The sequence below is a fragment of the Stenotrophomonas rhizophila genome (assembly GCF_007667275.1).
GTDB lineage: Bacteria > Pseudomonadota > Gammaproteobacteria > Xanthomonadales > Xanthomonadaceae > Stenotrophomonas > Stenotrophomonas maltophilia_AE.
This window is the reverse complement of sequence record NZ_VDQT01000003.1, coordinates 57,672-114,331: the sequence shown is the minus strand read 5'-3', so window position 1 is coordinate 114,331 and position 56,660 is coordinate 57,672. Positions and strand designations below refer to the sequence as shown.

51 protein-coding genes, 1 pseudogene and 1 riboswitch (2 of these 53 cut by a window edge) are annotated in these 56,660 nt (G+C 67.4%); of the genes and pseudogenes, 20 read left to right on the top strand and 32 right to left on the bottom strand.

What is annotated here, in order from left to right; genetic code table 11:
* The 5 genes from FSZ13_RS11080 to rlmD form a co-directional block, all read right to left on the bottom strand.
* Nucleotides 1-331, bottom strand: the 5' portion of a protein-coding gene (locus tag FSZ13_RS11080) for an S-methyl-5'-thioinosine phosphorylase (protein WP_145479631.1). The gene continues 416 nt to the left of window position 1, outside the view; 331 of the gene's 747 nt are visible here — the first part of the coding sequence; it begins with the start codon at nt 329-331; its stop codon lies off the left edge, out of view.
* Nucleotides 332-340: 9 nt separating this feature from the next.
* Complete coding sequence (locus tag FSZ13_RS11075) at nt 341-895, bottom strand: hypoxanthine-guanine phosphoribosyltransferase (RefSeq protein WP_145479630.1); 555 nt, start codon at nt 893-895, stop codon at nt 341-343.
* Nucleotides 895-1,902: a beta-N-acetylhexosaminidase gene (gene nagZ / locus FSZ13_RS11070; protein WP_145479627.1), complete on the bottom strand. Its 1,008-nt coding sequence runs from the start codon at nt 1,900-1,902 to the stop codon at nt 895-897. Before nagZ ends, FSZ13_RS11075 begins: the two co-directional genes overlap by 1 nt.
* A gap of 144 nt (nt 1,903-2,046) precedes the next feature.
* Nucleotides 2,047-2,532, bottom strand: a complete 486-nt coding sequence (locus tag FSZ13_RS11065; RefSeq protein ID WP_145479625.1) for a CYTH domain-containing protein — start codon at nt 2,530-2,532, stop codon at nt 2,047-2,049.
* A gap of 1 nt (nt 2,533) precedes the next feature.
* Nucleotides 2,534-3,868: a 23S rRNA (uracil(1939)-C(5))-methyltransferase RlmD gene (gene rlmD / locus FSZ13_RS11060; RefSeq protein WP_145479623.1), complete on the bottom strand. Its 1,335-nt coding sequence runs from the start codon at nt 3,866-3,868 to the stop codon at nt 2,534-2,536.
* 137 nt (nt 3,869-4,005) lie between these two features.
* Between rlmD and FSZ13_RS11055 the strand changes: the two genes are divergently transcribed.
* Nucleotides 4,006-4,734 carry an Hpt domain-containing response regulator gene (locus tag FSZ13_RS11055; RefSeq protein WP_145479621.1) on the top strand — a complete coding sequence of 243 codons (729 nt, stop codon included), beginning with the start codon at nt 4,006-4,008 and terminating at the stop codon, nt 4,732-4,734.
* A gap of 17 nt (nt 4,735-4,751) precedes the next feature.
* On the opposite strand, the gene recO is transcribed toward FSZ13_RS11055, so the two are convergent.
* The 9 genes from recO to rpoE form a co-directional block, all read right to left on the bottom strand.
* A complete protein-coding gene (gene recO / locus FSZ13_RS11050) occupies nt 4,752-5,474 on the bottom strand; it encodes a DNA repair protein RecO (RefSeq protein ID WP_145479619.1) in 723 nt (240 codons plus the stop codon).
* A gap of 33 nt (nt 5,475-5,507) precedes the next feature.
* Complete coding sequence (gene era / locus FSZ13_RS11045) at nt 5,508-6,404, bottom strand: GTPase Era (RefSeq protein WP_145479617.1); 897 nt, start codon at nt 6,402-6,404, stop codon at nt 5,508-5,510.
* Entirely contained in the window at nt 6,401-7,081 is a 681-nt protein-coding gene (rnc, locus tag FSZ13_RS11040; RefSeq protein ID WP_145479616.1) for a ribonuclease III, read from the bottom strand. The genes era and rnc overlap by 4 nt, the downstream gene beginning before the upstream one ends.
* Nucleotides 7,071-7,448, bottom strand: a complete 378-nt coding sequence (locus FSZ13_RS11035; protein WP_186308935.1) for a DUF4845 domain-containing protein — start codon at nt 7,446-7,448, stop codon at nt 7,071-7,073. Before FSZ13_RS11035 ends, rnc begins: the two co-directional genes overlap by 11 nt.
* Before the next feature lie 39 nt (nt 7,449-7,487).
* Nucleotides 7,488-8,282: a signal peptidase I gene (gene lepB, locus FSZ13_RS11030; protein ID WP_145479612.1), complete on the bottom strand. Its 795-nt coding sequence runs from the start codon at nt 8,280-8,282 to the stop codon at nt 7,488-7,490.
* 24 nt (nt 8,283-8,306) lie between these two features.
* A complete protein-coding gene (gene lepA / locus FSZ13_RS11025; RefSeq protein WP_186308934.1) occupies nt 8,307-10,097 on the bottom strand; it encodes a translation elongation factor 4 in 1,791 nt (596 codons plus the stop codon).
* A 146-nt stretch (nt 10,098-10,243) separates the two neighbouring features.
* Complete coding sequence (locus tag FSZ13_RS11020; RefSeq protein ID WP_145479608.1) at nt 10,244-11,767, bottom strand: DegQ family serine endoprotease; 1,524 nt, start codon at nt 11,765-11,767, stop codon at nt 10,244-10,246.
* Between the two features lie 66 nt (nt 11,768-11,833).
* Nucleotides 11,834-12,646 (bottom strand): sigma-E factor negative regulatory protein, encoded by an 813-nt coding sequence (locus FSZ13_RS11015; RefSeq protein WP_145479606.1) that lies wholly within the window; start codon nt 12,644-12,646, stop codon nt 11,834-11,836.
* Nucleotides 12,643-13,263, bottom strand: coding sequence for an RNA polymerase sigma factor RpoE (gene rpoE, locus FSZ13_RS11010; protein ID WP_102945429.1), 621 nt, complete (start codon nt 13,261-13,263; stop codon nt 12,643-12,645). Before rpoE ends, FSZ13_RS11015 begins: the two co-directional genes overlap by 4 nt.
* Before the next feature lie 213 nt (nt 13,264-13,476).
* On the opposite strand from rpoE, the gene FSZ13_RS11005 reads away from it, so the two are divergent.
* The 3 genes from FSZ13_RS11005 (at nt 13,477) to FSZ13_RS10995 (ending at nt 17,267) form a co-directional block, all read left to right on the top strand.
* Nucleotides 13,477-15,540, top strand: coding sequence for a 3-hydroxyacyl-CoA dehydrogenase NAD-binding domain-containing protein (locus tag FSZ13_RS11005; RefSeq protein WP_145479605.1), 2,064 nt, complete (start codon nt 13,477-13,479; stop codon nt 15,538-15,540).
* Nucleotides 15,541-15,774: 234 nt separating this feature from the next.
* Entirely contained in the window at nt 15,775-16,638 is an 864-nt protein-coding gene (locus FSZ13_RS11000; RefSeq protein ID WP_145479603.1) for a pirin family protein, read from the top strand.
* Between the two features lie 167 nt (nt 16,639-16,805).
* The gene (locus tag FSZ13_RS10995; RefSeq protein WP_145479601.1) at nt 16,806-17,267 is read left to right on the top strand and encodes a hypothetical protein; all 462 of its coding nucleotides are present in this window, start codon (nt 16,806-16,808) and stop codon (nt 17,265-17,267) included.
* Between the two features lie 104 nt (nt 17,268-17,371).
* Here the strand turns inward: FSZ13_RS10995 and FSZ13_RS10990 are convergent, their stop codons facing one another.
* Nucleotides 17,372-18,220: a pirin family protein gene (locus FSZ13_RS10990; RefSeq protein WP_145479599.1), complete on the bottom strand. Its 849-nt coding sequence runs from the start codon at nt 18,218-18,220 to the stop codon at nt 17,372-17,374.
* A 203-nt stretch (nt 18,221-18,423) separates the two neighbouring features.
* On the opposite strand from FSZ13_RS10990, the gene FSZ13_RS10985 reads away from it, so the two are divergent.
* Nucleotides 18,424-20,505, top strand: coding sequence for a carbon starvation CstA family protein (locus FSZ13_RS10985; RefSeq protein ID WP_145479597.1), 2,082 nt, complete (start codon nt 18,424-18,426; stop codon nt 20,503-20,505).
* Nucleotides 20,505-20,729 (top strand): YbdD/YjiX family protein, encoded by a 225-nt coding sequence (locus tag FSZ13_RS10980; protein ID WP_068853636.1) that lies wholly within the window; start codon nt 20,505-20,507, stop codon nt 20,727-20,729. Before FSZ13_RS10985 ends, FSZ13_RS10980 begins: the two co-directional genes overlap by 1 nt.
* A gap of 91 nt (nt 20,730-20,820) precedes the next feature.
* Here FSZ13_RS10980 and FSZ13_RS10975 read toward each other — a convergent pair whose 3' ends face one another.
* The 3 genes from FSZ13_RS10975 to FSZ13_RS10965 form a co-directional block, all read right to left on the bottom strand.
* Complete coding sequence (locus tag FSZ13_RS10975; RefSeq protein ID WP_145479596.1) at nt 20,821-22,071, bottom strand: DUF819 domain-containing protein; 1,251 nt, start codon at nt 22,069-22,071, stop codon at nt 20,821-20,823.
* Nucleotides 22,072-22,192: 121 nt separating this feature from the next.
* Entirely contained in the window at nt 22,193-23,503 is a 1,311-nt protein-coding gene (locus tag FSZ13_RS10970; RefSeq protein ID WP_145479595.1) for a sensor histidine kinase, read from the bottom strand.
* Complete coding sequence (locus FSZ13_RS10965; protein ID WP_145479594.1) at nt 23,490-24,191, bottom strand: response regulator transcription factor; 702 nt, start codon at nt 24,189-24,191, stop codon at nt 23,490-23,492. Before FSZ13_RS10965 ends, FSZ13_RS10970 begins: the two co-directional genes overlap by 14 nt.
* 133 nt (nt 24,192-24,324) lie before the next feature.
* Here FSZ13_RS10965 and FSZ13_RS10960 point away from each other — a divergent pair, with 133 nt between their 5' ends.
* The 4 genes from FSZ13_RS10960 (at nt 24,325) to FSZ13_RS10945 (ending at nt 30,593) form a co-directional block, all read left to right on the top strand.
* A complete protein-coding gene (locus tag FSZ13_RS10960) occupies nt 24,325-26,037 on the top strand; it encodes an ArnT family glycosyltransferase (protein WP_260844158.1) in 1,713 nt (570 codons plus the stop codon).
* Between the two features lie 110 nt (nt 26,038-26,147).
* Nucleotides 26,148-26,891 carry a phosphatase PAP2 family protein gene (locus FSZ13_RS10955; protein WP_428999990.1) on the top strand — a complete coding sequence of 248 codons (744 nt, stop codon included), beginning with the start codon at nt 26,148-26,150 and terminating at the stop codon, nt 26,889-26,891.
* On the top strand, nt 26,888-28,540 hold the full coding sequence (locus FSZ13_RS10950) for a phosphoethanolamine transferase (protein ID WP_145479592.1): 1,653 nt from the start codon (nt 26,888-26,890) through the stop codon (nt 28,538-28,540). The genes FSZ13_RS10955 and FSZ13_RS10950 overlap by 4 nt, the downstream gene beginning before the upstream one ends.
* Before the next feature lie 76 nt (nt 28,541-28,616).
* Entirely contained in the window at nt 28,617-30,593 is a 1,977-nt protein-coding gene (locus FSZ13_RS10945) for a M2 family metallopeptidase (RefSeq protein ID WP_145479591.1), read from the top strand.
* Nucleotides 30,594-31,052: 459 nt separating this feature from the next.
* On the opposite strand, the gene FSZ13_RS10940 is transcribed toward FSZ13_RS10945, so the two are convergent.
* From FSZ13_RS10940 to FSZ13_RS18395, 3 genes are read right to left on the bottom strand one after another with little or no spacing between them, the layout of a single operon-like run.
* The gene (locus tag FSZ13_RS10940; RefSeq protein WP_145479590.1) at nt 31,053-31,439 is read right to left on the bottom strand and encodes a hypothetical protein; all 387 of its coding nucleotides are present in this window, start codon (nt 31,437-31,439) and stop codon (nt 31,053-31,055) included.
* A gap of 49 nt (nt 31,440-31,488) precedes the next feature.
* Nucleotides 31,489-32,712, bottom strand: a complete 1,224-nt coding sequence (locus FSZ13_RS10935; protein ID WP_145479589.1) for a multidrug effflux MFS transporter — start codon at nt 32,710-32,712, stop codon at nt 31,489-31,491.
* Between the two features lie 11 nt (nt 32,713-32,723).
* On the bottom strand, nt 32,724-32,870 hold the full coding sequence (locus FSZ13_RS18395) for a hypothetical protein (protein WP_186308904.1): 147 nt from the start codon (nt 32,868-32,870) through the stop codon (nt 32,724-32,726).
* 136 nt (nt 32,871-33,006) lie between these two features.
* Nucleotides 33,007-33,108: riboswitch (glycine riboswitch) on the top strand.
* An 84-nt stretch (nt 33,109-33,192) separates the two neighbouring features.
* Here FSZ13_RS18395 and gcvP point away from each other — a divergent pair.
* Complete coding sequence (gene gcvP / locus FSZ13_RS10930) at nt 33,193-36,072, top strand: aminomethyl-transferring glycine dehydrogenase (RefSeq protein ID WP_186308903.1); 2,880 nt, start codon at nt 33,193-33,195, stop codon at nt 36,070-36,072.
* 173 nt (nt 36,073-36,245) lie between these two features.
* Nucleotides 36,246-37,001, top strand: coding sequence for a hypothetical protein (locus FSZ13_RS10925; protein ID WP_145479587.1), 756 nt, complete (start codon nt 36,246-36,248; stop codon nt 36,999-37,001).
* Between the two features lie 131 nt (nt 37,002-37,132).
* Here the strand turns inward: FSZ13_RS10925 and FSZ13_RS10920 are convergent.
* Nucleotides 37,133-38,526: pseudogene (locus FSZ13_RS10920) on the bottom strand (amino acid permease).
* A gap of 80 nt (nt 38,527-38,606) precedes the next feature.
* Nucleotides 38,607-39,317, bottom strand: coding sequence for an AraC family transcriptional regulator (locus FSZ13_RS10915; RefSeq protein WP_145479586.1), 711 nt, complete (start codon nt 39,315-39,317; stop codon nt 38,607-38,609).
* 170 nt (nt 39,318-39,487) lie between these two features.
* On the opposite strand from FSZ13_RS10915, the gene FSZ13_RS10910 reads away from it, so the two are divergent.
* The 3 genes from FSZ13_RS10910 to FSZ13_RS10900 all read left to right on the top strand — a co-directional run bounded on the left by FSZ13_RS10910 (nt 39,488) and on the right by FSZ13_RS10900 (nt 42,672).
* A complete protein-coding gene (locus FSZ13_RS10910; RefSeq protein ID WP_145479585.1) occupies nt 39,488-41,575 on the top strand; it encodes a catalase in 2,088 nt (695 codons plus the stop codon).
* A 56-nt stretch (nt 41,576-41,631) separates the two neighbouring features.
* Nucleotides 41,632-41,910 (top strand): hypothetical protein, encoded by a 279-nt coding sequence (locus FSZ13_RS10905; RefSeq protein WP_145479584.1) that lies wholly within the window; start codon nt 41,632-41,634, stop codon nt 41,908-41,910.
* Between the two features lie 222 nt (nt 41,911-42,132).
* Nucleotides 42,133-42,672: a hypothetical protein gene (locus FSZ13_RS10900; protein WP_145479583.1), complete on the top strand. Its 540-nt coding sequence runs from the start codon at nt 42,133-42,135 to the stop codon at nt 42,670-42,672.
* Here the strand turns inward: FSZ13_RS10900 and FSZ13_RS10895 are convergent.
* From FSZ13_RS10895 to hflK, 6 genes are all read right to left on the bottom strand, one after another.
* On the bottom strand, nt 42,638-43,384 hold the full coding sequence (locus tag FSZ13_RS10895; protein WP_260844157.1) for a hypothetical protein: 747 nt from the start codon (nt 43,382-43,384) through the stop codon (nt 42,638-42,640). The genes FSZ13_RS10900 and FSZ13_RS10895 overlap by 35 nt on opposite strands.
* A gap of 161 nt (nt 43,385-43,545) precedes the next feature.
* Nucleotides 43,546-44,802: a HipA domain-containing protein gene (locus FSZ13_RS10890; RefSeq protein ID WP_145479581.1), complete on the bottom strand. Its 1,257-nt coding sequence runs from the start codon at nt 44,800-44,802 to the stop codon at nt 43,546-43,548.
* Nucleotides 44,799-45,059: a helix-turn-helix domain-containing protein gene (locus tag FSZ13_RS10885; protein WP_145479580.1), complete on the bottom strand. Its 261-nt coding sequence runs from the start codon at nt 45,057-45,059 to the stop codon at nt 44,799-44,801. The genes FSZ13_RS10890 and FSZ13_RS10885 overlap by 4 nt, the downstream gene beginning before the upstream one ends.
* A 286-nt stretch (nt 45,060-45,345) precedes the next feature.
* Entirely contained in the window at nt 45,346-46,638 is a 1,293-nt protein-coding gene (locus FSZ13_RS10880) for an adenylosuccinate synthase (protein WP_145479579.1), read from the bottom strand.
* A 218-nt stretch (nt 46,639-46,856) separates the two neighbouring features.
* Nucleotides 46,857-47,720: a protease modulator HflC gene (gene hflC / locus FSZ13_RS10875; protein WP_145479578.1), complete on the bottom strand. Its 864-nt coding sequence runs from the start codon at nt 47,718-47,720 to the stop codon at nt 46,857-46,859.
* A complete protein-coding gene (gene hflK, locus FSZ13_RS10870; RefSeq protein WP_145479577.1) occupies nt 47,717-48,844 on the bottom strand; it encodes an FtsH protease activity modulator HflK in 1,128 nt (375 codons plus the stop codon). Before hflK ends, hflC begins: the two co-directional genes overlap by 4 nt.
* Before the next feature lie 208 nt (nt 48,845-49,052).
* Between hflK and FSZ13_RS10865 the strand changes: the two genes are divergently transcribed.
* Together FSZ13_RS10865 and pilH are read left to right on the top strand one after the other, a co-directional pair.
* Nucleotides 49,053-50,048, top strand: a complete 996-nt coding sequence (locus FSZ13_RS10865) for a YhdH/YhfP family quinone oxidoreductase (RefSeq protein WP_145479576.1) — start codon at nt 49,053-49,055, stop codon at nt 50,046-50,048.
* A gap of 89 nt (nt 50,049-50,137) precedes the next feature.
* Nucleotides 50,138-50,521 (top strand): twitching motility response regulator PilH, encoded by a 384-nt coding sequence (gene pilH / locus FSZ13_RS10860; protein WP_145479575.1) that lies wholly within the window; start codon nt 50,138-50,140, stop codon nt 50,519-50,521.
* 132 nt (nt 50,522-50,653) lie between these two features.
* Here pilH and FSZ13_RS10855 read toward each other — a convergent pair whose 3' ends face one another.
* Nucleotides 50,654-51,553, bottom strand: a complete 900-nt coding sequence (locus tag FSZ13_RS10855) for a DnaJ C-terminal domain-containing protein (RefSeq protein WP_145479574.1) — start codon at nt 51,551-51,553, stop codon at nt 50,654-50,656.
* A 222-nt stretch (nt 51,554-51,775) separates the two neighbouring features.
* Here FSZ13_RS10855 and FSZ13_RS10850 point away from each other — a divergent pair, with 222 nt between their 5' ends.
* The 3 genes from FSZ13_RS10850 (at nt 51,776) to FSZ13_RS10840 (ending at nt 53,753) form a co-directional block, all read left to right on the top strand.
* Complete coding sequence (locus tag FSZ13_RS10850) at nt 51,776-52,258, top strand: peroxiredoxin (protein ID WP_145479573.1); 483 nt, start codon at nt 51,776-51,778, stop codon at nt 52,256-52,258.
* 30 nt (nt 52,259-52,288) lie between these two features.
* Nucleotides 52,289-52,891: a ferritin-like domain-containing protein gene (locus tag FSZ13_RS10845; protein ID WP_260844156.1), complete on the top strand. Its 603-nt coding sequence runs from the start codon at nt 52,289-52,291 to the stop codon at nt 52,889-52,891.
* A gap of 82 nt (nt 52,892-52,973) precedes the next feature.
* Nucleotides 52,974-53,753, top strand: a complete 780-nt coding sequence (locus FSZ13_RS10840; protein WP_260844155.1) for a DUF6491 family protein — start codon at nt 52,974-52,976, stop codon at nt 53,751-53,753.
* A gap of 21 nt (nt 53,754-53,774) precedes the next feature.
* Here the strand turns inward: FSZ13_RS10840 and pbpC are convergent, their stop codons facing one another.
* Together pbpC and FSZ13_RS10830 are read right to left on the bottom strand one after the other, a co-directional pair.
* Nucleotides 53,775-56,150 carry a penicillin-binding protein 1C gene (gene pbpC, locus FSZ13_RS10835; protein WP_145479572.1) on the bottom strand — a complete coding sequence of 792 codons (2,376 nt, stop codon included), beginning with the start codon at nt 56,148-56,150 and terminating at the stop codon, nt 53,775-53,777.
* 52 nt (nt 56,151-56,202) lie between these two features.
* Nucleotides 56,203-56,660: the 3' portion of an alpha-2-macroglobulin family protein gene (locus FSZ13_RS10830; protein ID WP_145479571.1), read on the bottom strand. 4,453 nt of this gene lie beyond the right edge of the window; only the last 458 of its 4,911 coding nucleotides appear in the window; the start codon falls outside the window, past its right edge; its stop codon occupies nt 56,203-56,205.

The window sequence follows — 56,660 nt, the reverse complement described above, 5'->3', positions numbered from 1 at the left end:
TGTAGTCGATCAGCTGGTCCGGGCAGGCCAGCACGCGCGGACCGAAGTGCTCGGTGATGCCGCCCACGGTGTTGAGGGCCAGCACGCGCGTGGCGCCGATCTGCTGCAACGCAGCAAGGTTGGCGCGATAGTTGATCTTGTGCGGCGGCAGGGAATGCCCCTCGCCGTGACGGGCGAGGAAGGCGACCCGCTGGCCGAGCAGCGTGCCGACCCGGATCGGGCCGGACGGAGTGCCGTAGCGGGTTTCCACCGCGTGGCTGGTCACGTCGTCGAGCTGGGCCAGCTTGTAGACACCGGTGCCGCCGATCACGGCCAGGCTGATGGATTCCATGGGCGCTGCTTATTCCTTCATTGCGTAGATGGCCGGCACGCCGCGCAGGCCTTCGTTGACATCCATGCCGAAGCCGAACACGTAGCGGTCGGGCAGTTCGACACCGGCGTAATCGGCCTTGACGTCGGGCAGCGCGCGGTCGTGCCGCTTCACCGTCAGCGCGGCGATGCGGACGTCGGTGGCACCCTGCTCCAGGCACCAGGTGCGCACGCCCTGCAGGGTGAAGCCTTCGTCCAGGATGTCGTCGACCAGCAGCACGCGGCGGCCGAACAGCGAGGTGGCGGGCTTGTGCTTCCAGACCAGCTCGCCGCCGGTCAGTTCGCCCCGGTAACGGGTGGCGTGCAGGTAATCGAACTGCAGGTCCTGGCCGCGCGCGCCGAGTTCAAGCGCCAGCTGGCCGGCGAACGGCAGCGCGCCGTGCATGATCGACAGGAACAGCGGGACCTCGCCCTTGTAGTCGGCCGCGATGCCATCGGCGATGCGCGCGATGGCCGCATCGATGGTGGGGCGGTCGACCAGCAGGTCGGCCTGGGCCAGGGCCTGGGAAATGGTGAGGTTGGGCATCAGACGATTCTTCCAAGGGTGTCGAGCAAACGGGATTGGGAGCTGCCATGGCGGGCGTCGGCCAGCAGGCCGTCCCAGCCAAGCGCGCCTCGGCCGATCAGGCCAAGCAGCGCGGCAGTATTGAGGGTGCGGCCGTGCACGGCGTGCAGCGCTTCGTCGACCAGTTCGGGGTGGCAGACCAGCACCACGTCGCACCCGGCGTCCAGGTGGGCATGTACGCGCGCGGCCACGCCACCGGCGGAGAACGAGGCGGCCATGCCGATGTCGTCGGAGAACACCACGCCGCGGAAGCCCATCTCGCCACGCAGGATCTGCTGGATCCAGCGCGAGGAATAGCCGGCCGGCTCCGGCGCGACCTGCGGGTAGACCACGTGCGCCATCATCACCGCGTCTGCTCCGGCATCGATGCCGGCCGCGAACGGCACCAGGTCCAGCGCGCGCAGTGCGTCGAGCGGACGCGGATCGCTGGCGGCGGCCACGTGGGTGTCTTCCAGCACGCTGCCGTGGCCGGGGAAATGCTTGAGGGTGGCGGCCATGCCGACGCTGTGCATTCCGCGCACGTAGGCGCGGGTGAACGCGGCCACCACCTGCGGGTCGGCGCTGAAGGCGCGGTCGCCGATGGCGCGGTTGCCACGGGCCAGGTCGACCACCGGGGCGAAGCTGAGGTCCACGCCGCTGGCGCGCACTTCACTGGCCATCAGCCAGGCATGCTGCTCGGCCAGCGCCAGCGCGGCGTCCGGGTCACGCGCGTACGCCGCATCGAAGCCCTGCAGCGGGGGCAGGTCGCTGAAGCCTTCGCGGAAACGCTGCACGCGCCCGCCTTCCTGGTCCACGCAGACCAGCAGCGGGCGCGGGGCTGCGGCGCGGATCGCGGCCGACAGCTCCTCCACCTGCTGGCGCGAGGCGAAATTGCGCTTGAACAGGATGACGCCGGACACGGCATCGTGCTGCAGCCAATCGCGTTCCTGGGCGGTAAGTTCGGTCCCGGCAACGCCGATCACGAGCATGGGTCGATCTCCAAAACGGGGCGCCATGATGGCGCACTGCCGCATTGTCGCAGAAGTCCTGAAGCGTGGCAGCCGGGCAGAGCCCGGCTCTACGGGATGGCAGCCGGGCAGAGCCCGGTTCACGCAGCCGGGCAGAGCCCGGCTCTACCAGGTTGTGTAGGGGTGGGCGGCCAGGGCGAGGTTGTAGTAGCGGACGTCGTCGGTGACTTCGTCCCCGGCCCATTCAGGCAGGTCGACGGGCTGGTCGGCGTGCTCGAGCTCGACCTCGGCCACCACCAGCCCGGCGTTGTCGCCCAGGAACTCGTCCACTTCCCACAGCAGGCCGCCGTGGCGGACCATGTGCCGGCGCTTGTCGATCAGGCCGCCGACGCACAGTGCCAGCAGCGCGCGCGCGTCCTCGACCGGGATCGGGTAATCGAATTCCTGGCGGGTGTGGCCGATCTCGCGCGATTTGAGGTTGAGGAACGCCGCATCGCCCTGGATGCGGACCCGCACCGAGGCCTTCTGCGCGCCGCTCTCGATCGCCGCGGTGTCGTTCACATAGCCCTGCGCCATCGGGATCACCGCGTGCGCGGCGGCCCGCCAGGCGTCGCTGGTGACCAGGAACTTGCGTTCGATCTCCAGCCCCATCTCAGCGCTTCTCGAACACGGCGATGCTTTCCACGTGCGCGGTGTGCGGGAACATGTCCATCGCACCGGCCGACACCAGGGTGAAGCCCTGTTCGTTGACCAGGTAGCCGGCATCGCGGGCCAGCGAGCCGGGGTGGCAGCTGACGTAGACGATCCGCTTGAACTGCTTCAGCGGCAGCTGCTGCAGCACTTCGATCGCGCCCGAGCGCGGCGGGTCCAGCAGCAGCTTGTCGAAGCCCTGCCGCATCCACGGGGTCTGGCGCTGGTCCTGGGTCAGGTCGGCCGCGAAGAACTGCGCATTGTCCAGCCCGTTGCGCGCGGCGTTTTCCTTCGCCCGCGCCACCAGCCCGGCCTCGCCTTCCACGCCCACCACTTCGCGCACGGTGCGCGCCAGCGGCAGGGTGAAGTTGCCCAGCCCGCAGAACAGGTCCAGTACGCGCTCGTCCGGGCCGGCGTCCAGCAGTTCCAGCGCCAGGGCGATCATCTTTTCGTTGAGCTTCGCGTTGACCTGGATGAAGTCCAGCGGCCGGAACGCCAGCTCCACGTTCCACGGGGCCAGCCGGAACGACAGCGGCACGTCACCGGGCAGCAGCGGGTGCACCGATTCGACGCCGCCGGGCTGCAGGAAGATCGCGAAGCCGTGTTCGGCCCCGAAGCCGGCCCAGGCGGCCTTGTCGGCATCGCTGAGCGGCTGCATGTGGCGGATGGTCAGGACGATGGCGTCGTCGCCGGCGATGAACTCGACCTGCGGGATGTCGCGTTTGCCGTCCAGGGTTTCGATGAACGCCGACAACGCGGCCACCTTCATCCCGATTTCCGGGATTACGGTCAGGCACTGGCTCAGGTCTGCGACGAAGCGCGGATCCTGCTCGCGGAAGCCGACCAGGGTCTTGTCCTTCTTTTCCACCCGGCGCACCGAGAAGCGCCCCTTGCGGCGATAGCCCCAGCTGTCCCCGACCAGCGGCGGCAGCACCGTGCCGGGGGTGACGTGACCGATCCGGGTCAGGTTGTCCAGCAGCACGCGCTGCTTGGCCACGATCTGCTGGCCTTCGTCCAGGTGCTGCAGGACGCAGCCGGCGCAGACGCCGAAATGCGGGCAGCGCGGGGTGACGCGCTGCGGCGAAGCCTGCAGGACCTCGACGGTCCGGGCTTCGTCGAAGTGCCGGTTGCGGGCGGTCGGTTCGGCGCGCACCACCTCGCCCGGCAGCGCGCCGGAAATGAAGGTGACCTTGCCACCCTCGCCTTCACGGCGGGCAACGCCCCGGCCGTCATGGCTGAGGTCGAGGATGTCGGTCTGGAACGGGGTACGGTCGAGTCGGGAGCGGGATCGGGCCACGTGGCAACAGGCTGCGGGCAAAAAGGGTGCGTATTGTCGCAGATACGCAGCACGGACTGCCGCGTGTTCACGCTGGGGCGCTTGCAGGACGCCATATCGTGTTTAATATGCGCATAGCTGACATGGAGGCAGCCCCAATGCAGAAGACCCCGAGGGCGGCCATGCCCCGATTCCTGCTCGTCGAGGACGACACCATCAGCCGCGGCTTTTTCCGCGCCGCGCTGGAAACGCTGCCGGCCCATGTAGACACCGCCGATTCGCTGGCGTCGGCGCTGGAGCGTGGCCGCGGCAGCGAGCACGATCTCTGGCTGATCGACGTGAACCTGCCCGACGGCAACGGCAGCGAGCTGCTGCGCGCCCTGCGCCTGTCGCGCCCGGACACCCCTGCACTGGCCCATACGGCCGATGGCGACACCAGCATCCACGCCCGTCTGCGCGATGCCGGATTCAGCGAGACCCTGGTCAAGCCGCTGAGCCGTGAACTGCTGCTGCAGGCGGTGCGCCGGGCGCTGGTCAACAGCCCCGGCAGTGCCGCGGCGGCGTCCACCGGCACGGGGACTGAAACCGAGCGGGAGGATTGGGACGAAATCACCGCCCTGGCGGCCCTGAATGGGCAGCGCCAGCACCTGATCGCCCTGCGCGAGCTGTTCCTGGCCGAGCTGCCCGGGGTCCGCGACGCCGTGGCCCAGGCGGTCCAGCAGCACGACGTGGGCACCCTGAAGGGCCAGTTGCATCGCCTGCAGGCCAGCTGCGGCTTCGTCGGCGCCGCCCGCCTCGCGCGCGCCGTCCGCCAGCTGCACCAGATGCCCGAGTCCAACGGCGCCCACACCCAGTTCAAGGCGGCCGTAGAGTCCTTGTTGCATTAGGCACCCACGCACACGAATCACCGGCGGCGCGCCAGATCCTCCAGCATCTCCCACGACTTCAGCCCGCGCCCGCCCAGATGGTGCAGCAGCACCGCACGCATGCCCCGGCGCAGGCTGGCCAGGTCCTCCGTGCCCGGGTGCACGTCTCCGGCCAGCGCCAGCAGTGCACTGCCGGTCGCCGTTCCCCGACGCGGATCGGCCCCGCGCTCGCTCAGCAATCTTCGCGGCCCCTCCAGCGGGTCCAGCTCATACCGGGCCGCCGGATCGATCGGTTCGCCATCACTGCCATGGGCCAGGTCGAAACCGAACCCCAGCGCTTCCAGCAGGTCGCGCTCGAACCGTCGCAGCGTCCAGGCCAACGGCTCGGCGGCGGCAAGCCGCTGCCGCACCAGTCCATAGTGGTCGTACAACTCCGGAAGCGGGTCCTGGCGGGGCGCCAGCCGCATCACCAGTTCATTGACGTAGAACCCGGCCAGCATCGCGTCGCCGCCCAGCCGTGGCGCCGCGTCCAGCGCTTCGGCGCCGCGAAGCTGGGCCAGTTCGCCACGTTGCACGGCGCTGAAGCGGATCCACTGCAGGGGCTGCAGGGCGGCGCGCAGCGCCTGGCTGCGCGGACTACTTACACCCCGGGCCAGCAGGCCGATCCGGCCGTGCTGTTCGCTGAGCACTTCGACCAGCAGGCTGGTCTCCCGCCACGAGCGGGCATGCAGCACGAAGGCGGGTTCGTCATCGATGCGCATGGCCGGGGGCGTGGCGAGGCAACCCTGCCGGGCTTACTCGTAACCGAACGCCTTCAGCGCGGCTTCGTCGTCCGACCAGCCTTCACGCACGCGCACCCAGGTCTCCAGGAACACCTTGGCCCCGAACAGACGCTCCATCTGCAGGCGCGACTTGGCGCCGATCTCCTTCAGGCGGGTACCGGCCTTGCCGATCACGATGGCCTTCTGGCCTTCGCGCTCGACCCAGATCACCGCGCCGATGCGCAGCAGGTTGCCGTCTTCGACGAAACGCTCGATCTCCACCGTGGTGGCGTACGGCAGCTCTTCGCCCAGCTGGCGCATGAGCTGCTCGCGGACCAGTTCGCCGGCCAGGAAACGCTGGCTGCGGTCGGTGATTTCATCCTCGCCGAACATTGGCGGGGCTTCGGGCAGCAGCTTGAGCAGGTCGCGCACCAGCGCCTCCAGCCCATTGCGCTTCTGCGCCGAAATGGGGTGCACGGCGGCAAAGGTGCGGCCCTCGGTGACCTGCTGCAGGAACGGCAGCAGCGCGGCCTTCTCCTTGAGCCGGTCGACCTTGTTGACCACCAGCACCACCGGGATGCCGGCATCGCTCAGGACGTTGAAGGCCAGGGTGTCCTCCTCGTCCCAGCGGCCGGCTTCGATCACCAGCATGCCGGCGTCCACGCCTTCGAGCGAGCCGCGCGCGGCGCGGTTCATCACCCGGTTCATGGCGCGCTTCTGCACGCGGTGCAGGCCGGGGGTGTCGACAAGCACCAGCTGGCCTTCCGGGTAGCTGGCGATGCCCAGCAACCGGTGCCGCGTGGTCTGCGGGCGGTTGGAGACGATGCTGACCTTGGCGCCGACCAGCGCGTTGGTCAGGGTCGACTTGCCGACGTTGGGGCGGCCAATGACGGCCACGCTGCCGCAATGATGGGGGGTTGCTTCGCTCACTTGGAATCCAGTTGCTCGAGGGCGGCGGCCGCCGCCTGTTGTTCGGCCAGCCGTCGCGAGGCACCTTCGCCTTCGGTGCTGACAGCGGGATCGGCTACGCCGCAGCGCACCCGGAAAGTCTTGGCATGATCGTCGCCCGATTCTGACACCAATTCGTACTGGGGCAGTGCCTTCTGTCGGCCCTGCAGCCATTCCTGCAGGCGGGTCTTGGGGTCCTTCTCGGGCCTGCCGGTGGCCGGCAGCGCCTCCATGGATGCCGCGAACCAGGGCAGCACCACCGCCTGGCAGGCGGCAAAGCCGGCGTCCAGGTAGATCGCCGCCACCACCGCCTCCAGGGCGTCGGCCAGGATCGAGTCGCGGCGGTGCCCGCCCGACTTCATTTCGCCGGGGCCCAGGGTGAGCCGGTCGCCCAGTTCCAGGGTGCGGGCGATCACCGCCAGCGCCCCTTCACGCACCAGCTCGGCCCGGGCCCGGGTCAGCGCGCCCTCGTCGGCCCTCGGCCAGCGCAGGTACAACGCCTGGGCCACCATCATGTTGACGATGCTGTCGCCAAGGAACTCCAACCGTTCGTTGTTGGGGGTTCCGGCGCTGCGATGCGTCAGGGCCTGCTGCAGCAGGCCCGGATCCTGGAAGACGTGACCGATGCGGTCACCACGTTGGAAAGTGTTAGTCGGCACCGCTGAGGGTCAATTCCTGGTGTGCTTCGAATTTTCCAACCACGTCGAGGTTGCCGATCAGCGGGCGACGCACTTCGTAGTTGACCTTCATGTTCCAACCCCCGCTGACCCGTTCGAACTTCACGTTGGACGGCTTCACGTTGTCGGAATAGTTGATGTACAGGCGGCGGAAGAACATCTCCGACACCTGCCCCGGTTCCTTGTTGGCCACGCCGGGTTCCTGCGCCACGCCCTTGAGCGCGGATTTGACCGCATAGAACTCCGAATACATCGGGAACAGCTTCATGCCGATGTACAGGCCGAACCCCACCACGGCCAGCACGACCAGGAACGAGGTCAGGGTCATGCCACGCTGCGTTTTCATCATCTTCATTGCGATCTCCCCAGATGCGCTTTTGACATGGAATCAGTTGATGCCGGTACCGATGCGGGACGGTTCGAAGCCATCCTTGCAGAACCAGCCCGAGCAGTTCAGCCAGATCAGGAAGGCCTTGCCGCGGAGGTTCTGTTCCGGCAGCAGGCCCCAGAAACGGCCGTCATCGCTGTTGTCGCGGTTGTCGCCCATCACCAGGTACTTGCCCGCCGGCACGGTCCACTGGCCCTCGCCACGCGGGTAGTCGGTCTCCAGCACGGTGTGCGTGCGGCCCGGCAGGTGCTCCACCAGCAGGGACGCGCCCTCGCCCTGGCCACGGTGCCCAGCATACAACCCCTTGCTCTCGTACTTGAGGGGGGTGCCGTTGAGGATCACCTGGTCGCCCTGGAAGGCGATCTCGTCGCCCGGCACGCCGATCACGCGCTTGATGAAGTTCTCGCCCTTGTTCGGGTCATTGTCGGAATGGCCCGGGAAGTGGAACACCACCACGTCGCCGCGCGCCGGCTCGCCGATCGGCACGACCTTGGCATTGTTCAGCGGCAGGCGCAGGCCGTAGGCGAACTTGTTGACCAGGATGAAGTCGCCGATCAGCAGGTTGGGCATCATCGAGCTGGACGGGATCTTGTACGGCTCTGCAATGAAACTGCGCACCACCAGCACGATCGCCAGTACCGGGAAGAACGCCCGGGAGTAGTCCACCAGCACCGGCTCGCTGTCCAGCAGGCCGGCCCGCCGGGCGCGGGCCCTGGCGAAGTACAGCTTGTCGGCGAGCAGGATCAGGCCCGACGCCAGGGTCAGTACGACCAGCAGGATTTCAAACAGTTTCATGCAGTGTCCTTGGGAACGGGAGCCTTACTTGTCCATCTGCAGCACGGCCAGGAAGGCTTCCTGCGGAATCTCCACGCGGCCGACCTGCTTCATGCGCTTCTTGCCTTCCTTCTGCTTTTCCAGAAGCTTCTTCTTGCGCGAAACGTCGCCACCATAGCACTTGGCCAACACGTTCTTGCGCATCGCCTTGACCGTGGTACGGGAGATGATCTGCGAGCCGACCGCGGCCTGGATGGCCACGTCGAACATCTGCCGCGGGATCAGGTCCTTCATCTTCTCGCACAGCTCGCGGCCGCGCCGGTCGGCATGGCTGCGGTGCACGATCAGCGACAGCGCGTCGACCTTGTCGCCATTGATCAGCACGTCCACGCGGACGAACGGACCGGCATCGAAACGCACGAACTGGTAGTCCAGCGAGGCGTAGCCGCGGCTGACCGACTTGAGCTTGTCGAAGAAGTCCAGCACCACTTCGGCCATCGGCAGCTCGTAGCTGATCTGCACCTGGCTGCCCATGTAGTTGATGCCGATCTGGCTGCCGCGCTTTTCCTCGCACAGCTTGATGATGTTGCCGATGTACTCCTCGGGGGTGAGCACGTTGGCACGGATGATCGGCTCGCGGATTTCATCGACCATGTTCACCGGCGGCAGCTTGGCCGGGTTGTCCATGTTGATGATGGTGCCGTCGGTCTTGAGGACCTCATAGACCACGGTCGGCGCGGTGCTGATCAGGTCCAGGTTGTACTCGCGCTCGAGGCGCTCCTGCACGATTTCCATGTGCAGCATGCCCAGGAAGCCGCAGCGGAAACCGAAGCCCATCGCCTCGGAGCTCTCCGGCTCGAAGCGCAGCGCCGCATCGTTCAGGCGCAGCTTGTCCAGCGCCTCGCGCAGGTCCGGGTAGTCTTCGGCGTCGACCGGGAACAGGCCGGCGAACACGCGCGGCTGCATTTCCTGGAAGCCGGGCAGCGGCGCCGGGGCCGGGTCGGCGGCCAGGGTCAGGGTGTCGCCGACCGGCGCGCCGTGCACGTCCTTGATGCTGGCCGTGACCCAGCCCACTTCGCCTGCGCGCAGGGCCGGCAGGACCTTGCGCTTGGGGGTGAACACGCCGACGTTGTCGACCTGGTGGTTGCGCCCGGTGGACATCACCTGCAGCTTGTCGCCGGCCTTGATCTGGCCCTGCATGACGCGCACCAGCGAGACCACGCCGAGGTAGTTGTCGAACCAGGAGTCGATGATCAGCGCCTGCAGCTTGTCGGTATCGCGCGGCACCGGCGGCGGAATGCGATGCACGATCGCTTCCAGCACGTCGACCACGTTCAGGCCGGTCTTGGCGCTGACCGGCACCGCATCGGTGGCGTCGATGCCGATCACGGCTTCGATCTCGGCCTTGGCGCGCTCGATATCGGCGGTGGGCAGGTCGATCTTGTTGATCACCGGGACCACTTCCAGGCCCTGCTCGACCGCGGTGTAGCAGTTGGCCACCGACTGCGCCTCCACGCCCTGGGCGGCATCGACCACCAGCAGCGCGCCTTCGCAGGCGGCCAGCGAGCGGCTGACTTCATAGGAGAAGTCGACGTGGCCGGGGGTGTCGATGAAGTTCAGGTGGTAGGTCTGGCCATCTTTGGCCACGTACGGCAGCGACACCGACTGGGCCTTGATGGTGATGCCGCGCTCGCGCTCGATCGGATTGGAGTCGAGCACCTGCGCCTCCATCTCGCGGGCCTGGAGGCCACCGCAAAGCTGGATGATGCGGTCCGCCAGCGTGGACTTGCCGTGGTCGACGTGGGCGATGATGGAGAAGTTGCGGATGTTCCGCATCGAATCAGAGGACATAGGTGGCGGCGGCGCGGCGCGTCGTCAGGATAACGGCACATTATCGCATGGCCGGCCCCTCCCCGCGTGCCGGGGCGCCAAATGCGACCGGGCCCGCCGAAGCGGGCCCGGAAACGCAGCAGGGACGGGACTTACTGCCCGGTCTTGACCGCCACGAAGGCGCTGTTGCTGCCCGCGCGCACCAGCAGCATCACCACGTCGCCCTTCTTGTAGCCGCCCAGCGCCTTGTTCAGTGCAGCCACGCTGCCGACCGGGGTGCGCCCGACCTGCAGGATCACCATGCCCGGCGACAACCGGGCATCGCGGGCAGCCTGGCCCTTGACGTTGGTGATGCGCACGCCTTCGCCCGCGTCCAGCCCCAGCTGCTGGCGCTGCGGGGCGGTCAGGTCGGCCACATCCAGGCCCAGCAGGGCGTTGGCACCCACCTGCGGCGCCGCGTCCGCGGCAGCCGGAGCGGCGGTGCCGCGGGCGGCATCCTCGGCCAGCTCGGTCAGGGTCGCGGTGATCTCACGCTCCTTCCCTTCGCGCAGCACGCCCAGGCGGACCTTGCTGCCCGGCGCCTGGGCGCCGATCAGCGGCGGCAGGTCGCTGAAGGTGTTGATCGGGGTGCCGTTGACCGAGCGGATCACATCGCCGACTTCCAGCCCGGACCTGGCTGCGGCGCTGCCCGGGACCAGCTCATTGACCAGCGCACCGCGGCTGTCGGGCAGGTTGAAGCCCTGCGCCACGTCGCCGGTGATGGCGCCGACGATCGCGCCCAGCTGGCCACGGCTGACCCGCCCGTTCTTCTTGATCTGTTCGACCGCGCCCATGGCCAGGTCGATCGGGATCGCGAAACTGATGCCCATGTAGCCGCCGGAGGCGGAGAAGATCTGCGAGTTGATGCCGACCACTTCACCCCGGGTGTTGAGCAGCGGACCGCCCGAATTGCCCTGGTTGATCGCCACGTCGGTCTGGATGAACGGCACGTAGCGCTGGTCCTGGCCGCCGGTACTGCGCCCGACCGCGCTGACCACGCCGGCGGTGACCGAATGGTCCAGGCCGAACGGCGAACCAATCGCGACCACCCACTGGCCGGGCTTGAGCGTGTTGGAATCGCCCACGCGTACCGTCGGCAGGTTCTTCGCATCGATCTTCAGCAGGGCCACGTCGTACTGCTGGTCGCTGCCGACCACCTTGGCCGTGAACTCGCGGCGGTCGCCGAGCTTGACCTTCACTTCGCCGGCGTCGGCCACCACATGGTGGTTGGTCAGCACGTAGCCGTCAGGCGAGATGATGAAGCCCGAGCCCATGCCGCGGCCGCGGATGCCCGGCCCCTGGTCCTCGCCACCGGGCTGGCCCGGCATCTGGAAATCGGGGCCGAAGAAGCGGCGGAAGAATTCCGGCATTTCATCGTCGCCGGGTCCCGGGCCGGCGCCGCGCGCCTGGCGGTTGCTGCGCACGATGGTGGTTTCGATGTTCACCACGCCCGGCCCAACCTGTTCAACCAGGTTGGTGAAGTCCGGCAGGCCACTGACCAGCGGCGCGGCCGGGGCACGCGGCGCGGCGGCGGCCTGGGCGGCCGGTGCCGCAGGAGACGGCGACTGCGCACAGGCGACCAGCGGGAGGGTGATGGCCAGCAGGGCCAGGGCGTGCGTACGGATACGGGCGGTCATCAGACTCGAACCTCCGGGTCAGGGGTCATCAGGGGGAAAGGGAAAGCAGAAGGAGGGAGAACCGGCTCAATCGGCGCCGTCATCCTGCAGGCGCGGTTCAAACGGATAGAACGCGGCCTGCGGCTGCTGGGAGCGGAAACTGGCATTCAGCGCGCCCTGGTCGCCCAGCGTCGAACGTGGCCACGGCCGTGCCTGCAGGCTGCTGACATCGCCGAACGGCAACGCCCGGGCGGTCGCGGCCGGCAGGGTCGGCGCCAGCGGCGCCTGGCTGGCGACGGCGCGGATCGGTTCGGCGCTGCGGCTGGCCACGCTGCGCGCGGCCTGCCGGGTACGGGTGGCGCTGTTGCGGCGCGCGGTGGCGGCGGCAGGCACGGCCGCCACGGCCAGGGCGGCGTCTGCCACCGCTGCGGGCACGGACGGAGAAGCCGGCGCGCGCGGCGGTGCCGGCGGCAGCTGCGCCTGGCTGGCGATGACCGTGGTCGGCTGGGCCGGCACGGCCGGGTCGGACAGTTGTCCGCGGGACATGAACAGGGCAATCGCGGCGACCGAGGCGGCCAAGGCCGCCCCGCCGCCCACGCGCAGCCAGCCGCGCCGACGCACCGGCGTCGTCGGTGTCGCATTCGACTCCAACGGGCGCGGTTCCGCTGCCACGGCGAGCCGGATACGCTCGGCAAAGCCCGCCGGTGCAGGCGCACAGGCCTGCCCGCGCAGCACGTCGCCCATCAGTTGCCAGCGCTCCTGGCAGCGCGACAGGTCGTCATCGTGTTCCAACCGGCGCAACAGGAAACGCGCCTGCTCCAGCGGCAGCTCACCGTCGACCAGCGCCGAAAGCTGCTGGCGGTGGTGGGCATCGAATTTGTCGGGATGTTGATTGCTCATGCGCGGCTCTTCTCGCGGGTGGCGCTGCCGATGTCCAGCAGCGGCCGAAGTTCAGTGTCGATCGCCTCGCGGGCGCGGAAGATCCGCGACCGCACGGTGCCTATCGGGCACCCCATCTTCTGCGCGATGTCCTCGTAGCTCAGGCCCTCCACCTCGCGCAGGGTGATGGCCGAACGCAGTTCTTCCGGCAACGCCGCCACCGCCTTCATCACCGTGTTCTCCAGTTCCTGGCGCATCAGCTCGCGTTCCGGCGTGTCGGTGTCGCGCAGGCGGGTGCCGCTGTCGAACTGCTCGGCATCGCCGATGTCGATGTCGTCGGTGGGCGGGCGGCGGTTATGGGCGGCAAGGTGGTTTTTGGCGGTATTCACGGCGATCCGGTGCAACCAGGTATAGAACTGGGCGTCTCCACGGAAACTGTTGATCGCGCGATAGGCGCGGACGAACGTGTCCTGGGCGACGTCCTGACATTCACTCCAGTCGGCGATGTAGCGCCCGATCAACGCGACGATCCGGTGCTGGTACTTGCGTACCAGTACATCGAAGGCCGCGCTCTCGCCGCGCTGCACGCGCCGGACCAGCTCCAGGTCCAGCTCCTGTGGTGTTTCAACCTCGGCCATGGGGGGCCGCACTCCTGTCAGCCCAACCGACGTCGGGCAATGAGACTGCCAATCCCGGGAAAAGTTCAGCGCCAATCCGTGAACGCCGCACCAGCTTTTAACTACGGTTCCGTTAAGGTTCCCAGTCTCCCCCTGCTATTGGGATTTGACGGGGAGGAAACAACCTCTGGATCATAGCCCCCTTCTCCATACACAACCGGATGGAACGTCCCCATGCTTTCAGGCTTCGATGGGCTCCGCTTCTCACATTGGCACCCCGAGATCCGTGACGATGGTGTCGTGGTGCTCAGCCTCGACCGCCACGACAGCAGCGTCAACGCGATGTCGCAGGACGTGCTGCTGGAACTGGGCGACCTGGTCGAACGCCTGGCCATGGATCCGCCCAAGGCCGTGGTGGTGCAGTCGATCAAGGCGGCCGGCTTCATCGCCGGCGCCGACCTGAAGGAATTCCAGGAGTTCGATCGCCGCGGCACGGTCAATGACGCCATCCGCCGCGGCCAGACCACCTACCAGAAACTGGCGGAACTGCCCTGCCCGACCGTGGCCGCCATCCATGGCCACTGTTTGGGCGGCGGTACCGAGCTGGCCCTGGCCTGCCGCTACCGCGTGGCGTCGAACGACCCGTCAACCCGGATCGGCCTGCCCGAAACCCAGCTGGGCATCTTCCCGGGCTGGGGCGGCAGCGCGCGCCTGCCGCAGCTGGTGGGCGCCCCGGCGGCGATGGACATGATGCTGACCGGCCGCAACCTGTCGGCGTCGGCGGCCCGCAACATCGGCCTGGTCGACAAGGTGGTGGCTCCGGCGGTCCTGCTGGACACCGCCGTGGCCCTGGCCCTGGCCGGCACCACCCGCCCGTTCAAGCAGCGCCTGACCGCCTGGGCCACCAACACCTGGCTGGCGCGGAAGCTGCTCGCGCCGCAGATGGCCAAGCAGGTCGCGCGCAAGGCGAAGAAGGACCACTACCCCGCCCCCTATGCGCTGATCAACACCTGGGCGCGTACCGGCGGCAGCGGCATCCAGGCCCGGTTGGACGCCGAACGCCGCGCCGTGGTCAAACTGGCCGGCACCCCCACCGCACGCAACCTGATCCGCATCTTCTTCCTCACCGAGCGCCTCAAGGCACTGGGCGGGAAGGATCACGGCATCCGCCACGTGCACGTGGTCGGCGCCGGCGTGATGGGCGGCGACATTGCCGCCTGGTCGGCCTACAAGGGCTTCGAAGTCACCCTGCAGGACCGCGAGCAGCGCTTCATCGACCCGGCCATGGAGCGCGCCCAGGCGCTGTTCGCGAAGAAGGTGCGCGACGAGTCCAAGCGCCCGGCGGTCGCCGCACGGCTCAAGGCCGACCTCGCCGGTGACGGCGTCGCCGTGGCCGACCTGGTGATCGAAGCGATCATCGAAGACGCCGAAGCCAAGCGCGGTCTCTACCAGACGCTCGAGCCGAAGATGAAGTCCGACGCGCTGCTGACCACCAACACCTCGTCGATTCCGCTGGTGGAACTGCGCGACCACATCCAGCGCCCGGCCCAGTTCGCCGGCCTGCACTACTTCAACCCGGTGGCGCAGATGCCGCTGGTGGAAATCATCCACCACGATGGCATGGCCCCGGAAACCGAACGCCGCCTGGCGTCGTTCTGCAAGGCGCTGGGCAAGTTCCCGGTACCGGTCGCCGGCACCCCGGGCTTCCTGGTCAACCGCGTGCTGTTCCCCTACATGCTGGAAGCGGCTACCGCCTACGCCGAAGGCATCCCGGGCCCGGTCATCGACAAGGCCGCGGTGAAGTTCGGCATGCCGATGGGCCCGATCGAACTGCTCGACACCGTGGGCCTGGACGTCGCCGCCGGCGTCGGCAGAGAACTGGCCCCGTTCCTCGGGCTGCAGATCCCCGCCGCGCTGCAGACGGTCGAACCGGGCAAGCGCGGCAAGAAGGACGGCCAGGGCATCTACAAGTGGGACAACGGCCGCGCGCAGAAGCCCGACGTGCCCGCCAACTACCAGGCCCCGGAGGACCTGGAAGACCGGCTGATCCTGCCGCTGCTCAACGAAGCAGTCGCCTGCCTGCACGACGGCGTGGTCGCTGATGCCGACCTGCTGGATGCCGGCGTCATCTTCGGCACCGGCTTCGCCCCGTTCCGCGGCGGCCCGATCCAGTACATCCGCGCCACCGGCGCCGATGCGCTGGTGGAACGCCTGAAGGTGCTGCAGCAGCGCCACGGCGACCGCTTCGCCCCGCGCCCGGGTTGGGACGCGGCGGTGTTGCGCGAGCCGGTGATTTAAAGAATCGATTGATCGAAGCAGAAACGCCACCGAAAGGTGGCGTTTTTTTTGTGCATCTGCAGTACCGACCAACGGTCGGTACCTACCGCTTTTTCGTTGGCCGCCGACCCAAAACAGTGACGCCTGCAAACCAAGGCTTTGGAAACGAAACAACCTGTTACCCGAACGGGCCATGCAGTAGATGAAACACCGTGCAATGCTTCCAAACTGTCCCCCGCCAGCGAGAAAGCCCGCATGACGACCATCATCGCCCCGCGCGTCCACGACATCGGCGGCCTGGAAGTGCGCCGCGCCGTGCCCAGCATCCAGGCCCGCAGCGTGGGCCCGTTCGTGTTCGTCGACCAGATGGGCCCGGCGGTGATGGGCGCCGGTGCGGGCATCGATGTGCGCCCGCACCCGCATATCGGCCTGGCCACCGTCACCTTCCTGTGGTCCGGCGCCATCGGCCATCGCGACACCCTTGGCTCGGAGCAGGTCATCCGCCCCGGCGACGTCAACTGGATGACCGCCGGGCGCGGCATCGCCCATTCCGAACGCACCCCGCCGGTGGAGCGCGAACACGACCACCCCCTGCACGGCATGCAGACCTGGGTGGCATTGCCGAAAGCATTCGAGGAGACCGATCCCGGATTCTTCCACCACAGCGCGGCCACCCTGCCCCAGCAGCGCCGCAATGGCGCCTGGCTGCGGATCATCGCCGGTCGCGCCTACGGCGAAGAATCCCCGGTGAAGGTGTTCGCCGACACGCTCAACGTCGCCGTCGATCTCGACCCCGGTGCCGAACTCGACCTCGATACCGGTCACGTCGAACGCGCCCTCTACATCCTTGAAGGCGAGGCGCAGCTGGACGGCGTCGACGTCCCCGCGCAGCATCTCATCCTTCCGGAAAAGAACGCGCGTGGCCGCCTGCGTGCCAAGACGCCGTTGAAGGCCATGCTGCTCGGTGGTGAACCCCTGGATGGACCCCGCCACCTCTGGTGGAACTTCGTATCCAGCTCCAAAGACCGTATCGAGCAGGCCAAGCACGACTGGGAATCCGGACGTTTCGGCACCATCCCCGGCGACGACAAGGAATTCATTCCACTGCCGGAGCGTTGAGGGGACGTAAGCGGATCCTCACCTCGCTGACCGGCTTCAATTTCATTTGAAATGGTTATTTGAAGATCCAGTCACATTCCGTTAAGGTCGAAATCACCAGGCCGTCACCCCGTGGGTGAACGACGCCCGTCGGGGGACGGCACGGCCAATTCGACATGGGGGAACGCATGAAGATCCTGCACGCCTTGGTATTGCTGGGGCTGTCACTGGTGGCTGGCGCGGCGTCGGCACAGTCGGCGGCCAAGTGTCCTGCCCTGCCCGCCAACAGTGGGCTGCAATGGCAGGAAACGCCTCAGGCCACCTACCTGCTGTGCAAGGCCGTCGATGCAGGCGGACGCGAGGTCATGACCCTGATGTTGACCGGTCGCGACCCGGGGATTCCGCTGTCGCGGCCCCTGCGCCAGGAAAAAGGCGGCTTCGCAGGCGAATCGCTGTACTGGTACCTGCCCGACCTGGGCGGCCAGGAACCGCCGGGCTATGCGACCCGCCGCATGACCGTGGTCAAGTTCGACAAGAACCAGTACGCACAGATTTCCCTGTATCCCAGTGATGCCAGCGAACTGCGCACGCTGCAGACGATGTCGCAGGGCCTGAACCTCAATCCCACGGCGGTTGCCGCCGAGCGGTGACCTGCATGGAGATGCGGGGTTTCACGCATCTCCAGTTGGGTAGCGCCGGCCGTTGGCCAGCCCGGGCGTTCCCTGGGCCGGCCAACGGTCGGCGCTACCGTGCCTCAGAACCGACCTTCCTGGAAGTCGACAAAGGCCTGCATCAGTTCTTCGCGGGTGTTCATCACGAACGGGCCGTGGCGCATGACCGGTTCGCGCAGAGGACGCCCCGCGACCAGGATCAGCCGCGCACCGCCCGCACCGGCCTGCAGCTGCAGCTGATCGCCGCCGCCCAGTACCGCCATGTCCTGCCGCCCTACCGGGCGTGCCTCCTCACCCTCGCCCACGACCACGTCGCCTTCGAACACGTAGGCGAACGCGTTGTGCCCGTCCGGCAGCACGTAGTCCCAGCGCGCACCGGCGTCCAGCGCGACATCCAGGTACAGCGGGTCGGTCGCCGGCTGCACGATCGGGCCGACGGTGTCGCCGACCTGCCCGGCGATCACCTTGACCTGCACGCCCGGCACCGGGCTGACCACCGGAATGCGCTCCGGGGCGAATTCCTGGTACTTCGGGTCGGTCATCTTGTCGCGCGCCGGCAGGTTGACCCACAGCTGGAAGCCGCGCATCTGCCCCGATTCCTGTTCGGGCATCTCCGAATGCACCAGGCCCCGGCCGGCGGTCATCCACTGCACGCTGCCCGGGGTCAGCAGGCCTTCGTTGCCATGGTTGTCCTTGTGCCGCATCCGGCCGTCGAGCATGTAGGTGACGGTCTCGAAGCCGCGGTGCGGGTGGCTGGGGAAGCCGGCGATGTAGTCCTCCGCCCGGTCGGTGCCGAATTCATCCAGGAGCAGGAACGGGTCCAGATCGGGCAGCGACGGACCGCCGATCACCCGGGTCAGGCGCACGCCGGCGCCGTCGGAGGTGGGCATGCCACGGATGGTGCGCTGCACGCGCGCGGGGGAGCTGCTCATGTTGACTCCATCGGGAGGATAGTGGGTACAAGATGGGCGCAGGCCCGGGGGGCGCCAACCGTCATGCCCGCAACCGATTGTTCCAAGCGTGCTGTTTCGTTCCCGTGTACGACCAAAGTACTAGCGGCAAGCCTCCGCACGCGCATTGACCCGGTCAGTGCGAGGGCGGACCCTTACGGTGTTCTTCAGGGAGACGCAATCTCATGAAAGGTTTTTCCAAGCTGGGTTGGGCCGCGCTCGCGCTGCTCGGCGCATTCTGTCTTGGCACCGTCGCGCTGCGACGGGGCGAGCACATCAATGCGCTGTGGATCGTGGTTGCCGCCGTCTCCATCTATCTGATCGCCTATCGCTTCTACAGCCTGTTCATCGCCGACAAGGTGATGCAGCTGGACCCGACCCGGGCGACCCCGGCGGTGCTCAACAACGATGGCCTGGATTACGTGCCGACCAACAAGCACGTGCTGTTCGGCCACCACTTCGCGGCCATCGCCGGTGCGGGCCCGCTGGTGGGCCCAGTGCTCGCGGCGCAGATGGGCTACCTGCCCGGGCTGTTGTGGCTGGTGGTCGGCGTGGTGCTGGCCGGTGCGGTGCAGGACTTCATGATCCTGTTCATCTCCAGCCGCCGCAACGGGCGTTCGCTGGGTGACCTGGTCCGCGAGGAAATGGGCCAGGTGCCGGGCACGATCGCGCTGTTCGGTGCGTTCCTGATCATGATCATCATCCTGGCGGTGCTGGCGATGGTGGTGGTGAAGGCGCTGGCGGAAAGTCCGTGGGGCATGTTCACGGTGATCGCGACGATGCCGATCGCGATCCTGATGGGCGTGTACATGCGCTACATCCGGCCGGGCAAGATCGGGGAGATCTCGGTGGTGGGGTTGATCCTGCTGCTGCTGGCGATCTGGTACGGCGGCAAGGTGGCGGCCGATCCGGTCTGGGGTCCTGCGTTCACCTTCACCGGCGTGCAGATCACCTGGATGCTGATCGGCTACGGCTTCGTGGCCTCGGTGTTGCCGGTGTGGCTGCTGCTCGCGCCGCGCGACTACCTGTCGACGTTCCTGAAGATCGGCACCATCGTGGCGTTGGCGATCGGCATCCTGATCGTGATGCCGGAACTGAAGATGCCGGCGCTGACCCAGTTCGCGGCCAGTGGCGATGGTCCGGTGTGGAAGGGCGGGATGTTCCCGTTCCTGTTCATCACCATCGCGTGTGGTGCGGTGTCCGGTTTCCACGCGCTGATCGCGTCGGGCACGACGCCGAAGCTGCTGGCCAATGAGCGCCATATGCGCTACATCGGCTACGGCGGCATGCTGATGGAATCGTTCGTGGCGGTGATGGCGCTGGTGGCGGCGTCGATCATCGATCCGGGCATCTACTTCGCGATGAACAGCCCGGCGGCGGTGATCGGTGCCGATGCGGTGTCGGCGGCGCATTACATCACCACGACGTGGGGCTTCACGATCACGCCGGAGCAGCTGGAAGCCACGGCGCTGGCGATCGGTGAACCGACCATCCTGCACCGTGCGGGTGGCGCGCCGACGCTGGCGGTGGGTATCGCGCAGATCCTGCACCAGGCCATTCCAAGCGGCAGCAACGCGATGATGGCGTTCTGGTACCACTTCGCGATCCTGTTCGAGGCGCTGTTCATCCTGACCGCGGTGGATGCGGGCACGCGTGCGGGCCGCTTCATGCTGCAGGACCTGCTGGGCAACTTCATCCCGGCGCTGAAGAAGACCGAGTCGTGGACGGCGAACATCATCGCCACGGCGGGCTGCGTGGCGCTGTGGGGCTACCTGCTGTACACCGGCGTGGTGGATCCGTTCGGTGGCATCCAGACGCTGTGGCCGCTGTTCGGCATCTCCAACCAGATGCTGGCGGGTATCGCGCTGATGCTGGGCACGGTGGTGCTGTTCAAGATGAAGCGTGACCGCTACGCGTGGGTGACGGCGGTGCCGGCGGTATGGCTGCTGATCTGCACGACCTACGCGGGCCTGATCAAGATCTTCGACAGCAACCCGGCGCAGGGTTTCCTGGCGCAGGCGCACAAGTACCAGGATGCGATCGCCAGCGGTACGATCACGGCGCCGGCCAAGTCGGTGGCGCAGATGCAGCAGATCGTGGTCAATGCCTACGTCAACACCGGGCTGACGGTGCTGTTCCTGTTCGTGGTGTTCGCGATCCTGGCCTATGCGATCAAGACGGTCGTGGCGGCGCGTCGTTCGCCGCAGCGGACGGACCGTGAGACGCCTTACGTGGCGTTGGAACCGCACCAGATGGCGGACCTGTGATGAGCACGGGCCTGGTTCCGGTCGGGCAGTACCAGGCGCACCGCCGGATCTGGCGGCGCCTGGTGCAGACGGCACGCCTGTGCTGTGGCATCCCCGACTACGACAACTACGTGCGGCACGTGCTGGAGAAGCACCCGGACCGCACGCCGATGGACTACAAGACGTTCTTCCGCGAACGCCAGGAAGCGCGTTACGGCGGCCGCAACGGCGGTCGCTGCTGCTGACCCTTGGTTAATTGTTTGGAATTGAAAAGGCGGCGCATCTGCGCCGCCTTTTCTTTGGCTCTGATTTGCCAAGAGCTATGGCGGGGCGGCGTTATGCTCCGGCCATCCATTTGAGGATCAAGCCGGTGACATATGCCAGACCCGTTCCCGTCGCATAGCCCACCGTACCCAGCAACACACCGACCGGCGCCAGGCTGGGATGAAACGCCGCTGCCACCACCGGCGCCGATGCCGCTGCGCCGATGTTGCCCATCGAACCGATGCCGAAGAAGAACAACGGCGCCTTGACCAGTTTGGCGACGGTCCACAGCACCAGGATGTGGGTGAGCATCCAGATCACGCCGAGCAGGAACAGCCACGGGCGATCCAGCAGCGAGAGCAGGTCCATCTGCATGCCGATGCAGGCGATCAGGAAGTACAGGAACACCGTGCCCAAGCGCGAGGCACCCGCGGATTCGAGCCTGCGCGCGCGGGTGAAGCTCAGGCCAAGGCCCAGCAGGGTGGAGAGCAGGACCACCCAGACGAACGCGCTGTCGAGGCTGAATTGGCTTGCCCAGCTGATGTGGGCTTTGAACCAGGCGCTCAGGGGGGCGGCGATGGCGTGGGCCAGGCCGACGCCGCCGAGGGCGACGCCGACGATCACCATCAGGTCGGTGAGGCTGGGAATGCGCGCGTTCTGGGCTTCGTAGGCGCTGATGCGCGCCTTCATTTCGTCGATGGCGCGGGTGTCGGCGCCGTTGCGGGTGTCGATCTGCTGCGCGCGGTTGGCCAGGAACAGCAGGACGGCCATCCACAGGCTGGCGCAGGCGACGTCGACGACGGCGAACTGGCCGAAGGTGGTGGCGTCGGTGCCGAACACTTCGCGCATGGCGACCATGTTGGCACCGCCACCGATCCAGCTGCCGGCAAGTGCGGCCATGCCGGCCCAGGTATCGCCGGCGACGGTCTCGGGGTGGATCCAGGACATCAGCTGGAACGACACCACGGCGCCGAGCATGATGCCGAAGGTGCCGGCGCAGAACACGATGAGCAGCTTGGGGCCGAGCTTGAGGATGCCTTTGAGGTCGATGGAGAGGGTGAGCAGTACGAGCGCGGCCGGCAGCAGCACGTCGCGCGCGATGGGGTTGTAGAGGGCGGTGCGGTGCCCGTCGAGGATACCGGCGGTGTTGTAGATGGCGGGGATGAAGTAGCACAGCAGCAGTGCGGGTACCCAGGCGAAGATCTTCTTCAACAGGGGCGTCGGGCCGCTGGCGGCCCAGAAGATCAGGGCCAGGGTGGCGGCGATGAGGCCAAGGCCGACGATGTCGCTGGTGATGAGGGCGGTACCGGGTCCGGTCGGCATATGCGGTCCTGTGTCGATCGAAAAGTCAAAAAAAAAGCGCCGCATGATGCGACGCCTGCTGCAGCTTAACATTGTCATTACTGGTGACCACGCTGCAGTGCCGCGCGATGCACCGGCGACTTCAGTGCGGAAGGTCGCTGTGCTGCCCGGGCAGCGAAGCACCCAGATCGAGGATCACGCGCGTGCCACGCAGCTCGCTAGGTTCGATGGTCAAGGCCCAGCCGAGGTGTTCGCACAGACGGGCGATGAGTTCGAGGCCGATCCCGCTCTGTTCATTGCGGTCACCGCGTGCCATGCGTGCATACACGGCCGCGATCTCTTCGGGACTCATGCCCTCGCCGGGATCCTGCAGGGTGACGACGCCGCGCTCGGATACAGCGATGGTGATGGTGCCGCGACCGCTGTTTTCGATGGCATTGCGCAGCAGGTTGCCGATGGCCGCCTGGACCACGCCCAGCGGGGCGATGATGTCCACGCGGGCCAGCTCCTGGACGACGATGTGCAGGTCCTTGTCGCCCATCAGGTGGCGGTGGTCTTCGATGATGTCGGGGACCAGCTGGTCCAGGGCGATGCGCTCCTTGAGCGCGGCCAGGCGGGCCGGTTCGCGGGCCAGCACCAGCAGCAGCTGGATCAGCTGCTCCACGCCCTGTGCAGTGCGGTGCACGCGCTGCATCTGCTGGCGCGCGCGGTCGGGCAGCGCAGGCTGTTCCAGCGCCAGTTCGGCCGCGCCGGTGATCACTGCGATGGGCGTGCGCAGTTCGTGGCTGGCGGTGCTGATGAACACCCGTTCGCGTTCGACGAACTGTTCGTTGCGCGCGAGGTAGTCGTTGAGCGCTGCGGCGATGACGTACAGCTCGGAGCTGCCACGCGGGTCGACCTCGACACGCTGCCCCGGCCGGCCGGGCTTGAGGTTGTCGATGTGTCGGGCCAGCGAGCGCAGCGGGCTGACCAGCCGGCTGACGCCGAACGAGGCCATCACCACGGTCACCAGGATCATCACCACGCTGGCCAGCATGACCCAGCGCGTGGCGAATTCCTCGAGCTCATGGAAATCGTTGATGTCCAGGACCAGGGCCAGGCGCCCCTGGTGGTCCGTGTCGCGCACCATCACCGCACTGGCGCGGCCGTTGATCTCCACACCGTCGTGGAGCCCGGGGTGCAGCGTGCGCAGGATTGCCGGAACGCCGGGGCGGTCGTCCACCGTGAAAAGCCGGAGCGTGTCCGAATCCTGCCAGCGGTAATGTGGCTCGTGTTCGATATGGCTGACGATGCTGTCCAGCTCGGAGTTCAGCAGCGCGCGCCAGGCGGAATGTTCCGCATGCTCGTGCACGTAGTTGCCGACGCTGAACACCGCCAGCGAGATCATCGCCAGGTAGCCCAGCAGCCACCACACCAGGCGCCGGTGCAGCGGCGCGGGCTTACGCAGTCTCATCGCCACTCTCGGCGGCGGCGGCACCCAACCGGTAACCTACCCGCGGCAATGTGTGGATGAGCTTGCGCGCGAAGGGCCCATCCACGCTGCGGCGCAGTTCGTAGATGTGCGAGCGCAGCAGGTCGCCGTCGGGCAGCTCGTCGCCCCACAGTGCGAATTCCAGCTGTTGGCGGGTGACCGCAGCGGGACTGGCGCGCATCAGCACTTCCAGCACCTTGCGGCACGCCGGGTACAGGTGCAGCGGCTGCCCGGCACGCTTGGCCTCCAGGGTCGCCAGGTCCAGGCTGAGGTCGGCCACTTCCAGCACCTTGCGCGGGTTGCGGCCCTGCGCGCGAATCCGCAGGGCTTCGAGCCGCACTTCCAGTTCGGGCAGGGCAAACGGTTTGGTCAGGTAGTCGTCGGCGCCCGCGCGGAAGCCGGCGATCTTGTCGGGCAGTTCGTCGCGGGCGGTGAGCATGATCACCGGCACGTCCGAGCCATGCTCGGTGCGCAGCCGGCGCAGCACGTCCGGGCCTTCCAGGCGCGGCAGCATCCAGTCCAGGATCAGGGCGTCGTACTGCTGGGTGGCGGCCAGGTGCAGGCCGGTGACGCCATCGGGGGCGACATCCAGGACGTGGCCACGCGCTTCGAAATATTCGAACAGGTTGGCGATCAGTTGGCGGTTGTCTTCGATGACCAGGAGCCGCATGCGCAGGAAACTCGGGGGTGGTACCCGGCATGGTAGCGCCCGGAATGTCGGAAGCCGGTCGCAATCCACCCGATTCGACACCTTTCTTACATGGCATGCCCGACAGTTCGGCTTTCCCTGCGAACGGCCGCCCTTGTCGACCCACCTGCCCCGCCGCACCTGGCACCTGTTGACCTGCCTTGCCCTGTTGCTGGCCCTGGCCGCCGGCATCGGGCTGCGGGCCCCGACCCCGCCGGACGAGCCGCGTTTCGTGCTGGCCGCCCGTGCGATGGTGGATACCGGTCAATGGCTGCTGCCGCACCGCGGCAGCGAGCTGTACGCCGAGAAGCCGCCGGTGTTCATGTGGATCCAGGCGGCGACCTACCAGGTCATCGGGAATTGGAACCTGGCCTTCCTGCTGCCCTCGCTGCTGGCCGCGCTGGCCACCTTGTGGCTGAGCTGGGACCTGGCGCGGCGGTTGTGGAATCGTCGCCTCGCCTGGTGGGCCGTGCTGGCGCTGTCCAGCTGCCTGCAGTTCGGGCTGATGGCCAAGCGCGCGCAGATCGACATGGTGCTGGTGGCGTTGACCACGCTGTCGCTGTGGGGCCTGCTGCGCCACCTGCTGGAGCGGCCGAATACACGCGCCCTGTGGGTGGCCGGGTTCGCCGCCGGACTGGGTACGGTGACCAAGGGCGTGGGCTTCCTGCCGCTGCTGGTGCTGCTGCCGTGGGCGCTGTGGCGCTGGCAGCAGCGCAGGGCCGTGGTTGCCCCCACGCCCCGCGCACGCGCCCTGCTCTGGCTGGTGCCGGCGTTCCTGCTCGGCACCGCCGTCTGGCTGGGGCCGCTCGGCATCGCGCTGCTCAACGATCCTTCGCCGGAACTGCAGTCCTACGCACGCGAACTGCTGTTCAAACAGACCGGCACCCGCTACGCCAACGCGTGGCACCACGTGCAGCCGGCCTGGTACTACCTGCAGGTGATCGCCACGTTGTGGCTGCCCGGCAGCCTGCTGCTGCCCGCGCTGGTTCCAGCATGGTGGCGGCGCCTGGGGCGACTGGATGGACGCTACTGGCTGCTGCTGGGCTGGGCCTTGCTGGTGCTGCTGTTCTTCAGCGCCAGCCCGGGCAAGCGCGAGGTCTACATCTTCCCGATGCTGCCAGCGCTGTGCGTCGCGGCGGCGCCCCTGTTGCCCGGCCTGCTGCGCCGCGCCGGCACGCGCTGGCTGCTGCTGGCCTATGTGCTGGTGCTGGGCGTGGCTGCCGCCGCGATCGGCGTAGCGCTGCTGGGAGATGGCGTCTGGGCGCATGCGCAGCTGGCCCGACGCGGCATGCCTGAAACCCTGTTGCCGGTGCTGGGAGGGTGGCTGCTCGGCTTCGGCGTGGTGGTACTGCTGTTGACCGCGTGGCTGCGGCAACGCCGCGCCGGCACGCTGGTGGTGATCACTGCGGTACTGCTCTGGAACCTGCATGGCTGGGGTCTGATGCCTGCGCTGGGTCCCTACAGCTCGGCATCGGTAGTGATGCGGCAGGTCGGCGAAAGGATCGGACCGCATGCCGAACTGGGTGCACTGGCGTGGCGCGAGCAGAACCTGCTGCAGGCCGACCGGCCAGTGACCGACTTCGGCTTCAAGCGGCCTTGGGACGCACAGTGGCATGACGCCGGGCCATGGCTGGCGCAGGCACCCCACGCGCGCTGGCTGCTGGTGCTTGAACAGGCACTCAGTCCCTGCGTGGACCGCGCGCAGGCGGTGATGATCGGCAGCGCCAACCGCAACCGCTGGTGGCTGGTGCCGGGCACGGCGTGGCATGCAGACTGTCACGCGGAGCTTTCGCAGGACGCGGCCGCCGGTATCGACGACGGCGACTGAATCGCAGGTGCACGGCGCGTGCGGGTTAACGCGCGGGGAACATCACTCCGACCGGTCTCCGACACGTTGCTGACGACCATGGCGCCGGTTTCCCCGCCGGCTCCACCTTCATGCTCCCTGTTCCTGCCGCGTCGCTTCCGCTTATCGAACACGCCAACTCCCGCAACGCCCTCTTCCTGCGCAACCACTTCGCATGGCCGCTGCTGGCGGTGCTGGCCACCAGCACGCTGCTCATGGTCGGTGGTGGCGACCAGTGGCTGGCGGACCAGCTGTACCGCATGGAAGGCCATCACTGGCTCCTGCAGAACGCATGGGCCACCAGCCAGCTGATCCACAAGGGTGGCAAGTGGCTGAGCGCAGCGGCAACGCTGCTGGCCATCGTGCTGTGCTTCTACGCCTGGCGCCACGAACGGGCGGCCGCATGGCGCTGGCCGCTGCTGTACCTGGTAATGGCCGTCGCGCTGGGCACCGGCGCGGTGTCGCTGCTGAAGTCGCTCACCAACGTGGATTGCCCGTGGGACCTGGCGCGCTACGGCGGCCTGCGCGAGTACGTGGGACTGTTCGCCACCCGCCCGCACGGCATGCCGCGCGGGGTGTGCTTCCCGGCCGGGCATTCCAGCGCCGGGTTTGCCTGGGTGAGCCTGTACTTCTTCGCCTTGCTGGTGCGTCCTGCATGGCGATGGCGTGGCCTTGCCCTGGGGCTCGTCGCCGGGGGTGTGTTCGGTGCCGCGCAGCAGCTGCGCGGCGCGCATTTCCTTTCGCATGACCTGTGGACGCTCGCGACATGCTGGACGGTGTCGCTGCTGCTGTTCCTCCTGGTGCATCGGATCAGCGCCCGCGGAGTGCGCGCATGAATACCATCGCATCACGTGCGCCACGCCCGATCGCGCTCACCACGCTGCGCCACTGGCGCCCCACGTGCTCCACCGAGACCCTCATCGCCCTCACCAGCGTGTTTTTCGCGCTGGCCTGCAATGGCCTGTTCTGGCACAGCGCGATGGCCACGCATCCGGGAAGCGTGCGCTTCGCCGTGTCGCTGCTGCTGTTGCTGGTGGGTGCGCACAGCCTGCTGATGGGCCTGCTGGTGTGGCGCTGGAATGCGAAGGTGATGATCGGCGTGCTGCTGCTGGGCACGGCGATGGCTGCCCACTACATGGGCAGCTACCACATCTACCTGGATGCGGACATGCTGCGCAACGTGCTGGCGACCGACCACAAAGAAAGCCGCGAGCTGATCACCCCGAGCCTGCTCGCACCACTGGTGCTGCTGGCGCTGCTGCCGATGGTGCTGCTGTCGCGCGTACAGCTGGTGCGGCGCAGCTGGGGCAGGGCCCTGCTCTGGCGCGGCGGTTTCCTGCTGGTGTCGGCGTGCATCGCGCTGGGCGGGTCGATGCTGTCCTTCCAGGAAATGTCGTCGCTGATGCGCAACCAGCGCGAAGTGCGGTACCTGGCCACGCCGGGCAACTACCTGCTGGGGCTGCCAAAGGCGCTGCGCGGCGACAACCCGATCCAGCGCGCGCCCAAGCTCCCGATCGGCCTGGATGCCAAGGCGACGCCGCGCGCGGCCGACAGCAAGCCCAGGCTGCTGGTGATCGTGATGGGCGAAACCGCGCGTGCACAGGATTGGGGCTTGAACGGCTACGCCCGGCAGACCACGCCGCAGCTGGCGCAGACCAGCGCAATCAACTTCCCGGACATGCACGCGTGCGGCACCAGCACCGAAGTCTCCCTGCCCTGCCTGTTCTCGCCGTATGGGCGGCATGACTATGACGAAACGAAGATCCGTGCCCACCAGTCGCTGCTGCACGTGCTGGAGCACGCCGGCATCGGCACCCTGTGGCGCGACAACCAGTCCGGCTGCAAGGGTGTGTGCGAGGGGCTGGACACCCAGTCGCTGGGCGATGCGCACCACCCCACCCTGTGCGCCAACGGCCGTTGCATGGATGAAATCCTGATCGACGGCCTGGCCGCGCAGGTGCGCGCCCGGGCGGGCGACCGCGTGGTGGTGCTGCACCAGCTGGGCAACCACGGCCCAAGCTACTTCGAACGCTACCCCGCGGCGTTCCGCCGCTTCACCCCCACCTGCGACACCCCGGACCTGGGCAGGTGCAGCCGCGAGGAAATCACCAACAGCTACGACAACGCCCTGTTGTACACCGACCAGCTGCTGGCCCGCACCATCGGCACGCTGCAGGGCATGCAGGACTACGACACGGCCATGATCTACCTGTCCGACCATGGCGAGTCGCTGGGTGAAAAGGGCCTGTACCTGCATGGGGTGCCCTACGCGATCGCGCCGCAGGAACAGACCCGGGTGCCGATGACGATGTGGTTTTCGCCCGGTTTCGCCGCCAGCCGTGGGCTGGACCTGGCCTGCGTGCGGCGCCGTGCCAGCCAGTACACCGACCATGACAACCTGTTCCCCTCGGTACTCGGCCTGATGCAGGTAAGGACTTCCGTGTACGACCGCGACCGCGACCTGTTCAGCGGTTGCGCGCGCTGACGGGACCTGTGGCCCTTGCGGTGCGGCGGCGGCCCCACTAGCCTTCGCCGGTCTGTCACCACCCAAGGATGTCCCCGTGAACCACCGCCCGCTCCTGCTGGCCCTGGCGGTCGGCGCTGCCGCGCTGACCCTGGCGGCCTGCCAGAAGGAACCGTCCCCGGCCGATGCTCCGGCCGCCGGCACCGCCGCGCCCACCGAAACCGCGGACCAGTTCATCGCCCGCGTCAACGCCGAGTACAAGGCCCTGTACCCGGAAATGACCTCGGCGCAGTGGCTGTCCTCGACCTACATCAATGACGATTCCGAGCGCGTGGCGGCCAAGGCCAACGAGCGCTGGCTGACCATCCTCAATGGCTGGATCGCCCAGGCCGGCAAGTACGACGGCCAGCCGATGAGCGAGGACACCAAGCGCCAGATCCACCTGCTCAAGCTGATGACGGCAATGCCGGCTCCGCGCGACCCGGCCAAGCTCGGCGAGCTGACCCGCATCGCCAGCCGCATGGAAGGCGCCTACGGCTCGGGCAAGTACTGCACCGACGAGGCCAACCCCGCCAGCTGCCGCCAGCTGGGCGACCTGGAGCAGGTGCTGGCCAGCAGCCGCGACTACGACAAGCAGCTTGATGCCTGGCAGGGCTGGCACGCCACCACCAAGCCGATGCGCGCCGATTACCAGCGCTTCGTCGGCCTGGTCAACGAAGGCGCCAAGGAAATGGGCTTCGCAGATGCCGGCCAGATGTGGCGCAGCGGTTACGACATGCCGGCCGAGCAGATCGGGCCGGAAACCGACCGCCTGTGGGAGCAGGTCAAGCCGATGTACGAGCAGCTGCACTGCTACGCGCGTACCAAGCTGGACACCACCTACGGCAAGGACAAGGCCGAGACCGAAGGCGGCCTGATCGCCGCGCACCTGCTCGGCAACATGTGGCAGCAGGACTGGTCCAACCTGTGGGACCAGCTGGAACCGTATCCCGGTGCCGGCAGCCTGGACATCACTGCGGCGCTGGAAAAGCAGTACCAGACCAACCTGAGCGGTGCGCTGGCCAAGGCCGGCGGCAGCAACGCGAACGTGGAAGCGCTGTACAAGGCGCAGCGTGACGCCGAGCTGCGCACCGCCAAGCAGATGACCGAGCGCGCGCAGGACTTCTATGTCTCGCTGGGCATGCCGGCGCTGCCGAAGTCGTACTGGGACAAGACCCAGTTCATCAAGCCGCTGGACCGCGACGTGGTCTGCCACGCCAGCGCCTGGGACATGAACATGGAAGGCGACGTGCGCACCAAGATGTGCATCAAGCCGAACGAAGAAAACTTCACCACGATCTACCACGAGCTGGGCCACATCTATTACGACCTGGCCTACAACCCGCTGCCGCCGTTGTTCCAGGGCGGTGCCAACGATGGCTTCCACGAAGCGATCGGCGACACCATCGTGCTGGCGATGACCCCGCAGTACCTCAATTCGATCGGGCTGGTGGACAAGCCGCAGGAAAGCCGTGAAGCCACCATCAACGCGCAGATGCGGATGGCGCTCAGCGGCGTGTCGTTCCTGCCGTTCGGGCTGATGATCGACCGCTGGCGCTGGGGCGTGTTCGATGGCTCGATCACCCCGGACAACTACAACAAGGCGTGGTGGGAGCTGAAGGCGAAGTACCAGGGCGTGGCGCCGGCCAGCGCGCGCGGCGAGGAGTTCTTCGATCCGGGCGCGAAGTACCACGTGCCGGGTAATACGCCGTACACCCGCTACTTCCTGGCGCGCATCCTGCAGTTCCAGTTCTACAAGGGCCTGTGCGATGCGGCCGGCTACAAGGGCCCGCTGCACCAGTGCAGCTTCTACGGCAACAAGGAAGCCGGGCAGAAGTTCTGGGCGATGCTGAGCAAGGGCGCCAGCCAGCCGTGGCAGGCGACGCTGAAGGAGATCACCGGTGGCGACAAGCTGGATGCCGGCCCGATGATCGAATACTTCACCCCGGTCAACGAGTGGCTGAAGCAGCAGAACCAGGGCCAGATGTGTGGCTGGCAGCCGCCTGCGGCGGCAGCCGCGCCGAAGGCGCCTTGAACCAGGAAAGCCGGCCTGCATGGCCGGCTTTTTTTTTGTTCATCGCAGAAGGGAGTGGAACGTCTTGTCCCCTAGGGCCGTCGAGGCTGGGCGCAGGGTCTTCGAGCAGGTTCATCGCGAGCGTTGAGGGCCCCGCCGCGGCCGGCAGGCCCCTATGCAAATGTCCCCCGGCGGCGGCCTGCGGCCGCCACCTCCTCCTTTACTTTGCCAGGGACCTACCGGCCGCGACGGGGCTCGGCTTGCGGTTGGCAGGGAAAAGCGGAAGTCGGGGTGCAACGCCGGTGGATCGAGTGCCGGGCCCCCATACCCTTGGAGGCGAAGTAAAGGAGGAGGTGTCGGCCTCCGGCCGACGCCGGGGGACATTCGCCGGAAAGGGTATGGGGGCCCGGCACTCGATTCACCGGCAGCCGCGTTTGCTGGGAGCGCGCGCAGCATGGCGCAGCCACGCAGGGCGTTGCTCTACGCCTTGGGTTTGAGGGAAGCCGCGAGTTCTGTCTTGAACTGCTCGAAATCCTTGCCCTCGGCCTTGGCTTCGGCGTGCGCGGCGTCTTTCAACGCATCCGAATACACCAGGCGCACCGGGGTTCCCTGGCGCTCGTGCAGTTCGGCGGCCTGCATGATCAGCGCCAGCACGCGGGCGGCGCTGGGGGTCTGCCCGGCAATCCGGCCGTCCATGCCCAGCACCCATTCGCCGTCACGACGGACCACGCCGGCCAGAAGCGTACGCTGCTGGTCGCGGAGCTCGGCATGCGGCTCGACCGGCGAGGCGTGGGCCTTTTCGCGGTTCGCCTCTTCGATTTCGCGGCGCCGGCGCAGGTCACGGCGCAGTTTGGAGGTGGTCGACATCAGGGGGACTTCCGGACTGCATCAAGGGTCACAGGATACCGCACGGGGCTCAGGCCCCAGCCGCCGCCGCATCGCGCCTGCGCTCGCAGCGGCGCTCCCAGAACCAGAACGCCGCGCCGACCGCGAAGAACCCGGCATAGCCCAGCGCCAGGTGCAACGGCGTGCTGCTGAGCAGCGGCGAGACCGCGCCCGCCACGACGGTGTTGATCATCAGCTGGATGAACATCTGCATCGACGAGGCCAGGCCGCGCTGGTGCGGGTACATGTCCAGCACCGCCAGCGCCAGGATCGGGAAGATCAGCGACATGCCAACGCCGCCAAGGAAGATCGGCAGCACCGCCCAAGGCAGCGCGATCTGCGCCACCCCCAGCACATAGGCCAGGTTGACCAGCGCCGACACCGCGCACAGGCTGAAGCCGATCGCCACCTGCCGCTGCGCGGTGATCCGACCGGCCATCCGCCCGGACAGGAACGAGCCCATCGTCATGCCGCCGATGGTGGGAATGAACAGCCAGGCAAAGCCGCCCTCGCCCAGCTTCAGGTGCTGCATCACGAACACCGGGGCCGAGGCGATGTACAGGAAGATGCCGGAGAAATTGAAGGCGCCGGCCGCAGCCAGGCGCAGCAGGCGCGGGTTGCTGCCCATCTGCAGGTAGCTGCGCAGCAGGGCGCCTGCCGACAGCGGCGTACGCGCTTCCACCGGATGGGTTTCGGGCAGCCACTTGCCGGTGGCCACCAGCAGCACCAGCGCGAACAGCACCAGGAACCAGAAGATCAGCGGCCAGTCGCCGCCACCGAGCAGGATCCAGCCACCGATGATCGGCGCGATCGCCGGAGCGATGCCGAAGATCATCGATACCTGGCTCATCAGGCGCTGCGCGTCGGCGCCGTGGTACAGATCACGGATCACCGCACGGCCGACGATCACCCCCACGCCGGCGGTCACGCCCTGCAGCGCGCGGAACACCAGCAGCGTGGTCAGGTCGCGCGACAGGGCGCAGCCGATCGAGGCGGCGATGAACAGCACCAGCCCGCCCAGGATCACCCGGCGGCGCCCGAACGCATCCGACAGCGGGCCGTGCGCCAGGCTCATCAGGCCGTAGAACAGCAGGTACACACTGACCGTCTGCTGCACTGCGACCTGTTCGACCTGCATGCGCTCGCCCAGCAGCAGGAAGGCCGGGAAGATGGTGTCGATCGAGAACGGGCCGAACATGGCCAGGCCGGCAAGCAGCAGGGCCAGGCGGCGGTTCGAAGGGGCAGCGGGTGTCATCGGAAGTTCCGTCAGCGACCGTGCATGAACGCACGGAAGGCGCCGGCCCGGACCGGGTGGCGCCTGATGAATACGAGGATCCGCTCATCATAGGCGGTTGTACCCGCCAGTTCCATGCCGAAACCGACATCCGGGTACGGAACGGTGAGCGCGTTCATCTCCCGGAAGGCCGCTGCGGGCCGGGGCGCTGGGATATAATTGGCGGGCTACATGGTGGGAGAAGTGGAGCTTGGTTTCCAGGCATCCGCTGCCGAAGGCGCAACGCCCGTAATCGCTCAGGCCCGATACCACCCGCACCAAAACTCTGGAGAGACCGGCCGGTGCCGGCGCCGAAGGGGCACGAAGCACGCAGCCGCGCGCTTCCAAACTCTCAGGCAAAAGGACAGAGGGGCACCCAGGAAGACCGCAGGGTCCGGTGGATCGTTGTCGCCCACGACACGCCCCGTCCGCGCTTCCGAACGTGCGTGCCCACTCTTTTGGATGCCAGCCATGTCCCAGAACACCCCTTCCCTGCGCGAGCTTGAACACAGCCACGCGTTCGTCGAACGCCACATCGGCCCCAACGACGCCGAAATCGCGCAGATGCTCGAGGTGGTCGGCCACGCCTCGCTGGACGCGTTGACCGACGCCATCGTGCCGGCCTCCATCAAGTCGCCGGCGCCGCTGGCGCTGCCCGTGTCGATGACCGAGGTGGACGCGCTGGCGAAGATCCGCGCCATTGCCGACAAGAACCAGGTGTTCCGCACCTTCATCGGCCAGGGCTACTACGGCACGCTGACCCCGAACGTGATCCTGCGCAACGTGCTGGAAAACCCGGCCTGGTACACCGCCTACACCCCGTACCAGGCGGAAATCTCGCAGGGCCGCATGGAAGCGCTGATCAACTTCCAGACCCTGTGCGCCGACCTCACCGGCATGGAGATCGCCAACGCCTCGCTGCTGGACGAAGCCACCGCAGCGGCTGAAGCGATGACCCTGGCCAAGCGTTCGGCCAAGTCGAAGTCGGACACCTTCTTCGTGCACGACGCCGTGCACCCGCAGACGCTGGAACTGCTGCGCACCCGCGCCGAGCCGATGGGCATCGTGCTGCGCGTGGGCACGCCCGCCGAAGCGCTGGAAGCGGACAGCTACGGCGTGCTGCTGCAGTACCCGGACACGTTCGGCCATATCGGCGACTACCAGGCGCTGGCCGATGCCGTGCACTCGCGCGGCGGCCTGGTGGCCGTGGCCACCGACCTGCTGGCGCTGACCCTGATTGCCGCCCCGGGCGAATGGGGTGCCGACATCGTGGTCGGCAACTCGCAGCGCTTCGGTGTGCCGTTCGGCTTCGGCGGCCCGCACGCCGCGTTCATGGCCTGCCGCGATGCCTACAAGCGCTCGATGCCCGGCCGCCTGATCGGTGTGTCGGTCGACGCCCAGGGCAATGCCGCCTACCGCCTGACCCTGCAGACCCGCGAGCAGCACATCCGCCGCGAGAAGGCGACGTCCAACATCTGCACCGCACAGGTGCTGCTGGCGGTGATGGCCTCGATGTATGCCGTGTACCACGGCCCGGAAGGCCTGACCCGCATCGCCCGCCGCACCCACCGCCTGGCCGCGATCCTGGCTGCTGCCCTGCGCGGCGCCGGCGTCAATGTCGGCGAGCACTTCTTCGACACCCTGCACGTCAAGGCGATCGACGCCAAGGCGATCCACGCCAAGGCCGCCGCCGCGCGCATCAACCTGCGTGCGATCGACAGCGAAGCGGTCGGCATCAGCCTGGACGAAACCACCACCCGCGCCGACATCGTCGCGCTGGGCCAGCTGTTCGGCGTGAGCGTCGACGTGGACGCGCTGGACGCGGCCACCGCCGATGCGCTGCCGCCCGCCCAGGTGCGCACCAGCGCCTTCCTGACCCACCCGGTGTTCAACACCCACCACAGCGAACACGAACTGCTGCGCTACCTGCGTTCGCTGGCGGACAAGGACCTGGCCATGGATCGCACCATGATCCCGCTGGGCAGCTGCACCATGAAGCTCAACGCCACCGCCGAGATGATCCCGGTGACCTGGCCGGAGTTCGCCAACATCCATCCGCTGGCCCCGGCCGACCAGGCTACCGGCTACAAGGAACTGATCGACGGGCTGGAAGCGATGCTGGTCGAATGTACCGGCTATGACGCGGTGAGCCTGCAGCCGAACTCCGGCGCGCAGGGCGAATACGCCGGCCTGCTGGCGATCCGTGCCTACCACCGCTCGCGCGGCGAAGGCCACCGCGACGTCTGCCTGATCCCGGATTCGGCACATGGCACCAACCCGGCGTCGGCGCAGATGTGCGGCATGAAGGTGGTGGTGACCAAGACCGACGCCAACGGCAATGTCGACGTCGAAGACATCCGCGTCAACGCCGAGAAGTATGGCGACCGCCTGGCCGCGCTGATGATCACCTACCCCTCCACGCACGGCGTGTTCGAGGAAGAAGTGGTCGAGATCTGCGAGATCATCCACAAGCACGGCGGCCAGGTGTACACCGACGGCGCCAACATGAACGCCCTGGTCGGCGTGGCCAAGCCCGGAAAGTGGGGCTCGGACGTGTCGCACCTGAACCTGCACAAGACCTTCTGCATCCCGCATGGCGGCGGTGGCCCGGGCGTGGGCCCGTGTGCGGTCAAGTCGCACCTCGCCCCGTTCCTGCCCAAGGTGCTGGGCGGCGAAGGCGATGTGGGCATGGTCAGCGCGGCCAGCTTCGGCAGCGCCTCGATCCTGCCGATCAGCTGGATGTACATCACCCTGATGGGCACCGAAGGCCTGCGCAAGGCGACCCAGGTCGCGCTGCTCAACGCCAACTACATCGCCAAGCGCCTGGCCCCGCACTTCAGGACGCTGTACACCGGCCGCAACGGGCTGGTGGCGCACGAGTGCATCCTGGATGTGCGTCCGCTGGAGAAGACCTCCGGCGTGGTCGCCGAAGACGTGGCCAAGCGCCTGATCGACTTCGGTTTCCATGCGCCGACCCTGAGCTTCCCGGTCGCCGGCACGCTGATGGTGGAGCCGACCGAAAGCGAATCGCTGCACGAGCTGGACCGCTTCATCAACGCGATGATCCAGATCCGCGAGGAAATCGCCGCGATCGAAGACGGCCGCCTGGACCGTGAAGACAACCCGCTGAAGCACGCCCCGCACACCGCCACCGCAGTGTCGGCCAGCGAGTGGTCGCACGCCTACCCGCGCGAACTGGCCGCCTTCCCGCTGGCCAGCCTGCGCCAGCAGAAGTACTGGCCGCCGGTGGCACGCGTGGACAACGTCTACGGCGACAAGAACGTGATGTGCGCCTGCATCCCGGTCGACGCGTACAAGGAAGACGAGGGCGTGGAGGTCTGATCCTCCCGCCTGGTTGAAACGAAGACGGCCCGCGAAAGCGGGCCGTTGTTCTTCTGCAGGTATGCCTGGTATGCGCCGGGCGTTGGTCGGCAACGAGGGGAAAACGATGAAAACCCGAAGGTATCTGGGTACGCCTGAGGCTAACGTGTCCGCCCCTTAGCCTGACCTCCAGCATGATTCCCAAAGATCTCAACACAACAACGTTTACCGCGCCTGCGCAGGCGTCAGCGTCGACGCCGGACGTACAGCGTGCAGCCCACGGATCAACTCAAGGCGGATTGACGTTGACTGCATTGCAGAATGCTATGCGCGATCTGGAGCTCACCGTAGCACCTGAAAGATTCGCGATGCCCGCGACATCCGCCGATTTGCGACTGAGCCCTCCGGGAAGCATGACGCCTCCGCTGGTGATCGCCCGGGAAAATCAGTGTTCTGCTCAGGCGAGCATCGCGTCTCCGAACCCATCATCCCGTGAGCCGAGCACTCCCTGGTTGACGGCTGAAGGCACTTTGGACATCAACGTACCTACTGCGGAACTGTTCCAACGCGTTGTAACGGCACCTTCAGGGCAGAACTACGTGGACGAGCTAGCTCGAATTCTTTGCAGTGATGTCTACGATAATGCGGGGTATATCTACGAAAGCAGTGATGCCTACTACACCTGCGAAGACATTGGCAGATCCGGCTACGACAACGATCTGGACCATGATGATCTGATGAGCTCTTCTCGAGACTACATCGTCGACAACGTAAGTGATTGGATGGACGAAACCGCGCGGTCGGTGGCGGAGCAGATTAGAACCCGCATGACCGCCGGGATTACAAACGTGGAGGAGGTCATCCGCGAGACGGAAGACCACATCAGCGGAAAGTTCCGCAGTTATTCCCTCACGGTGATGGAGAAAGTGGCCATGGAATGGTACGACTAGAATCATCGATCCAAGGCCGTCAGCCTTCAGTAATGGAGTCGACGAGGGATCGGTAGAGTCGATTCCCAAACACCCCTACCGCAGCCCCCCCTCCAAATGCAGACGGCCCCCTTTCGTGGGCCGCCTTTGCCTCAGCAGTCGGCGCGATTACGGCGCACGCGGCGGGCGATTTCGCTGCTCGCGGCGATCAGCGCGGTCAGCGCGGCCATCGACAGGAACTGCACCCGGGTATGCGCTTCGGAGAGCAGCAGGCCGAAGATCAGCGCCAGCACGCCCAGGCCGAGCAGGGTCAGGTACGGGTAGCCGGTCATGCGGAACGGCAGCCGGGTGCCGTCGCGGTTGGCGCGGCGGCGCAGGATCAGCTGCGACAGCAGCGAAATCGTCCACACCAGCAGGCAGGTCGAGCCGACGATGTTCAACAGCACCGGCAGCACCTTGCCCGGGAACAGCAGCTCCATTACCGTTGCCGCGAACCGAACAGCACGCTGGCCAGCACGGCGATGATCGGCACCTGCCGCGGGTCGGTCCAGCCCAGCACCGCCGGTGCCTCCTGGCGACGCGCCAGCGAGTACATCATGCGCGACGCGCCATACAGGTTGGCGTTGAGCGCCGACAACAGCGCGATCACCGCGATCAGGGTGATGGCAGTCGCGGCGCCGGGAATGTTGGCCACCTGCAGCACCGCCGCGAACGGCGAGGACAGGCTGTCGCTGGTCCACGGCACCACCGCGATGATCACGCTCAGCGAGCCGATGTAGAACACCAGGATGCGCCAGGCCACGGTGCGGATGGCACGGGCGATGCTGCGCTCGGGGTCTTCGGTTTCGGCGGCGGCCACCGCCACGATCTCGGTGCCGCCAAAGGCGAACACCACCACCAGCAGCGCCGCGCCGATCCCGGCCAGGCCCTTCGGTGCGAAGCCGCCGTGGTCGGTGAAGTTGCTCAGGCCCGGCGACGGCGCGTCCGGCAGCCAGCCCATCAACAGGGCCACGCCGATCAGGATGAAGCCGATGATCGCCGCCACCTTGATGATGGCGAACCAGAATTCGAACTCACCGAAGTTCTTCACCCCGAGCAGATTGATCGCGGTGAAGAACAGCATGAAGGCCAATGCCGCCATCGGCACCGGGATGACCGGCCACACCGTGGCCAGCAGCCCGGCCGCACCGACCGCTTCGGCGGCGATCACGATCACCAGCTGCACCCACCACAACCAGCCGACCGTCGCGCCGGCGGTGGCGCCCATGGCGTCGGCCGCATACACCGAGAACGCACCGCTGGTCGGCTTGGCCGCAGCCATCTCGCCCAGCGCATTCATGACGATGATCACCAGCGCGCCCGCGACCAGGTAGGACAGCAGCACGGCCGGTCCGGCGGCTTGTACGCCCACCCCGGAGCCCAGGAACAGGCCGGCGCCGATCGCGCTGCCCAGTCCCATCATGATCAGCTGGCGGGGCTTGAGCGCGTGGTCCAGGCGGGTGTTGGAGCGGGGTGCGGAGGGAGCCGGAGTCTGGGATGCGGGCATCGGAATCGAGTGGCGGGCAACAGGTGCGACACCATACCCTGTCCGGGCTGTCGCAGGCATCCCACCCAGGTCATGCCGGCTCAGGCGTCGACGCGCTCGCCGATCTGGGCGCGATAGGCCCGCGGCGACACGCCGACTTCGGCCTTGAACTTGCGGGTGAACGCGCTCTGGTCGGTGAAGCCGCAGGCCTGGCCGATGCTGGCGATGGTCTCGCTGCCATGCAGCAGGTGCACCGCCATCTGGATCCGCAGGCGGGTCAGTACCTGCTGCGGGGTCATCTGGAACACCTTGCGGAAGGTGCGCTCCAGTTTGGACAGCGAGAAGCCGGTGATGTCCAGCAGGGTCTGCATGCGCACGTTCTCGGCGTAATGCGCGTTCAGGTGTGCCAGCGCCAGCCGCAGCTGCTCGTACTGGGTGCCCAGGCTGTCCTTCTGGCCCAGGTCGCGCGAGATGCCGATCAGGCCACGGATCTGCCCGTCCACCAGCAGCGGCCGCTTGCAGGTCAGGCACCAGCCCGGCTCGCGGTTGGCGAACAGGTGCAGTTCCATCAGGTTCTCGATCACCTTGCCGGCCAGCACCTGGGCATCCTGGGTGGCGTAATCGGCACCCAGGCCGGTCGGGTAGATCTCGGCGGCGGTGCGTCCGATCACCTCCTTGCGCGACTTCAACCCCAACCTGCGCAGCATGGTCTGGTTGATGTGCGTATAGCGCCCGTCGCGGTCCTTCATGAAGAACAGCACGTCGGGAATCGCATCGAACAGGGCTTCGATGTCGGCAGGTTCAACACGCATGGGGTGGCGGAAGAAGGAGGGACACGCCACCAAGGATACCTGCCGCGCGCCCGTCAGGCGCCCCGGCGTGAAGCGCAGGTGCAAGCCGGGCCGCGTTCTCCGACCCGCGATTAACACGCGTGACGCCACTGTTGGGGATCGAATCCCCTCGCCAGCCCCGGAGTCGCCTGATGGCCACCAGCAAGCCCCGCACCAAACCCGCCGCCCAACCCGCCGAGGCACGTGGCCAGGGTGACGAACTGCACCAGCGCGCCGGCGGTGGCCATCCCGCGCTGACCACCAACCAGGGCATCCCGGTCGCAGACAACCAGAACTCGCTGCGCGACACCCCGCGCGGGCCGACCCTGCTGGAAGACTTCATCCTGCGCGAGAAGATCACCCACTTCGACCACGAGCGCATCCCCGAGCGCATCGTGCATGCCCGCGGCAGCGCGGCGCATGGCTACTTCGAGCTGACCCGTTCGCTGCAGGAATACACCCGCGCCCGCGTGCTGACCGAAGTCGGCGTACGCACCCCCGTGTTCACCCGCTTCTCCACGGTCGCCGGTGGCGCCGGCTCGGTGGACACCCCGCGCGATGTGCGCGGCTTCGCGGTGAAGTTCTACACCCCCGAGGGCAACTGGGACCTGGTGGGCAACAATATCCCGGTGTTCTTCATCCAGGACGCGATCAAATTCCCCGACCTGATCCACGCGGTGAAGATGGAGCCGGACCGTGCCTTCCCGCAGGCGGCCAGCGCGCATGACACGTTCTGGGACTTCGTGTCGCTGATGCCCGAATCCATGCACATGATCATGTGGGCGATGAGCGACCGCACCATCCCGCGCTCCCTGCGCACGATCGAAGGCTTCGGCATCCACAGCTTCCGCCTGCTCAATGAACAGGGCGAATCGACCTTCGTGAAGTTCCATTGGCGGCCGAAGCTGGGCCTGCAGTCCACGGTGTGGGATGAAGCGGTCAAGCTGCAGGGGGCCGACAACGACTTCCACCGCCGCGACCTCTTCGAGGCGATCACCGGCGGCGACTTCCCCGAGTGGGAACTGGCCGTGCAGCTGTTCACCGAGGAACAGGCCGAGGCCTTCCCGTTCGACCACCTGGACTCGACCAAGATCATTCCCGAATCGCTGGTGCCGCTGACCGTCATCGGGCGCATGGTGCTGGACCGCTGGCCGGACAACTTCTTCGCCGAAACCGAGCAGGTCGCCTACTGCCCGGCCAACGTGCCGCCGGGCATCGACTTCAGCAACGATCCCCTGCTGCAGGGTCGCCTGTTCTCCTACCTGGACACCCAGCTCAGCCGGCTCGGGGGGCCGAACTTCCACCAGATCCCGGTCAACGCGCCGAAATGCCCGTTCGCCAACCACCAGCGCGACGGCCACATGCAGATGGCCATTCCCAAGGGCCGCGTCGCCTACGACCCGAGTTCGCTGCAGGGCGACAGCCCGCGCGAGACCGCCAACGGCTTCCCCAGCCACGCCACCCCGGCCGACGACGGCCGCAAGGGCCGCGTGCGTGCGGAGAGCTTTGCCGACCACTACAGCCAGGCGCGCATGTTCTTCCGCAGCCTGGAAGCGCCGGAGCAGGCGCACCTGGCCTCGGCACTGGTGTTTGAACTGTCCAAGGTGGAAACGGTGGCCGTGCGCGAGCGCACCGTGAGCCACCTGCGCAACATCGACGAGTCGCTGGCCAAGCGCGTGGCCGACGGTCTGGCGATGCCCGCCCTGCCCGACCCCGCACCCACCGCCACGCCCGCCCAGGACATGCCCAAGGCACCGGAAGTGCGCGTGATCGGCCGCACCAAGGACCTGCTCAAGGGCCGCTGCGTCGGCATCCTGTTCGACGAGGGGTCGGATGCGGGGATGATCGCCAACCTGCGCAAGGCCGCCGAGAAGGCCGGCGCCAAGGTCAAGCTGGTGGCGCCCAAGGTAGGCGGCGGGAAGCTGAGCGATGGCAGGTTGCAGCCGGCAGACGGGCAGCTGGCGGGCACCCCGTCGGTGGTGTTCGACGCGGTGGCCATCGTGCTCAGCGCCGACGCCGCCAAGCGCCTGTCGAAGGAATCGGCGGCGATCGATTTCGCGGCCGATGCGTGGGCGCATCTGAAGGCCATCGCCGCCGATGAAGGCGCCCAGCTGCTGCTGAAGACGGCGCGCGTGGGCAAGGACAACGGCGTGGTGGAAGCCGAAGACGCGAAGGGCTTCATCGCCGCTGCCGCCACCCGCCAGTGGGCGCGTGAACCCAAAGTGCGCACCCTGGCCTGACCCCCCCGGCAGCAGCGGACCGCTGGTCCGTTGCTGCCCCATGGAGGACGCAACCCATGCCCCGCGGAGACAAATCCAGCTACACCGACAAGCAGAAGCGCCAGGCCGAGCACATCGAGGAAAGCGAAAAAGCCGAAGGCCGCAGCGAGGACGCGGCCGAGCGCATCGCCTGGGCCACCGTGAACAAGCAGGATGGTGGCGGCAGGAAGCAGCCAGCGAAGACGGCGGCGAAAAAGAAGTCGAGCGCAGCCAAGACAACCGCAAAGAAGGCGTCTGCAAAGAAAACGGCAACAAAGAAGCCCGCAACAAAAAAGGCCGCGAAGACCTCCCGGTAGGGTTGGTTCCCAAACAACCGCCGCTACAGGTACCACGCACATTGACGCATGGACCAGAAATCGAAACAGGCTCCTGCTTCGCATCACCAACGCGAGGCGTCGCCCAAACGGCGCCCCCCTCGCACGGTCATCCAGCCCGGCGCCTCTCGCTTGACGACCCGCGCCTCGAATCAGCCATACTCGGTCATCACCTCAGGATGCGACCACCGGGGAAGCAAACCAATGAATCTCGCACGCACGCTGGCCAGCATGGCCCTGTTATTGCCGCTGTTGGCGACCGCCCAGCCGCTGCAACCCGGAGCGCAGGACACGCCCCTTCCAGCAACTTCCGCCACGCAATCCAGCGAAGGCTTCTCCGCCTCGATGGTCATCACCGCCGATCCCGACTGGCAACAGAAGTGGGAATCCCCACCCGACGTGGCGCCGCGCTTCGATCTGGCCACCGAGGTCAAGGAAGGCGGTTCGCTCTACATCCTGTCGTTCCTGTCCAATCCGATGCTGGACGCACAAGGCATGACCCAGGTGCGCTGCGACCTGCGCATCAGCAAGCCCGACGGCAGCCTGAGCGGCGACGAGCATGACCTGCCCTGCTTCGTCACCGCGCTGGAAACAGATCCAAAGCTGGTCTACCTGTCGACCATCGGCGTGAAGTTCACCGCCGAAGCAGGCGACCCGAAAGGTACGTGGACCGTGGCTATCACGGTGCGCGACACGCTGCGCAACGTCACTATTCCGCTGCAGTCTTCGTTCGAGATGCGCTGACCGACGGCGCCACCGCGCCCTTTACAGGCAGCACCACCGATTGCATGCGCTTGATGGCCGAAATGGGCACGGCCTCGGCGCGGCGCTGCCTCGGCCACCACAGGAACACGAACGCACTGCTGCTGCCCAGCAGTCGCGCCTCCTCCTTGAGCGGCGCCGGGTCTCCGGCCAGGTGCAGGGTCACCTTCGGGCCCTGCCCCGCATCGCGGATGTTCTCGGCCTTGTCCAGGGAATAGATTGCCGCGCCCAGCGCCATGAAGCCGACCACGGCAATGCACAGGCCGGTAAGCGGGCGCAGGCCGGAAATATCCCAGCTGGTCAGCGGCGTGCGCGAGAACAGCAGCCGCCAGCCCCAATGCCGCGCCCGCAGCGCTTCCACCTTGGCGGGGTTTCGGCGACGCAGGGTATCGGGCCAGCCGACCAGGATGGCCAGCAGGATGCCGCCGGCAAGAATGCCGGCATAGGCCGGATCACGCAGGCCTGCCACCAGGAAATCGCTGATCTGCAGGTAGTCCAGGATCGACAGCTGGAAGCGCAGGTAGAAGAAGTAGCTGGACCAGAGCCCGAGCAGCGAAAGCAGCACGTACCCCGCGCTCACGATCAGGGCGGGTTCCTGCCGCAGCAGGCGCCACAGCACCATCACCACCGAGTCTTCGTTGCCCTGCACCACCGGCAGCGCCGACCAGTCGGTCGGCACGGCCCCCGCAGCCATGCTGGCCCCGCCGTTCAACGGCCCGGTCGCCGGAACATCACCTTTGGTGCCATCCCCTTCCCTGCTGTCCATGCCGCCCCCCTGTAATGGGACGAGCATCGCCGAAATCAGGCCCGGTGGGTAGCCAGGCTGGGCCGATCACGCTTTGCCCGATAGTGCCCTCATGCCAATCGTGCAGTCATGTCCTTGATCGGCCCGTGGATGATCCCCCGCAGCAGGCGGGCTTCTCCGGGGTCCACCCCGCGCGCGGCGCCGTCTTCGTACTCCTGATAGAGCCTCCCTACGTGCGCCTGCACACGTTGCAGCAGGTAATCCAGTTCACGCTCGGCCGCACGGGCGTTGATTCCGATGGTTGAGCCGAACGCAACGGCATTTTCGCGGCGCCATTTTCCATAGGGCAGGCCTCCCGGTGACGTGACGGGGACATCGTCCCCCCACGCATTGCCCGGAGAATAGATGCTGGTACAGATCAGATCGTAGTGCGGCGCCAGTACCCATCCGTCTGTCCCGCCCAGGAAGCTGAGATTCTTCAGGTGCGCGTCGGAGTTGCCCGCGATCAGGTTGAACAGCCACCACCGGTATAGTCGGGCGCGGGTATCGGCTTTATGTACGCAAAGTTCGATGAGCGCATTCAAGGCTGCGGACGTCGCTTCCCGGTACTTGAACACCGCGTCCAGAGAGAGCATCTGGCACGCGTCAAGCACCGGCAGGCGTTCGACCGGTGTGCGGAAGGTGCGATCAAAACGGCGGACCAGGTACACGGCTTCGGGAACGCGTCGAATGGACACTTCTGCGGCATCCATTCCTGCAGCAGATGCCAGTCTCATCACAAACCACTCGTTGATGGTGGTCTGCCAGTAATGGTCGGGCTGGGGATGGTCCGGCTTGAGTATGTGGGTGGAAGGCTCGGATCCGACGGGCTCGAAAATGCCTTCCTCCAGCACTGTCACGGCAAGCTTGTGTTGCGCGCCCGCCAGCGACATGCGTTTGGGCGCGTCATGACCCAGGGGAACGTGGGGCAGGCGTCGAATCCGCTCGGAGAGGGCGTCATCTGTCAGCGGCTGGAGGCCGGCTGGTGAAAGCACCTCGCCCTCGGGCAGCAACGTCAAGGCACCAGCGGATTCGCGGCCGTAGAACTGCAGCAATCCAAAGTTGTCGGCGGCATCCACACGCGCATCCTGCGCGAGGAGGAGCTTCGCGCCTTCCTCTGGCAGCAGGTTGCTGAAAAACCACTGGACCGGTCGAAGCGATGCTCCGTCGATGATGGAACCTTGTGAGCGGCGAATGGCGGGCGACAGGTCGCCCCCTTCCCAAGCCGGTTCGTAGTCGAACCGCCAGATGTTCCCCTCTTCGGAGAGCCGACCTACCAACGCTGTATCCAGCCATACGCACAGCAGGCGCCGCGAGGATGCGTTCATTTGGCACCGGACCGCTTCGATCTGGGCTCCATCACTGCGTCCGGGACCTGCAGTGTGACTTTGACGCCCAGCTCGTCGAGCGCGCGCAGCACCCTTCCCAGTTGCACCGAGGGTTTTCCGCGCTCGGCGTCACGCATGAAGACATGGCTGGAGTCGATGTAGGCGGCCAGGTCGTCCTGGCGGATGCCTTGGTTACGGCGGACACGGCGGATGATTTCGCCGATGTCTTCGGGGGTTTTCACCTTGATGTCGATCATGGTCGTTGCCACCGAATCTAAGCAGTTGCTTCTATCATGCGACTTGATGTGGGGATTTGCAATAATTTCTAAACAGCTATTTCGAAATACGGGAAATTGGGCTGGAATCCTCCTAAACGAAACAATAGCTTCGAAATCTTAGTCATTACCCAGATTGGGTAGGTCCTTACCCTATGTGGGTATCTTCACGTGCGGGGCAGAAAGCAGAAGCCCCGCTTGCGCGGGGCTTCTCATGCCGGGCAGAGCCCGGCTCTACAGCGGCCGGGCAGAGCCCGGCGCTACACCATCAGGCGAACGGGTCCTGCAGGACCATGGTGTGGTCGCGGTCCGGGCCGGTGGAGACGATGCTGATCGGGCAACCGGCCAGCTCTTCCAGCGCGCGCAGGTAGGCGCGGGCCGCGGCCGGCAGCTTGTCCCAGTCGGTGATGCCGTGGGTGTTCTCGTTCCAGCCCGGGAATTCCAGGTAGACGGGGGTGCACTCTTCCCAGCCCTGCGCGTCCAGCGGCGCGTACTCGGTGCGCTTGCCACGGTATTCGTAGGCGATGCAGACCTTGAGCTTTTCCATGCCGTCGAGCACGTCGAGCTTGGTGATGCACAGGCCGCTGATGCCGTTGATGGCCACGGCGCGCTTGAGCGCGACGATGTCCATCCAGCCGCAGCGACGCGGGCGACCGGTCGAGGCGCCGTACTCGGCACCGCGGTCGCGGATGCCCTGGCCGATCTCGTCATCCAGTTCGGTCGGGAACGGGCCACCGCCGACGCGGGTGGCGTACGCCTTGGCGATGCCCAGCACGTAGTCGATCGCGTCGGCGCCCACGCCGGCACCGGCCAGCGCACCACCGACGGTGGTGTTGGAGCTGGTCACGTACGGGTAGGTGCCGTGGTCGATGTCCAGCAGCGCGCCCTGCGCGCCTTCGAACAGCACGCGCTTGCCCTGCTTGCGCAGGTCATGCAGGATGCCGGCCACGTCGGACTTCATCGGCTGCACGTATTCGCCGAAGGCCAGTGCTTCGTCGTAGGTCTTCTGGAAGTCGACCGCATCGGTCTTGAGGTAATTGGTCAGCACGAAGTTGTGGTAATCCAGCGCGGTGCGCAGGAGCTCTTCGAGCTGGGCCGGGTAATGCAGGTCGGCGATGCGGATGCCGCGACGTGCCACCTTGTCTTCATAGGCCGGGCCGATGCCACGGCCGGTGGTGCCGATCGCCTTGCCGCCGGCCGCGCGTTCGCGCGCCTGGTCCAGGGCGATGTGGTACGGCATGATCAGCGGCGCGGCCGGGGAGATCTTCAGGCGCGAACGCACTTCCACGCCGGAGGTTTCCAGCTCGGCGATTTCCTTCTGCAGGGCCGCCGGCGAGATCACCACGCCGTTGCCGATCAGGCACAGCGCGTCTTCGCGCAGGATGCCCGACGGAATCAGGTGCAGCACGGTCTTCTTGCCATTGATGACCAGGGTATGGCCGGCGTTGTGACCGCCCTGGAAACGCACTACGGCACCGATTTCCTCGGTGAGCAGATCGACGATCTTGCCCTTGCCTTCATCGCCCCACTGGGCACCAAGCACTACGACAGACTGACCCATGACGGGCTCCTCGAATTGTTGCGGCCATCGGGGCCGCGGACGGGTAAACCGTAGCAGGGTCGGCCAGCGCGGGGGTGACGGCTCCAATCGGGGAGCGGTCGGCGATGGCAGGCCCAGACACGGAAAAAGCCGAACGGGGAGGCCCGTCCGGCTTTTGTGCATTATCCGGGTTTCCGGGGTCGGCCGCCACCCCGGGGGGTGGCGGGTTCAACCGGCGGTCAGCGGTCGTTCTTCATGTACTGCAGGAACGGATCGTTTTTATCCAGCACGATCACCCCGTTGCCGTCGGTCATGGAGTTCCGGTAGGCCTCCAGGCTGCGGTAGAACGAGAAGAACGACGGGTCGGCCGAGCCGGCCTTGCCGTAGATCCGCGCGGCCTCGGCGTCGCCGGCACCGCGCAGGCGCTGGGCGTCACGCTCGGCCTCGGCCACGATCACCGTGCTTTCGCGGTCGGCCTGGGCGCGGATGGTCAGCGACTGCTCCTCACCCTCTGCCCGCAGCTTGGCGGCTTCCTGCTTGCGCTGTGCGCGCATGCGCTCGTACACGTCGCTGATCACCTGGCTGTCGGTGGGCAGGTCGATCTGCTTGATGCGCAGGTCGATGATCTGCATGCCCAGCCCCTTGACCGCCTCGTTGATGCCGGTCAACTGGCCGGCGATCAGTTCGCTGCGGTCGCCGGACACCAGCTGCTGCAACGAACGCGAGTTGATCTGGTTGCGCAGCGAGTCGGTGATGATCGGTGCCAGGCGGGCGTCGGCCACGCTGGCATCGCCGCCGGTCGCGCGGTAGTAGGCGCGCACGTCGGAAATGTAGCCAATGGCGAAGAAGTCGACGCTGACGTCCTTCTGCTCGGCGGTGAAGTAGCGCGCCGGCGCGGTGGCGAGCACCTTCAGGCGGCGGTCGAACACCCGCACCGATTCCACCACCGGCACCTTGAAGTGCAGGCCCGGCTTGATGTCCGAACGCACCACCTTGCCCAGGTTGAGCACCATCGCGGTCTGGTCCTCACGGACCACGTACACCGAGCCCAGCAGGGCCAATACTGCGGCAACGGCCAGGCCGATCCACAACGAACTCTTCATCGGATGGCTCCTTCACGACCGGTCGGTCGCGTGGTCGGGCGCTCGGTAGTGCGCGCGCCGTCCACCGGCGTGCTGGCCGGCAGCGACGGCATCATCACTTCCGGGGTCACCAGCGGCGTGCTGCCGGAGGCTGCGCCGGCGCGATTGTCGGGCATGGGCACGTAGATCAGCTGGCGGCCATCGCCACCGATCACCTTGCGGTTTTCCTTCAGCACGCTTTCCACGGTTTCCAGCCACAGGCGCTTGCGGGTGACGTCCGGGGCGCCCTGGTACTGCTGCTGGAGCAGGGTGAAACGTTCGGCGTCGCCTTCGGCGCGGGCCACGGCGGCCTGCTTGTAGCCTTCGGCGGTGGTACGGGCGCGCGAGGCCTGGCCACGGGCTTCCGGCACGACCTTGGCCGCATAGGCCTGGGCTTCGTTGATCAGGCGTTCCTTGACCTGCTGGGCACCGTTGACCTCGTCGAAGGCCGGCTTGACCTCTTCCGGCGGACGCGCGTCGGGCAGGGTCAGGCCGGTCACCACCAGGCCGGTGCGGTAGGCCTTGAGCGCGGCCTGCAGGCGTTCCTGCGCGACCACGGCCAGCGGCCCACGGTTGTTGAGCACCGCGTTGAGGTCGGCACGACCGACCTGCTCGCGTACCGCGCTCTGCGCGGACTGCTCCAGCACCTGGTTGGCGTCGACCGAACCGAACAGGTACAGGCGCGGGTCGTCGATGCGGTACTGCACGTTGAGCGACACGCGCACGATGTTCTCGTCGCGGGTCAGCACCGGCACGTCGCTGCTGAAGGTCTTGATCTGGGTCGCGTTGACCTTGGTCACCGACTCGATCGGCCACGGCAGCTTGAAGTTCGGGCCCGGCTGCAGGATGCGCGAGAACTGGCCGAAGCGCAGGACCACGCCGCGTTGCTGTTCGCCGATCAGCTGGAAGCTGGAGAACAGCAGCAGCAGGACCACTGCCACCGCCACCCAGCGCAGGATGCCGCCATCGAACAGGTCCTTGAGCGGTCCGGGCAGGCCGCCCCAACCACCGCCACCGCCGCTGCCACCGCGGGGACCGAACGGCCCTCGTCGATTCTCGTCGGGGCCTTGTCCGCCCTTGTTGCCGCCGGGTGTATTCCAGGCCATGCACGCTCCATCAGTAAAGGTTGCCTGCGGGCCAGTCCCGCACCGTCAACCGTTGAATCCCGCCCGATTCTACTAGATGGGGCTGGCCGACAGGATTGGAAGGGCGAATGCGTCGCAGGTCGCGATTCATCCCCTGCCCCGGGCGTCGGCGCCCACCCGCGCGGCAGGCCGCGCTAAGGTGGAGACCCCCTTCCCAGCAGGCCACGCCATGGCAGTCCCCGACCGGTTCACCGCGTTCCGCATCCACCAGGACGAGCAGGGCCACCGCAGCGGGCTCGAACCGGTGGCCCTGGACCAGCTCGATCCCGGCCAGGTGGTGGTGCGCGCCGAGTGGTCGTCGGTGAACTACAAGGATGCGCTGGCCGGCACCGGCAAGGGCCGGATCCTGCGCCGGTTCCCGCTGGTGGGCGGGATCGACGTGGCCGGCACGGTGGTCGCCTCCAGCGACCCGGCCTGGCGCGAGGGCGACGCGGTGCTGGCCACCGGCTGCGGGCTGAGCGAGACCCGTGATGGCGGTTACAGCCAGTACGTGCGACTGGAGGCCAGCGCGGTCATCGCGCGCCCGGCCGCGCTTGGCGCGCGCGAGGCGATGATCATCGGCACGGCCGGCTTCACCGCTGCGCTGGCCCTGCTGCGCATGCTCGACAACCGCCTCACTCCCGCGCACGGACCGCTGGCGGTCACCGGCGCCACCGGCGGGGTCGGTTCGCTGGCGGTGGACATCTTCAGCCGCGCCGGGTTCGAGGTGCACGCGATCAGCGGCAAGCCCGACCAGGCCGGGTACCTGCACGGGCTGGGGGCGCAGCAGGTGCTGCCGCGCGACACCCTGGCCACCGGGCGGCCGATGGAATCGGCGCGCTTCGGCGGCGGGCTGGACAACGCCGGCGGCCCGATGCTGGCCAGCCTGCTGGCCCAGACCGTGCCCTACGGCAGCGTGGTCAGCGCCGGCCTGGCCGCCAGCCCGGCGCTGGACATGACGGTGATGCCTTTCATCATCCGCGGGGTGTCGCTGCTGGGCGTGTCGTCGTCTTCGGCCCCGCGTGCGCTGCGCGAGCAGGTCTGGGAGCGGCTGGGCGACGACTGGAAGCCGCGGCACCTGGACAGCATCTGCACGCGCGAGATCGGGTTGGAGGGGCTGCCCGAGGTGTTCGAGGCGATGCTGGCCGGGGACGCGCGCGGCCGCACCGTGGTCCGGATCGACTGAGCGTTGCAGCTGGGCGACGGACGGCGCGGCGGACGCTTCACGCTGACATCGGCGCAGCACTACACTGCGGACATCACTTGGGGAACAACATGGCACGCATTCTGATCGTCGACGATTCTCCGTCGCAGCAGCTGGGCATCCGGCGCATCGTCGAAAAGCTGGGGCACGAAGTATTGACCGCCGAGGATGGCCAGGCGGGCGTCAACCTGGCCAAGGAGCAGCTACCCGACCTGGTGCTGATGGATGTGGTGATGCCGAACCTCAACGGTTTCCAGGCCACCCGTACGCTGGCGCGCGAAGCCACCACACGGCATATCCCGGTGATCCTGGTCACCACCAAGGACCAGGACACCGACCGCATGTGGGGCATGCGGCAGGGGGCCAAGGCCTACATCACCAAGCCGTTCTCCGAAGACGAACTGTCCGAGGTGCTGGAGCGGGTGTTCAGCGGGCAGCAGCCGCCTTCTGCCTGAAGAAGCGTACCGACCAACGGTCGGTACCTACCGCTTGGTGGACCGACCAACGGTCGGTACCTACCTCTTGGTGGACCGACCAGCGGTCGGCACCTACCTGTCGTGTGGACCGACCGTGGGTCGGTACGCCGGCTAGATCTTTTCGCCGAACGCCTTGGCCAATGACCGGTACGCCTTCTTCTGCGCGTCATCGGTCGGCACCGGCGCAATGATTTCCAGCTCCACGATCTGGTCGCCATCGGGATTGCCGGGCAGGCCGCGGCCGCGCAGGCGCAGCTTGCGGCCTGCGTCGGAGCCGGCCGGTACCTTCAGCTCCACCGCACCGCCAAGGGTGGGCACGCTGATCGAGGTGCCCAGTGCGGCCTGCCACGGCGTCACGTCCAGGGTGTACAGGATGTTGCGACCGTCCACTTCGAACTGCGGGTGCGCGGCATATTCCACTTCCAGCAGCAGGTTGCCGCCGTTGGTGCCCTGCCCGGCCAGCCGGATCACCTGGCCCGGGCGGATGCCCTTGGGCACGCGCACATCCAGCTGCTTGCCGTTGACGGTGATGCGCAGGCTGTCGCCGGCGTAGGCCGCTTCCAGCGGCACCGACAGCTTGGCGCGGGTGTCGCGCACCGCCTGCGGGCCGGCACCGGCCCCACCGAAGCCGCTGGCCCGGCCGGCACCACCGCCGCCCCGCTGGCGTGCGAACAGGCTTTCGAAGAAATCGCTGAAGCCACCGCCGCCGGCGCCACCGCCGAACACTTCCTCGAAGTCGAAGCCCTGCCCGCCGCCGTAGTTCGGCGGGGTGTGGAACTCCTCGCCCGGGCGGTAGCCCTGCGCCTTGAGCTGGTCATAGGCGGCGCGCTTCTGCGGATCACGCAGGGCCTCGTAGGCTTCGTTGACCGCCTTGAACTTCTCTTCCGCGCCGGCTTCCTTGCTCACGTCCGGGTGGTACTTGCGTGCCAGCCGGCGGTACGCGGTCTTGATCTCGGCATCGCCTGCCGTGGGTTCCACGCCCAGGGTGGCGTAGTAGTCCTTGAATTCCATCCATACACCTCGAATAGGTTCGGCCACCCGCGCCGGCGGGGACCATGCCCGCAATTCTAGCGGCTGGGCACCCCCATGCCGTGATCGGCGGCTGATCCTGCGCAATGCTGCGGCCGTCAGGCCCGGGTACGGTGGCCAGATGGGAATGAACAGGCGATTTTCAATCCTTTGACGCGGCCCTCCCATGGCCCTGTCTACCCTTTCCCTGCACCAGGAGCTCCCATGACCATCCACGTTGGCGACCGCATTCCCGAAGTCACCCTCAAGCGCATCCGCGAGGGCATGGAAACGCTGGACACCGCCGCGCTGTTCGACGGCCGCAAGGCGGTGCTGTTCGCCGTGCCCGGCGCCTTCACCCCGACCTGCTCGGCGCGCCACCTGCCCGGCTACATTGAGCACTTCGCCGATTTCCGCCAGCGCGGCATCGACGTGTTCTGCATGGCGGTCAACGATCCGTTCGTGATGAAAGCCTGGGGCGAGAGCCAGCAGGTGCCCGATGGCCTGCAGCTGTTGTCCGACGGCAACGGCGACTTCACCCGCGCGCTCGGCCTGGAACTGGATGCCAGCAGTTCCGGGATGGGCATGCGCTCGCGCCGCTTCGCGCTGTACGTGGAAGACGGCGTGGTACGCGAAACCTTCGTCGAAGCGCCCGGCACGTTCGAGGTGTCTTCGGCCCAGTACGTGCTGGAGCACCTGCCCAGCTGATCCCACCGCAACAGAGGACCCCGGCCAGCCATGTCAAAGCCAGCCAAGCAGAACCCCAACCCGACCTCCAACGAAGGCGCCGCCCCGCACGGGAGCCGGCCGCCCGGCATCAGCGATACCGCGACCCTGCGTGCCAGGGCGCGCAAGGACATCGAAGATGGCGCCATCACCGACAGCTACAGCGCCGACCGCGAGGCGGTGATCAAGCTGCTCAACGATGCGCTGGCCACCGAGTACGTCTGCGTGCTGCGCTACTACCGTCATTACTTCGTGGCCAAGGGCATGCTGGCCGATGCGGTCAAGGGCGAATTCCTCGAGCACGCGCAGCAGGAACAGGCGCATGCCGGCAAGCTGGCCGAGCGCATCGTGCAGCTGGGCGGCGAACCCGACCTCAATCCCGACACGCTGACCCGGCGCTCCCATGCCGAATACAAGGAAGGCAGCGACCTGCGCGACATGGTCCGCGAGAACCTGATCGCCGAGCGCATCGCCATCGACAGCTACCGCGAAATGATCAATTTCGTTGGCGACAAGGACACCACCACCAAGCGGATCCTCGAGGAAATCCTGGCCCAGGAAGAAGAGCACGCCGACGAGTTTGCCGACCTGCTCGAAGGCTGGATCGGAGAATAACGTCACCCGGTAATCCGCCGGCAATGCAATCGCATTGCCGGCAGTGCTAAGGTCGGGCCGATCCCACTGCAAGGACTGCATCGTGACCCTGACCCTGCTTCGTGCGCCGCTGGTCGCTGCCCTGTTTGCCTCCGCCACCACGGTGGCCCAGCCGTCACCCGCACCGGACGCGCGCACGCCCCCTGCCCCGCATTGCCTGGACGCCCGCGCGGTACGCCAGATGGAGCAGGCCAGCCCGGAGGCCATCGCGGTACTCGGAAGCAACGGCCAGGCGTACCGCCTGGACTTCGCAACGGCCTGCCCGGGCGTCAACGACGCCGGGCAGGTCCGCTTGGACGCGCCGGATGGCTGGGCCTGCGGTCGCCCCAGCGAGCGGCTGGTGGTGGACGGGCGCAGCTGCCCGGTGGCGGCGGTCAGCGTCCTGGACAACCGCAGCTTCGCCGAAGTGGCGCGCGAGAGCAGCCGTCAGTTTGCGGCCACGCTGCCGGCGGTGACCGTGACTGCCAAGGGGGCGGCGACGAGCCGCGCGCGACAAGCCTTCCAGGGCTCACCCGAGTTCTGTTTTGCTACCCGTAATGTTCGCGGCTGGAGTGAAGACCCCAGCGGGGTGGTGGTGGAAACCAATCCCCGCCGCAACGGCGGCCACCGCTACTACCGCGTCGAGCTGGGCGCCAGCTGCAGCATCCTGGCCGGCGCCACCGAGGTGGACTTCCAGTCCGGCTTCCAGAACGGGCTGATCTGCGGCAATCCGGGCGACCGGATCGTGATGCAATCCACCGGCATCGAGAACGATGGACGCTCGTATACACCGCGCTTTGCGCGTCCGGGTTGCGCGGTGATGGCGGTCTACCCGAAGGAATAGGTACCGAGCAACGGTCGGCACCTACCGAAGCACCCGGAACCGCACCTGGGTCCAGGCGCCGTCGGCGGCGAGCGCGGTGAGCGTGTGCTCGCCGGCTTCGTCGAAGTCGCGCTGGAAGCTGCGCGTGCCTTCGCTGCGCGCGATCCAGCGGCCGTCCAGCAGCCAGTCCACCGCGTGTTCGCTGCCCAGCGCGCGCAGCTGCAGGCGCACGCCGTGCTCGGCATTGGGCGCGCGGGCCAGCGTGGCGCGGTCGTTGAGGCCCTCGATATGCAGGCTGCCCGAGCCGCTGCGGCCGTCATCGCGGCAATCCGGCGACAACGCCGGCAGCTGCGCGGCCTGGCGCTGGGCCAGCGGCAACCATGGCGACACCAAGGCTGGCCAGCGTGCGATTTCACGGCGCTCGGCCTGGTGCGGTTCGCTGCATTCCGGTGACAACCGCAGGCCGGTGCGCGCGTCCACGTCGAAGGCCTGCCGCCCTGCCTGCCACAGCCGCGCGTCGCGTTCGGCGAACGTGGGGGGCACCACGTCATCGAGGATGTAGGCCTGCAGCCGTCGCCGGCACAGCGCCGCTGGCGTGCTGTCGGCGCGCTCGCCAGTGGGCCAGCACACCTCGGCCTGGGTGACGTTGGCGGGCAGTGGCGCGGCGGCGGCGTCACCACGCTGGCGCGGTAGGCTGTCCACCACCTCGAACATCAGCGGCAGCGCGGTCACCGCGCCGTACTGGCCCGGCAGCGGGGTGCCATCCGGCCGCCCCACCCACACGCCCACCGTGTAGTGGCGCGTGCTGCCGATCGCCCAGGCATCGCGATAGCCGTAGCTGGTGCCGGTTTTCCAGGCCACTCGCGGGCGGCCAGTGACATCGAACGTGCCCGCGCCGTAGCCCGGACGCGGATTCGATTCGAGTACTTCGCGGGTGATCCAGGCCGCGCCCGGCGACATCAGTCGCCGCTCGATCACCGCATCGTCGGGTGTGTAGCGCACCCGACCGGCGATGCCGTTGCGGTTGAATGCGGCGAAGGTCCCCACCAGATCCTCCAGCCGCGCGCCGGTGCCGCCCAGGATCAGCGACAGGTTGGGAGCGCTGCCGTGCGGAAAGCGCAGGGTGATGCCGGCGTGCGACAGGCGTGCGGCGAAGCGGGCCGGGCCGACCCGGTCCAGCAGGTCCACCGCCGGGACGTTGAGCGACAGCCGCAGTGCGGTGGCGGCACTGACCGGACCGTTGAACGCCGCATCGAAGTTTCCCGGCCGGTACCCGGAAAAGCTCTGCGGCGCATCCACCATCAGGCTTTCGGAGTGGATCAGGCCGTCGTCGATGGCCATGCCATACAGGAACGGCTTGAGCGTGGAGCCCGGCGATCGCCACGCCTGCACCATGTCCACGTGACCCAGCCGCTGCTTGTCGCCGAATGCCACCGAACCCACGTAGGCACGCGCCTCCAGCGTGCGGTTGTCCACCACCAGCAGCGCTGCGGAGGTGCGTTCGGGCAGCTGCGAGAAGTAGGACGCCACGCGCTCTTCCAGCGTGCGCTGCAGCCCGCTGTCCAACGTGCTCTGGATGCGCGCGGCGCGCGGTTGCGCGGCATGCAGACGCTGCGCCAACAGGGCCGCGCGAAGCGGCGGCTGCAGCGCGCGGGTCACCACCGCTTCGATGCGCGCATCGTCGACCTCCTCGCGCGTCCATACCCCCAGCGCGACCATGCGTTCGAGCACTTTGTCGCGCGCGGCCTGCGCCGCCTCCGGATGACGGTCCGGGCGCAACCGGCTGGGCGACTGCGGCAACACCGCCAGCAGTGCCGCTTCGGCATGCGACAGCTGCGCGGCTGGCTTGCCGAGGTAGGCCCAGCTGGCCGCTTCGACGCCTTCAATGGTGCCGCCGTAGGGCGCGCGCTCCAGGTACAGCGCCAGGATCTGCGCCTTGGTCAGGTGCAGCTCCAGCTGCAGCGCGCGCAGCAGCTGCTTGGCCTTGCCCCACGGCGTTCGCGTGTGCGGGTCGAGGATGCGCGCCACCTGCATTGTCAGGGTGGAACCACCCGAAACGATCCGCCGTTCCAGCAGCCACTGCTTGCCGGCGCGCAGCAACGCCCACGGGTTGACTCCGGGGTGGCGCCAGAACCAGCGGTCTTCGTAATTCAGCAGGGCCTGCAGGTACAGCGGCGAAACGCTGTCTGCCGTGGCCGGGTAGCGCCATACGCCATCGGCGTCGGCAAACGCACGCAACGGCGTGCCATCGCCGGCCACCACCAGCGTGCTGGTATCGCGCTGCTTCGGCAGCGGCGGCGGAAACGCCAGGTCCAGCACCAGCAGCAGCGCGAGCAGCGCCGCCGTACCCCAGCGCAGTGCCGGCCACAGCCAGGGCCGCCAGCGGGTCCAGCGCAGTCGGGGAAGAACGGTCTTCATTGCATCACCGCCGGCGGTGCGGACGCCGGCAGCTGCCGGCGCCCGCGCAGGGTCACGGCTGGACCACCGTCAGGGTGGTGGGGGTGCTGCGCCCTACCCCGCGCAGGTCGGGACGGTACATGTCTTCGACCAGCGGCGGCGGCACCGTGTAGGTGCCGGGGGTGACCGCACGCACCAGGTAGAACACCTTGGCGGTGCTTCCACGCGAGAGCTTGAGTGCGGCCACGTAACGGTCGTCGCGGAACTCCTCGTGGCGCAGCGTGGCCGCCTCGCCCCGGTCTTCCACGCGCAGCCCATCGACCACCACGTCGGCCCACTGCTTGGCATCGCCCAGGTTGAAGTTCTCGATTTCCAGGCCGGCCGGCAACAGGTCGGTCAGCAGCGCGTCGGGCATGTCCACGTTGGGGGTGACACTGACGCGCACGATCAGCGCTTCGCCTTCCTTCAGCGCACGCGGGGTCCACGGCTTGCCATCGGTGGTGAACCAGCTGCGCTCCACGCCGAGGGTGC

Coding starts and splice junctions, on each gene's coding strand:
- FSZ13_RS11075 (WP_145479630.1), bottom strand. CDS start 895: ATGCCCAACCTCACCATTTCCCAGGCCCTGGCCCAGGCCGACCTGCTG.
- nagZ (WP_145479627.1), bottom strand. CDS start 1,902: ATGCTCGTGATCGGCGTTGCCGGGACCGAACTTACCGCCCAGGAACGC.
- FSZ13_RS11065 (WP_145479625.1), bottom strand. CDS start 2,532: ATGGGGCTGGAGATCGAACGCAAGTTCCTGGTCACCAGCGACGCCTGG.
- FSZ13_RS11055 (WP_145479621.1), top strand. CDS start 4,006: ATGCAGAAGACCCCGAGGGCGGCCATGCCCCGATTCCTGCTCGTCGAG.
- recO (WP_145479619.1), bottom strand. CDS start 5,474: ATGCGCATCGATGACGAACCCGCCTTCGTGCTGCATGCCCGCTCGTGG.
- FSZ13_RS11035 (WP_186308935.1), bottom strand. CDS start 7,448: ATGATGAAAACGCAGCGTGGCATGACCCTGACCTCGTTCCTGGTCGTG.
- lepB (WP_145479612.1), bottom strand. CDS start 8,282: ATGAAACTGTTTGAAATCCTGCTGGTCGTACTGACCCTGGCGTCGGGC.
- lepA (WP_186308934.1), bottom strand. CDS start 10,097: ATGCGGAACATCCGCAACTTCTCCATCATCGCCCACGTCGACCACGGC.
- FSZ13_RS11020 (WP_145479608.1), bottom strand. CDS start 11,767: ATGACCGCCCGTATCCGTACGCACGCCCTGGCCCTGCTGGCCATCACC.
- FSZ13_RS11015 (WP_145479606.1), bottom strand. CDS start 12,646: ATGAGCAATCAACATCCCGACAAATTCGATGCCCACCACCGCCAGCAG.
- rpoE (WP_102945429.1), bottom strand. CDS start 13,263: ATGGCCGAGGTTGAAACACCACAGGAGCTGGACCTGGAGCTGGTCCGG.
- FSZ13_RS11005 (WP_145479605.1), top strand. CDS start 13,477: ATGCTTTCAGGCTTCGATGGGCTCCGCTTCTCACATTGGCACCCCGAG.
- FSZ13_RS11000 (WP_145479603.1), top strand. CDS start 15,775: ATGACGACCATCATCGCCCCGCGCGTCCACGACATCGGCGGCCTGGAA.
- FSZ13_RS10995 (WP_145479601.1), top strand. CDS start 16,806: ATGAAGATCCTGCACGCCTTGGTATTGCTGGGGCTGTCACTGGTGGCT.
- FSZ13_RS10990 (WP_145479599.1), bottom strand. CDS start 18,220: ATGAGCAGCTCCCCCGCGCGCGTGCAGCGCACCATCCGTGGCATGCCC.
- FSZ13_RS10985 (WP_145479597.1), top strand. CDS start 18,424: ATGAAAGGTTTTTCCAAGCTGGGTTGGGCCGCGCTCGCGCTGCTCGGC.
- FSZ13_RS10980 (WP_068853636.1), top strand. CDS start 20,505: ATGAGCACGGGCCTGGTTCCGGTCGGGCAGTACCAGGCGCACCGCCGG.
- FSZ13_RS10975 (WP_145479596.1), bottom strand. CDS start 22,071: ATGCCGACCGGACCCGGTACCGCCCTCATCACCAGCGACATCGTCGGC.
- FSZ13_RS10970 (WP_145479595.1), bottom strand. CDS start 23,503: ATGAGACTGCGTAAGCCCGCGCCGCTGCACCGGCGCCTGGTGTGGTGG.
- FSZ13_RS10965 (WP_145479594.1), bottom strand. CDS start 24,191: ATGCGGCTCCTGGTCATCGAAGACAACCGCCAACTGATCGCCAACCTG.
- FSZ13_RS10955 (WP_428999990.1), top strand. CDS start 26,148: ATGCTCCCTGTTCCTGCCGCGTCGCTTCCGCTTATCGAACACGCCAAC.
- FSZ13_RS10950 (WP_145479592.1), top strand. CDS start 26,888: ATGAATACCATCGCATCACGTGCGCCACGCCCGATCGCGCTCACCACG.
- FSZ13_RS10940 (WP_145479590.1), bottom strand. CDS start 31,439: ATGTCGACCACCTCCAAACTGCGCCGTGACCTGCGCCGGCGCCGCGAA.
- FSZ13_RS10935 (WP_145479589.1), bottom strand. CDS start 32,712: ATGACACCCGCTGCCCCTTCGAACCGCCGCCTGGCCCTGCTGCTTGCC.
- FSZ13_RS18395 (WP_186308904.1), bottom strand. CDS start 32,870: ATGAACGCGCTCACCGTTCCGTACCCGGATGTCGGTTTCGGCATGGAA.
- gcvP (WP_186308903.1), top strand. CDS start 33,193: ATGCCAGCCATGTCCCAGAACACCCCTTCCCTGCGCGAGCTTGAACAC.
- FSZ13_RS10925 (WP_145479587.1), top strand. CDS start 36,246: ATGATTCCCAAAGATCTCAACACAACAACGTTTACCGCGCCTGCGCAG.
- FSZ13_RS10915 (WP_145479586.1), bottom strand. CDS start 39,317: ATGCGTGTTGAACCTGCCGACATCGAAGCCCTGTTCGATGCGATTCCC.
- FSZ13_RS10910 (WP_145479585.1), top strand. CDS start 39,488: ATGGCCACCAGCAAGCCCCGCACCAAACCCGCCGCCCAACCCGCCGAG.
- FSZ13_RS10905 (WP_145479584.1), top strand. CDS start 41,632: ATGCCCCGCGGAGACAAATCCAGCTACACCGACAAGCAGAAGCGCCAG.
- FSZ13_RS10900 (WP_145479583.1), top strand. CDS start 42,133: ATGAATCTCGCACGCACGCTGGCCAGCATGGCCCTGTTATTGCCGCTG.
- FSZ13_RS10895 (WP_260844157.1), bottom strand. CDS start 43,384: ATGGCTGCGGGGGCCGTGCCGACCGACTGGTCGGCGCTGCCGGTGGTG.
- FSZ13_RS10890 (WP_145479581.1), bottom strand. CDS start 44,802: ATGAACGCATCCTCGCGGCGCCTGCTGTGCGTATGGCTGGATACAGCG.
- FSZ13_RS10885 (WP_145479580.1), bottom strand. CDS start 45,059: ATGATCGACATCAAGGTGAAAACCCCCGAAGACATCGGCGAAATCATC.
- FSZ13_RS10880 (WP_145479579.1), bottom strand. CDS start 46,638: ATGGGTCAGTCTGTCGTAGTGCTTGGTGCCCAGTGGGGCGATGAAGGC.
- hflC (WP_145479578.1), bottom strand. CDS start 47,720: ATGAAGAGTTCGTTGTGGATCGGCCTGGCCGTTGCCGCAGTATTGGCC.
- hflK (WP_145479577.1), bottom strand. CDS start 48,844: ATGGCCTGGAATACACCCGGCGGCAACAAGGGCGGACAAGGCCCCGAC.
- FSZ13_RS10865 (WP_145479576.1), top strand. CDS start 49,053: ATGGCAGTCCCCGACCGGTTCACCGCGTTCCGCATCCACCAGGACGAG.
- pilH (WP_145479575.1), top strand. CDS start 50,138: ATGGCACGCATTCTGATCGTCGACGATTCTCCGTCGCAGCAGCTGGGC.
- FSZ13_RS10855 (WP_145479574.1), bottom strand. CDS start 51,553: ATGGAATTCAAGGACTACTACGCCACCCTGGGCGTGGAACCCACGGCA.
- FSZ13_RS10850 (WP_145479573.1), top strand. CDS start 51,776: ATGACCATCCACGTTGGCGACCGCATTCCCGAAGTCACCCTCAAGCGC.
- FSZ13_RS10845 (WP_260844156.1), top strand. CDS start 52,289: ATGTCAAAGCCAGCCAAGCAGAACCCCAACCCGACCTCCAACGAAGGC.
- pbpC (WP_145479572.1), bottom strand. CDS start 56,150: ATGAAGACCGTTCTTCCCCGACTGCGCTGGACCCGCTGGCGGCCCTGG.